This is a genomic window from Pseudomonas gingeri (assembly GCF_013386165.1).
In the GTDB taxonomy this organism is placed as follows: Bacteria; Pseudomonadota; Gammaproteobacteria; order Pseudomonadales; family Pseudomonadaceae; genus Aquipseudomonas; species Aquipseudomonas gingeri_C.
In genome coordinates this window covers 285660-342592 of record NZ_JACAOS010000018.1, presented here as the reverse complement: position 1 = coordinate 342592, position 56933 = coordinate 285660, and the positions used below count along the sequence as shown (strand labels likewise).

Annotated in this window: 53 protein-coding genes (1 of these 53 only partly in view); 24 read left to right on the top strand and 29 right to left on the bottom strand. The window is 61.9% G+C overall.

The features are described 5' to 3' along the window. Positions 1-52: 52 nt before the first annotated feature. Genes HX866_RS23220 through ccmA form a run of 10 tightly spaced genes read right to left on the bottom strand, consistent with a single transcriptional unit; the run spans position 53 to position 7310 of the window. Positions 53-451 (bottom strand): hypothetical protein, encoded by a 399-nt coding sequence (locus tag HX866_RS23220; RefSeq protein WP_177105600.1) that lies wholly within the window; start codon positions 449-451, stop codon positions 53-55. A 10-nt stretch (positions 452-461) separates the two neighbouring features. Next, entirely contained in the window at positions 462-1661 is a 1200-nt protein-coding gene (ccmI, locus tag HX866_RS23215; protein ID WP_177105601.1) for a c-type cytochrome biogenesis protein CcmI, read from the bottom strand. After that, positions 1658-2128 carry a cytochrome c-type biogenesis protein gene (locus HX866_RS23210; RefSeq protein ID WP_177094897.1) on the bottom strand — a complete coding sequence of 157 codons (471 nt, stop codon included), beginning with the start codon at positions 2126-2128 and terminating at the stop codon, positions 1658-1660. The genes ccmI and HX866_RS23210 overlap by 4 nt, the downstream gene beginning before the upstream one ends. Then, positions 2125-2661 (bottom strand): DsbE family thiol:disulfide interchange protein, encoded by a 537-nt coding sequence (locus HX866_RS23205; protein WP_177094895.1) that lies wholly within the window; start codon positions 2659-2661, stop codon positions 2125-2127. The genes HX866_RS23210 and HX866_RS23205 overlap by 4 nt, the downstream gene beginning before the upstream one ends. After that, the gene (locus HX866_RS23200; protein ID WP_177140474.1) at positions 2658-4631 is read right to left on the bottom strand and encodes a heme lyase CcmF/NrfE family subunit; all 1974 of its coding nucleotides are present in this window, start codon (positions 4629-4631) and stop codon (positions 2658-2660) included. The genes HX866_RS23205 and HX866_RS23200 overlap by 4 nt, the downstream gene beginning before the upstream one ends. Positions 4632-4634: 3 nt before the next feature. Continuing rightward, positions 4635-5090: a cytochrome c maturation protein CcmE gene (gene ccmE, locus HX866_RS23195; RefSeq protein ID WP_177094891.1), complete on the bottom strand. Its 456-nt coding sequence runs from the start codon at positions 5088-5090 to the stop codon at positions 4635-4637. Further along, positions 5087-5263, bottom strand: a complete 177-nt coding sequence (ccmD, locus tag HX866_RS23190; RefSeq protein ID WP_177094889.1) for a heme exporter protein CcmD — start codon at positions 5261-5263, stop codon at positions 5087-5089. The genes ccmE and ccmD overlap by 4 nt, the downstream gene beginning before the upstream one ends. Beyond that, on the bottom strand, positions 5260-6018 hold the full coding sequence (locus HX866_RS23185) for a heme ABC transporter permease (protein ID WP_177094887.1): 759 nt from the start codon (positions 6016-6018) through the stop codon (positions 5260-5262). The genes ccmD and HX866_RS23185 overlap by 4 nt, the downstream gene beginning before the upstream one ends. Before the next feature lie 45 nt (positions 6019-6063). Beyond that, the gene (gene ccmB, locus HX866_RS23180) at positions 6064-6732 is read right to left on the bottom strand and encodes a heme exporter protein CcmB (protein WP_177094884.1); all 669 of its coding nucleotides are present in this window, start codon (positions 6730-6732) and stop codon (positions 6064-6066) included. Continuing rightward, positions 6729-7310 carry a cytochrome c biogenesis heme-transporting ATPase CcmA gene (gene ccmA / locus HX866_RS23175; protein WP_256261592.1) on the bottom strand — a complete coding sequence of 194 codons (582 nt, stop codon included), beginning with the start codon at positions 7308-7310 and terminating at the stop codon, positions 6729-6731. The genes ccmB and ccmA overlap by 4 nt, the downstream gene beginning before the upstream one ends. A gap of 248 nt (positions 7311-7558) precedes the next feature. Here ccmA and fliK point away from each other — a divergent pair, with 248 nt between their 5' ends. The 3 genes from fliK (at position 7559) to HX866_RS23160 (ending at position 11623) form a co-directional block, all read left to right on the top strand. Further along, positions 7559-9130 (top strand): flagellar hook-length control protein FliK, encoded by a 1572-nt coding sequence (fliK, locus tag HX866_RS23170; RefSeq protein WP_177094881.1) that lies wholly within the window; start codon positions 7559-7561, stop codon positions 9128-9130. Further along, positions 9127-9456, top strand: coding sequence for an EscU/YscU/HrcU family type III secretion system export apparatus switch protein (locus HX866_RS23165; protein ID WP_177094879.1), 330 nt, complete (start codon positions 9127-9129; stop codon positions 9454-9456). Before fliK ends, HX866_RS23165 begins: the two co-directional genes overlap by 4 nt. Before the next feature lie 157 nt (positions 9457-9613). Continuing rightward, the gene (locus HX866_RS23160) at positions 9614-11623 is read left to right on the top strand and encodes a type VI secretion system Vgr family protein (protein WP_177140473.1); all 2010 of its coding nucleotides are present in this window, start codon (positions 9614-9616) and stop codon (positions 11621-11623) included. 26 nt (positions 11624-11649) lie between these two features. Here the strand turns inward: HX866_RS23160 and HX866_RS23155 are convergent, their stop codons facing one another. Next, positions 11650-12405 (bottom strand): spermidine synthase, encoded by a 756-nt coding sequence (locus HX866_RS23155; protein ID WP_177094876.1) that lies wholly within the window; start codon positions 12403-12405, stop codon positions 11650-11652. 110 nt (positions 12406-12515) lie between these two features. Between HX866_RS23155 and HX866_RS23150 the strand changes: the two genes are divergently transcribed. Next, positions 12516-13862, top strand: a complete 1347-nt coding sequence (locus tag HX866_RS23150; RefSeq protein ID WP_177094875.1) for a class II 3-deoxy-7-phosphoheptulonate synthase — start codon at positions 12516-12518, stop codon at positions 13860-13862. Positions 13863-13905: 43 nt separating this feature from the next. Here the strand turns inward: HX866_RS23150 and HX866_RS23145 are convergent, their stop codons facing one another. Then, positions 13906-15117 carry a winged helix-turn-helix domain-containing protein gene (locus HX866_RS23145; protein ID WP_177140472.1) on the bottom strand — a complete coding sequence of 404 codons (1212 nt, stop codon included), beginning with the start codon at positions 15115-15117 and terminating at the stop codon, positions 13906-13908. Between the two features lie 58 nt (positions 15118-15175). Continuing rightward, positions 15176-15403 (bottom strand): DUF1127 domain-containing protein, encoded by a 228-nt coding sequence (locus HX866_RS23140; RefSeq protein WP_177105745.1) that lies wholly within the window; start codon positions 15401-15403, stop codon positions 15176-15178. A gap of 98 nt (positions 15404-15501) precedes the next feature. Here HX866_RS23140 and HX866_RS23135 point away from each other — a divergent pair, with 98 nt between their 5' ends. Then, the gene (locus HX866_RS23135; RefSeq protein WP_177095323.1) at positions 15502-16356 is read left to right on the top strand and encodes a LysR family transcriptional regulator; all 855 of its coding nucleotides are present in this window, start codon (positions 15502-15504) and stop codon (positions 16354-16356) included. Here HX866_RS23135 and HX866_RS23130 read toward each other — a convergent pair. Continuing rightward, entirely contained in the window at positions 16346-17095 is a 750-nt protein-coding gene (locus HX866_RS23130; RefSeq protein WP_177140545.1) for a sulfite exporter TauE/SafE family protein, read from the bottom strand. The genes HX866_RS23135 and HX866_RS23130 overlap by 11 nt on opposite strands. A 103-nt stretch (positions 17096-17198) precedes the next feature. Here HX866_RS23130 and HX866_RS23125 point away from each other — a divergent pair, with 103 nt between their 5' ends. From HX866_RS23125 to HX866_RS23110, 4 genes are all read left to right on the top strand, one after another. Next, entirely contained in the window at positions 17199-18155 is a 957-nt protein-coding gene (locus HX866_RS23125; protein ID WP_177126362.1) for a LysR family transcriptional regulator, read from the top strand. A gap of 73 nt (positions 18156-18228) precedes the next feature. Further along, positions 18229-18681 (top strand): MarR family winged helix-turn-helix transcriptional regulator, encoded by a 453-nt coding sequence (locus tag HX866_RS23120; protein ID WP_103499664.1) that lies wholly within the window; start codon positions 18229-18231, stop codon positions 18679-18681. A 292-nt stretch (positions 18682-18973) separates the two neighbouring features. After that, positions 18974-19393 (top strand): organic hydroperoxide resistance protein, encoded by a 420-nt coding sequence (locus HX866_RS23115; protein WP_103499663.1) that lies wholly within the window; start codon positions 18974-18976, stop codon positions 19391-19393. A 24-nt stretch (positions 19394-19417) separates the two neighbouring features. Further along, the gene (locus tag HX866_RS23110; protein ID WP_177140471.1) at positions 19418-20428 is read left to right on the top strand and encodes an alpha/beta hydrolase; all 1011 of its coding nucleotides are present in this window, start codon (positions 19418-19420) and stop codon (positions 20426-20428) included. 193 nt (positions 20429-20621) lie between these two features. Here the strand turns inward: HX866_RS23110 and HX866_RS23105 are convergent, their stop codons facing one another. After that, the gene (locus tag HX866_RS23105) at positions 20622-21191 is read right to left on the bottom strand and encodes an elongation factor P (protein WP_177094868.1); all 570 of its coding nucleotides are present in this window, start codon (positions 21189-21191) and stop codon (positions 20622-20624) included. 48 nt (positions 21192-21239) lie between these two features. Then, positions 21240-22373, bottom strand: a complete 1134-nt coding sequence (gene earP / locus HX866_RS23100) for an elongation factor P maturation arginine rhamnosyltransferase EarP (protein ID WP_177140470.1) — start codon at positions 22371-22373, stop codon at positions 21240-21242. Between the two features lie 125 nt (positions 22374-22498). Between earP and HX866_RS23095 the strand changes: the two genes are divergently transcribed. Beyond that, the gene (locus HX866_RS23095; RefSeq protein WP_177094865.1) at positions 22499-22915 is read left to right on the top strand and encodes a hypothetical protein; all 417 of its coding nucleotides are present in this window, start codon (positions 22499-22501) and stop codon (positions 22913-22915) included. 14 nt (positions 22916-22929) lie between these two features. Further along, entirely contained in the window at positions 22930-23412 is a 483-nt protein-coding gene (locus HX866_RS23090) for a GreA/GreB family elongation factor (RefSeq protein ID WP_177140544.1), read from the top strand. 9 nt (positions 23413-23421) lie between these two features. Here HX866_RS23090 and HX866_RS23085 read toward each other — a convergent pair whose 3' ends face one another. Further along, complete coding sequence (locus HX866_RS23085; protein ID WP_177094863.1) at positions 23422-23676, bottom strand: hypothetical protein; 255 nt, start codon at positions 23674-23676, stop codon at positions 23422-23424. 165 nt (positions 23677-23841) lie between these two features. Here HX866_RS23085 and HX866_RS23080 point away from each other — a divergent pair, with 165 nt between their 5' ends. The 4 genes from HX866_RS23080 (at position 23842) to HX866_RS23065 (ending at position 34878) form a co-directional block, all read left to right on the top strand. Then, entirely contained in the window at positions 23842-24162 is a 321-nt protein-coding gene (locus HX866_RS23080; protein ID WP_177094861.1) for a DUF883 family protein, read from the top strand. 166 nt (positions 24163-24328) lie between these two features. Continuing rightward, positions 24329-29545, top strand: coding sequence for a hypothetical protein (locus HX866_RS23075; RefSeq protein WP_177140469.1), 5217 nt, complete (start codon positions 24329-24331; stop codon positions 29543-29545). Between the two features lie 102 nt (positions 29546-29647). After that, entirely contained in the window at positions 29648-33907 is a 4260-nt protein-coding gene (locus HX866_RS23070; protein WP_177140468.1) for a hypothetical protein, read from the top strand. Next, on the top strand, positions 33904-34878 hold the full coding sequence (locus HX866_RS23065; protein ID WP_177094855.1) for a hypothetical protein: 975 nt from the start codon (positions 33904-33906) through the stop codon (positions 34876-34878). Before HX866_RS23070 ends, HX866_RS23065 begins: the two co-directional genes overlap by 4 nt. On the opposite strand, the gene HX866_RS23060 is transcribed toward HX866_RS23065, so the two are convergent. Then, the gene (locus tag HX866_RS23060; protein ID WP_177140467.1) at positions 34872-35900 is read right to left on the bottom strand and encodes an Ldh family oxidoreductase; all 1029 of its coding nucleotides are present in this window, start codon (positions 35898-35900) and stop codon (positions 34872-34874) included. The two genes, HX866_RS23065 and HX866_RS23060, sit on opposite strands and share 7 nt — an antisense overlap. 72 nt (positions 35901-35972) lie before the next feature. After that, complete coding sequence (locus tag HX866_RS23055) at positions 35973-36923, bottom strand: LysR family transcriptional regulator (protein WP_177094851.1); 951 nt, start codon at positions 36921-36923, stop codon at positions 35973-35975. Positions 36924-37061: 138 nt separating this feature from the next. Between HX866_RS23055 and HX866_RS23050 the strand changes: the two genes are divergently transcribed. Continuing rightward, the gene (locus HX866_RS23050; protein WP_177105612.1) at positions 37062-37808 is read left to right on the top strand and encodes a 3-oxoacyl-ACP reductase family protein; all 747 of its coding nucleotides are present in this window, start codon (positions 37062-37064) and stop codon (positions 37806-37808) included. Here HX866_RS23050 and HX866_RS23045 read toward each other — a convergent pair. Beyond that, positions 37798-38691 (bottom strand): LysR family transcriptional regulator, encoded by an 894-nt coding sequence (locus HX866_RS23045; RefSeq protein WP_177094847.1) that lies wholly within the window; start codon positions 38689-38691, stop codon positions 37798-37800. The two genes, HX866_RS23050 and HX866_RS23045, sit on opposite strands and share 11 nt — an antisense overlap. Before the next feature lie 105 nt (positions 38692-38796). Here HX866_RS23045 and HX866_RS23040 point away from each other — a divergent pair, with 105 nt between their 5' ends. After that, positions 38797-39999, top strand: coding sequence for an MFS transporter (locus tag HX866_RS23040; protein ID WP_177140466.1), 1203 nt, complete (start codon positions 38797-38799; stop codon positions 39997-39999). 12 nt (positions 40000-40011) lie between these two features. Here HX866_RS23040 and HX866_RS23035 read toward each other — a convergent pair whose 3' ends face one another. Next, positions 40012-40713: an HAD-IA family hydrolase gene (locus HX866_RS23035; RefSeq protein WP_177140465.1), complete on the bottom strand. Its 702-nt coding sequence runs from the start codon at positions 40711-40713 to the stop codon at positions 40012-40014. Between the two features lie 157 nt (positions 40714-40870). Here HX866_RS23035 and HX866_RS23030 point away from each other — a divergent pair, with 157 nt between their 5' ends. After that, complete coding sequence (locus HX866_RS23030; RefSeq protein WP_177094842.1) at positions 40871-41170, top strand: DUF6388 family protein; 300 nt, start codon at positions 40871-40873, stop codon at positions 41168-41170. Between the two features lie 128 nt (positions 41171-41298). Here the strand turns inward: HX866_RS23030 and HX866_RS23025 are convergent, their stop codons facing one another. After that, positions 41299-41589 carry a DUF1652 domain-containing protein gene (locus HX866_RS23025; protein WP_177105615.1) on the bottom strand — a complete coding sequence of 97 codons (291 nt, stop codon included), beginning with the start codon at positions 41587-41589 and terminating at the stop codon, positions 41299-41301. Between the two features lie 503 nt (positions 41590-42092). On the opposite strand from HX866_RS23025, the gene HX866_RS23020 reads away from it, so the two are divergent. Next, positions 42093-42587 (top strand): DUF1543 domain-containing protein, encoded by a 495-nt coding sequence (locus HX866_RS23020; RefSeq protein WP_177094839.1) that lies wholly within the window; start codon positions 42093-42095, stop codon positions 42585-42587. 17 nt (positions 42588-42604) lie between these two features. Here HX866_RS23020 and HX866_RS23015 read toward each other — a convergent pair whose 3' ends face one another. After that, positions 42605-43522: a LysR substrate-binding domain-containing protein gene (locus tag HX866_RS23015; RefSeq protein WP_177105617.1), complete on the bottom strand. Its 918-nt coding sequence runs from the start codon at positions 43520-43522 to the stop codon at positions 42605-42607. Positions 43523-43637: 115 nt separating this feature from the next. Between HX866_RS23015 and HX866_RS23010 the strand changes: the two genes are divergently transcribed. Continuing rightward, positions 43638-44273, top strand: coding sequence for a LysE family translocator (locus HX866_RS23010; RefSeq protein WP_177094835.1), 636 nt, complete (start codon positions 43638-43640; stop codon positions 44271-44273). Between the two features lie 96 nt (positions 44274-44369). After that, complete coding sequence (locus HX866_RS23005) at positions 44370-45338, top strand: alpha/beta fold hydrolase (protein WP_177140464.1); 969 nt, start codon at positions 44370-44372, stop codon at positions 45336-45338. Here the strand turns inward: HX866_RS23005 and HX866_RS23000 are convergent. Next, positions 45308-46552, bottom strand: coding sequence for an MFS transporter (locus tag HX866_RS23000; RefSeq protein ID WP_218177643.1), 1245 nt, complete (start codon positions 46550-46552; stop codon positions 45308-45310). The two genes, HX866_RS23005 and HX866_RS23000, sit on opposite strands and share 31 nt — an antisense overlap. Before the next feature lie 425 nt (positions 46553-46977). Between HX866_RS23000 and HX866_RS22995 the strand changes: the two genes are divergently transcribed. After that, entirely contained in the window at positions 46978-50943 is a 3966-nt protein-coding gene (locus HX866_RS22995) for a response regulator (RefSeq protein ID WP_218179750.1), read from the top strand. Between the two features lie 2 nt (positions 50944-50945). Continuing rightward, positions 50946-51887: a diguanylate cyclase domain-containing protein gene (locus tag HX866_RS22990; protein ID WP_177140463.1), complete on the top strand. Its 942-nt coding sequence runs from the start codon at positions 50946-50948 to the stop codon at positions 51885-51887. Between the two features lie 45 nt (positions 51888-51932). Here the strand turns inward: HX866_RS22990 and HX866_RS22985 are convergent, their stop codons facing one another. From HX866_RS22985 to HX866_RS22970, 4 genes are read right to left on the bottom strand one after another with little or no spacing between them, the layout of a single operon-like run. Beyond that, on the bottom strand, positions 51933-52613 hold the full coding sequence (locus HX866_RS22985) for a glutathione S-transferase (protein WP_256344981.1): 681 nt from the start codon (positions 52611-52613) through the stop codon (positions 51933-51935). Positions 52614-52631: 18 nt separating this feature from the next. Beyond that, complete coding sequence (locus tag HX866_RS22980) at positions 52632-53744, bottom strand: alkene reductase (RefSeq protein WP_177140462.1); 1113 nt, start codon at positions 53742-53744, stop codon at positions 52632-52634. A 57-nt stretch (positions 53745-53801) separates the two neighbouring features. Then, positions 53802-54548, bottom strand: coding sequence for an SDR family NAD(P)-dependent oxidoreductase (locus tag HX866_RS22975; protein WP_177140461.1), 747 nt, complete (start codon positions 54546-54548; stop codon positions 53802-53804). Between the two features lie 53 nt (positions 54549-54601). Beyond that, positions 54602-55447: an alpha/beta fold hydrolase gene (locus tag HX866_RS22970; protein WP_177140460.1), complete on the bottom strand. Its 846-nt coding sequence runs from the start codon at positions 55445-55447 to the stop codon at positions 54602-54604. Positions 55448-55597: 150 nt separating this feature from the next. On the opposite strand from HX866_RS22970, the gene HX866_RS22965 reads away from it, so the two are divergent. After that, positions 55598-56494: a LysR family transcriptional regulator gene (locus HX866_RS22965; protein ID WP_177094819.1), complete on the top strand. Its 897-nt coding sequence runs from the start codon at positions 55598-55600 to the stop codon at positions 56492-56494. A gap of 85 nt (positions 56495-56579) precedes the next feature. Here the strand turns inward: HX866_RS22965 and HX866_RS22960 are convergent, their stop codons facing one another. Beyond that, on the bottom strand, positions 56580-56933 hold the 3' portion of the coding sequence (locus tag HX866_RS22960; protein ID WP_177094817.1) for a hypothetical protein. It continues 15 nt past the right edge of the window; the window shows 354 of its 369 coding nt (coding positions 16-369); its start codon lies off the right edge, out of view — the gene reads right to left on this strand; it ends in the stop codon at positions 56580-56582.

The window sequence follows — 56933 nt, the reverse complement described above, 5'->3', positions numbered from 1 at the left end:
ATCTGAAGAATCCTCAAAAAAAACGGCGACCTCTGAAGATCGCCGTTTTCACTCACTGACCGAACTGTTTGCTCAACCCCGGCGGTACGCCGTGGATATCGGTGTCTTCCCACGGTCCATTGGGGCTGATGGAGCGGCTCCAGCCGTTGTCCCAGCGATAGTAGGTGCGCTGGCGGTAGAAGGTGTTGGTCTGACTGTCGAGGACATAGACGCCCATCTGCCCGTCCCAATGGCTGTTGCCACCCGGTGGTGGGGCGAAGGTCGGTGAGGAACTCGGACGTGGTTTGCCCGGTACGGTCGGTTTACCCGGCGTGCCCGATGGATAAGGTTGGGTCGTCGGGCCGGACGGCGAACTCGTCGGTTCGCCTGGCGTCGGCGGACGATGCACCGCACAAGCGCTCAACCCCAGGACCAGCGTTAACAGGGTGAGGCGAGCAATGGCGGTGGTCATGGGAAACTCTCTATTTATCCGGGCTGTCGATGGTCAGGTTCTGTTGCACGGCGGTGCTGCTGGCCAACGGCTGGCTGCGCCCGATCCACTCGCCCGCCGTCGGTTGGCCGGCGCGGGATACCCGTGCAACCAGTTGGACTTCAGGAAAGTTCGACAGTTTCAATTGCGGCATCATCGCGTCCGCATCCCCCAATTCGACCGTGGCCGGCAGGTCGGCGACCGTCAGGCGCTTGGCCGCCAGCGGCGCAGGCGGCCCCTGGGTGGCCCGGGCGAAGATAAAGACGCTGTCGCCCGGCTGGACCTTGGCCTTCAGGTCCGCCGCCAGATCAACCCGCACCTTCAACAGCGCACCTTTCACCACAGGCGCCTCGGCGACCTTGCCGCCATTCGCCACCAGCTTCTCACTGGCGCGATCGATACCGCCTTGCAACGCCCCACGGGAATTGTCATCCGGCGGCAATTGCGCCAACAGGCGTGTCCAGTAGTCGATGGCCTCCTGGTAACGCTGTCCCTCAAACGCCGCGATCCCCAACAGCCCGAGGCTGGTGACTTCTTTCGGATCGGTCTTGAGGGCTTCGTCGGTCAACGCCTGGACCTGCGGCGACCACTGCTTGCCATCGGCAAAGTACTGCGCCTGGGCCCACTGCCCGAGCAACTCAGGCTGACGTCCGGCCACTTTGACGGTACGTTCGAAGACCTTCGCCGCATCGGCCGCACGGTTCTGTGCCATATAGGCACGCCCGAGGAAATACAGGCCCTCGGCCGAATCCGGTTGGGCCGCCACCGTCCGTTCCAGACGCCGGGTCATTTCTTCCACGGACTGCGGCGCCTGGGCGAATTCACGGGTCAGTTCGACCTTGTCGCTGGAACCGAAATGCAGGTACAGCGCCAACCCCAGCACCGGCACCAACAACGCCGCCAGCAATGGCAACGGCTTGCCCAACCGCGAGACACGGGGCGGCACCACGCCTTCGGTATCGGCCAGCAACTCACGGGCTGCTTCCGCCCGACCGTTGTTCATCTGCTCGGCACTGAGCACGCCTTCGACCTGCTGCGCTTGCAACTCGGCGACACGCTCCTGGTAGAGGGCGACGTTCAATGCGGTGCGATCTTCTTCGCGCTGCACGCGGCGCTCACGCAAGATCGGGATCAACAGGAAACTCAGGGCGATCAGTAACAGCAGACCTGTAGCGAGCCAGAAATCAATCATTCGGTTTTCTTATCCAACAGGTGGTCGAGGCGCTCGCGCTCCTCGGCAGAAAGCGCGTCCGGGGTGCTAGCGCCCTCGGCACGACGACGGCGGACGATCACCGCGATCACGACCAGGCCACCCAGCAGCAGGCCGGCCGGGCCGAACCAGAGCAAGGCGGTCTTGCCGCTAAGGGCAGGCTTGTAGCGCACGAAGTCGCCATAACGGTCGACCATGAAGTCGATGATCTGCTGATTGTCCTTGCCCTCGCCGAGCATGCGGAAAATCTCCCGGCGCAGGTCGGCGGCAATCGGCGCGTTGGAATCGGCGATGTCCTGGTTCTGGCACTTGGGACAGCGCAGTTCCTTGGTCAGGTCGCGAAAGCGTTCACGCTCGGCATCGTTGGCAAACTCATAGGTGTCGATGGCGGCATGGGCCACACCGACCAGGCTCAAGCCCAGGGCAACCGCGGCTAACCAGCGCTTCATGGTCGGGCCTCGTCCACCAGCGACTGATACACCGTCGCCAGTTGCTCGCGCCAGACCGTCTCGTCGATCACCCCGACATGCTTGTAGCGAATCACGCCCTTGGCATCGATGAAGAAGGTCTCCGGCGCGCCGTACACCCCCAGGTCCAGGCCCAGGGTGCCTTGCTCGTCGCGGATATTCAGCTGATACGGGTTGTGGAAATCCTTCAGCCACTTCAGCGCCTCGGCGTTGTCATCCTTGTAGTTGATGCCATAGATCAGCACGCCCTGCTGGGCCAGCTTGTTCAGCACCGGATGCTCGACCCGGCAGGAAATGCACCAGGTGCCCCAGACGTTCACCAGCGCCGGCTTGCCCTGCAGGTCGGCCACGGTCAGCTTTTTGTCGCCCTGCACATCGGGCAAGGCGAACGCCGGGAAGGGTTTGCCGATCATCGCCGAGGGCAACTCGGACGGATCCAGGTACAGGCCGCGATAGAGGAACACCGCCATCACCAGGAACGCCGCCAGCGGCAATACCATCAACCAACGCTTCATGCTGTTGCCCCACTCATGCCCAACGCTTCACGCACGCGGCTTTTTACCTTGACCCGATAACGCCGATCCAACGCCGCCAAAGCACCGCCCAGCCCGGTCAGCAAGCCGCCGAACCAGATCCAGCGCACGAACGGCTTGACGTGTACCCGCACCGCCCAGGCACCGTTTTCCAACGGCTCGCCGAGGGCGACATAAAGGTCACGGGTGAAACCGGCGTCGATCCCGGCTTCGGTCATCATCGATTGCTGCACGGTGTACAAACGCTTCTCCGGGTGCAGCAGCGCCACTTCCTTGCCGTTTTCAATGACCCGGATCGTGCCCTGGTCCGAGGTAAAGTTCGGCCCTTCGACATGCTTGGCGCCTTCGAAGATAAAGTGGTAACCGCCCAGTTCCATCGACTCGCCCGGCGCCATGCGCAGGTCGCGCTCGGCGCTTTCCTGGCTCGACAGCACCACGCCCAGGGCGCAGACCGCAATGCCCAGGTGCGCCAGTTGCATGCCCCAGTAGCTGCGGGTCAGGCTCGGCAGCCCCTTGATCAGACCGTTGTGACGAGTCTTGTCGAGGATATCGCGCACCCCGGCCAGCAGCACCCAGGCCGCCAGCAGGAAGGTGGCCAACACCGCCCAGTTGAAATCGCCGTAAACCAGCCCGGCCACCACCGCCAGGGCAACGCTGCCCAACAGCACTGGAGTCAGCATGCCCACCAGCCATTTCACCGGGGTGTCTTTCCAGCGCACCAGCACGCCGACCGCCATCACCACCATCAACAGCCCCATCAGTGGAATGAACAAGGCATTGAAGTACGGCGGGCCAACGGACAGCTTGGCGCCGCTGAGGGCATCGAGCACCAGCGGGTACAGCGTGCCCAGCAAAATCATCGAGGCCGCCACCACCAGCACCAGATTGTTGCCCAGCAGCAGGGTTTCCCGGGACCAGAGGTTGAAACCCACATGGCTCTTCACTACCGGCGCACGCAGGGCGAACAAGGTCAGCGAACCGCCGACCACGAACAGCAGGAAGATCAGGATGAATACCCCCCGCGCCGGGTCGGAGGCGAAGGCATGCACCGAGGTCAACACGCCGGAACGCACCAGGAAGGTGCCCAGCAGGCTCAAGGAAAACGCCGCAATCGCCAGGAGCACGGTCCAGCTCTTGAACACCCCGCGTTTTTCCGTGACCGCCAGGGAGTGGATCAGTGCCGTGCCCACCAGCCAGGGCATGAACGAGGCGTTTTCCACCGGGTCCCAGAACCACCAGCCGCCCCAGCCGAGTTCGTAGTAGGCCCACCAGGAGCCGAGGGTGATACCGACACCGAGGAATGCCCAGGCGACGATGGTCCAGGGCCGCGACCAGCGCGCCCAGGCCGCGTCGAGACGGCCGCCGAGCAAGGCGGCGATGGCGAAGGCGAAGGCCACCGAGAAACCGACATAACCCATATAGAGCATCGGCGGGTGGACGATCAGGCCGATGTCCTGCAACAACGGGTTGAGGTCACGACCGTCCGCTGGAATCTGCGGCAGGATCCGCGAGAACGGGTTGGAAGTCAGGATCAGGAACAGCAGGAAACCCGTGCTGATCATGCCCATCACCGCCAGTACCCGAGCCAGCATCACCTGCGGCAGTTGCCGGGAAAATACCGACACGGCAAAGGTCCAGCCGCCGAGGATCAGCGCCCAAAGCAGCAACGAGCCTTCGTGAGCCCCCCACACGGCGCTGAACTTGAAGTACCAGGGCAAGGCGCTGTTGGAGTTGTTGGCGACGTAGCTGACGGAAAAGTCGTCGGTCATGAAGGCGTAGGTCAGCACGCCGAAGGCGAAGACCAGGAAGGAAAACTGCCCCCAGGCCGCCGGCCGCGCCAGACTCATCCACAAGCGATCGCCACGCCAGGCGCCGAACAGCGGAACGGTGGCCTGCACCAGGGCGAAACACAACGCGAGGATCATGGCCAAATGGCCCAATTCAGGAATCATCGATCAACCCTCCTTGGCTTGTGTCGGGGCGGATTGACCGCTGTCCTTCAAGGCTTTGCTGACTTCCGGCGGCATGTATTTCTCATCGTGCTTGGCCAGCACTTCATCGGCCACCACTACGCCATCGGCGTTGAGCTTGCCCAGGGCCACGATGCCCTGCCCTTCACGGAACAGGTCCGGGAGGATGCCGCGATAGGTGATGGTGACGGACTTGTTGAAATCGGTCACCACGAACTTCACGTCCAGGGAGTCGCCGGAACGTTGCAGCGAGCCCTTCTCCACCATGCCGCCGGCGCGAATCCGCGTGCCACGGGGCGCGTCGCCGTTGGCGATCTGGGTCGGGGTGTAGAACAGGTTGATATTTTCCTGCAACGCACTCAAGGCCAGGCCCACGGCAGCGCCGACGCCGACCAGGATGGCAAGGATGATGATCAGGCGCTTTTTGCGCAGCGGGTTCACTTGGCATTCTCCCGGCGCAGACGACGCGCCTCTTGTTGCAGGTAACGTCGGCGGGCGAGGATCGGCGTCGCGACGTTCAAAGCCAGCACGGCCAGGCAGATGCCATAGGCCGACCAGACATACAGGCCGTGATGACCCATGGCGATAAAATCGCCGAAGGTGGCAAAACTCATCGAGCCACCTCCAGTTCATTCAGCACTTCGGCCTTGACCCAACTGGCGCGGGCCTCGCGCTTGAGCACTTCAAGGCGCATGCGCAGCAACACCACGGCACCGAAGAAACAGTAGAAACCCAGTACCGTCAGCAGCAACGGCAACCACATCTCCGCGGGCATGGCGGGTTTCTCGGTCAGGCTGAAGGTCGATCCCTGGTGCAGGGTGCTCCACCACTCCACCGAGTATTTGATGATCGGGATATTGATCACCCCGACAATCGCCAGCACCGCGCAGGCCTTGGCGGCGCTGTCACGATTGGTAATGGCGTTGCCCAGGGCGATCAGGCCGAAATAGAGGAACAGCAGGATCAGCATCGAGGTCAGGCGTGCATCCCAGACCCACCAGGCGCCCCAGGTCGGCTTGCCCCAGATGGCCCCGGTGATCAACGCCACAGCGGTCATCCAGGCACCGATGGGCGCGGCGCATTGCAGCGCGACATCGGCCAGTTTCATCTTCCAGACCAGTCCGACCACACCGCAGACCGCCAGCATCACGTAGCAGGACTGGGCCAGCATGGCCGCCGGCACGTGGATGTAGATGATGCGAAAGCTGTTGCCTTGCTGGTAATCCGGCGGCGCGAAGGCCAGGCCCCAGACCACGCCGACGCCGATCAGCAGCACGGCGGCCACGCTCAGCCAGGGCAGAAGGCGCCCGCTGATGCCATAGAACCATTTGGGCGAGCCCAGTTTATGAAACCAAGTCCAGTTCATCACGGTACATCCAAGGGTCTTTGCTGGTCATCAACTGACCAGACCTCATTATTCGCCGACGCTGATCTTCAGGCCAGCCGCTATTGCAAAAGGTGTCAGGGTCACCGCCAGGGCGGCCAGGCTACCCAGCCAGAGCAGGTAACCCGTGGCCGGCATGCCTTGCAGCGCGGCCTGCAAGGCCCCACTGCCGAGAATCAATACCGGGATGTACAGCGGCAGGATCAGCAGGGCCAACAACAGGCCGCCACGCTTCAATCCCACCGTCAGGGCCGCCCCCACCGCACCGAGCAAACTCAATACCGGCGTACCCAAGAGTAGCGATAACAGCAGCACCGGCAAGCAGCTACCTGGTAATCCGAGCATCAACGCCAGCAAAGGCGCGAGCAGGACCAGGGCCAGACCGGAAAATACCCAGTGTGCCAGTACCTTGGCCAAAACCAGAAGGGCCAGGGGGTGCGACGAAAGGACCCACTGTTCCAGGGATCCGTCCTCGAAATCACTGCGAAACAGCCCGTCCAGCGAGAGCAGGACGGACAACAGCGCCGCGACCCAGACCAGTCCCGGAGACAAGATTTGCAACATATTCGTCTCAGGTCCGACCGCCAACGGGAACAGCGCAATCACAATGGCGAAGAACACCAACGGATTGGCCAGCTCCGCCGGACGGCGAAACAGCAGGCGCGCTTCACGGGCGAACAACAGGCCGAAGACACTCATGGGGCCCACCGCCCGAGGTCGAGATCGCGGTAACCGGCCGGGACGCGGGTCAGCGTATGGTGGGTGGTCAGCACGACCATGCCGCCACGCTCGCAATGGCCGGCCAGGTGTTCTTCGAGTTGAGCAACACCCTGTTTGTCCAGGGCGGTGAAGGGTTCGTCGAGAATCCACAGCGGCGGACCGTCCAGATACAACCGGGCCAGGGCCACACGACGCTGCTGCCCGGCGGACAGGGTATGGCAGGAGACGTCCTCGAAACCGAACAGCCCGACCGCCGCCAGCGCCTGCCAGATGGCCTCGCGCCCGGCCGGCTGGTGCAGGGCACAGAGCCAGCTGAGATTTTCTTCGGCGGTGAGCAGGTCCTTGATCCCGGCCGCATGACCGATCCACAACAAGGTGCGTGCCAGCTCGTTGCGCTGGGCATTCAGCGGCTGTCCATCAAGCCGGACCTCCCCGGCAGTCGGCTGCATCAGGCCGGCCAGCAGGCGCAACAGGCTGGTCTTGCCGCTGCCGTTGGGACCGCTGATCTGCAACAGGTCGCCGGGGCGCAGCTGCAATTCGAGGTGCTCGAAGAGCATCCGCCCGTCACGCTCACAGGCGAGCGCCAAGGCTTCTAGAAGAGGGCTGGTCAAATAATCGAGGCCTTTTTACAGTTCAAGTCGGCACGGGTGCAGCCGTTAAAGTGAAGCAGAATAAGTGTTTTTGCAGCTCGACCTACAGAGCTGTGTCAATTTTTGCGCTATTTTGGACACACTTTTGGGGCAACGTCGCATTATACATGCGATGCCTTACTCCAAAGAGGGCTATTTCGACAGGCTGCGACCCGATGACAGGCGAAATCAACATCCTCCCCCTGCCCCAGTTGATCCCGGCCAACAGCCGTCCGATGCTGCTGGCCAGCGAATTGCTACAACTGACACCGCCGCTGGAAGGCCTGATCGCTCCCGGGCAGAGTGCCGAGGCCGAAGTCCTCTCTCTCAAGCAAACCGACCAGACCTTCCAGATGTTGCTCAAGGTCACCACCGACAGCGGTAGCCAGACCACCGTGCAGGTCAGCAGCAACCTGCCGCTGCCCCAAGGCACCAGTGTCGCAGTGACCCAACCCTCGGCCGGCAACCTGGCGATCACCGTACAACAGGCGCTGAGTGCCAGCGCCGCAGCGCTGACCCGCCTGGACACCACGCAACTGCCGGTCGGCACCCTGCTGCAAGGCAAGGTCATGACCGCCCAGCTCTTGCCCCAGACGCCCGGACAGCCGGCGGTCTATCGCTCGCTGGTGACCCTGCTCAACACCGCCCTGAGCGGCACCACCCTGACCCTCGACAGCCCGCAACCGCTGCGCATCGGTAGCCTGCTGAGCGCCCTGGTACAGGGCACGCAGAGCCTGAGCGTGGTCCCATTGGCCGCGCGCCAGGACCAATTGGCGGTGGCCCAGCAACTGGTCACCCAACAAGCTCGGCAAGGCTCGCTCGACAGCCTGGTCAGCACCCTGCAGAACCTGTCCCGGAACGCCGACCTGCCCGACGATCTGCGGGCGGTCATCAACACCTTGCTGGCGGACCTGCCCGACATCAATCAGTTGAGCAACCCCAAAGGCCTGGCCCAGGCCCTGCAAAACAGCGGACTGTTCCTGGAGGCCAATCTGTTGCAAGGGCAAAACCCGGCCCTGACACCGGACCTCAAGAGCAACCTGCTGCGCCTGATCGCACAGATCATGCCGCAGTTGCCCGGCAGCCCGAGCTTCGACCCGGGCGCCGCCGCGGCGCTGCTCGCCCGCACCCTGCCGGGTTTTGTCCGTAGCGCCCTGGGCACCCTCGGCCAGGTCAGCGAACCGACCCAGCCGATCAGCTTTCCGCTGCCCTCGCGCCTGCTGCAAAGCCTTACCGACGCTGGCGACCTGGAAGGCCTCCTGCGCCTGGCCGCGGCGGCTGTTTCGCGCCTGCAAAGCCATCAGCTTTCCAGTCTGGAACAGACCGGGCGCACCCCCGAGGGCAATCTGCAGACCACCTGGCAACTGGAAATCCCCATGCGCAACCTGCACGACATCGTGCCCTTGCAGATCAAGATCCAGCATGAGGAAAAGGAGCCGCCACCCGAGCAGGAAAAGCGCGAGAAACGCGAGCAGAAAGAACAACTGTGGCGGGTGGAACTGGCCTTCGACCTCGATCCGCTGGGGCCGCTGCAAGTCCAGGCACAGCTGGTGCGCGGCAATCTGTCCAGCCAGTTGTGGGCCGAACGCCCCTACACCGCCAGCCTGATCGCCAGCCAACTGGGCGACCTGCGCGAGCGCCTCCGGGCCTCGGGCCTGAATGTCAGCGAGCTCGATTGCCACCAGGGCAAACCACCCCAGGGCAAGCAAACCCGACTGGACCAACGCTGGGTTGACGAAACCGCATGAAAAATCCCCACACCCCACGCCAGGCCATCGCCCTCAAGTACGATGGCCAGCAAGCCCCGACCCTGACCGCCAAAGGCGACGAGGAACTGGCCGAAGCCATTCTCAAACTGGCCCGCGACTATGAAGTGCCGATCTATGAAAACGCCGAGCTGGTGAAACTGCTGGCGCGGATGGAGTTGGGCGACAGTATTCCGCAGGAGCTGTACCGGACCATCGCCGAGATCATCGCCTTTGCCTGGAACCTCAAGGGAAAATTCCCGGCCGGCCAGGACCCCAATGCACCGCCGATAGAAAAGGACATCACCGAGCGTGGGGAGGATTATTGATCCGCCGTCCTGCAAGCCTCCCGCCCGTCTCCCTACAATGCCCTACAGCCCTTAAAGACAGGGCCTTGTAGCCTTATTCTGATTTTGTTTTCGAGCATTCAACACCACCACCGACGGGTCCACACTCCGTGCATTCCCCTTGCAGGAGGCACAACGGATGTTCACCTCGGCACCTCGCTTCACCCTCACTCTTTCGGGCCTCGAACAGGGACTGGAAGTCCTGGCATTCAAGGGCACGGAGGCCATCAGCCAGCCCTACCGCTTCGAACTGGAACTGGTCAGCCGGCAGCCGGATCTCAACCTCGACGAGCTGTTGCATCGGCAGGGCTTTCTCGCCTTCAACGCCGACGGTGCGGGTGTTCATGGTCAGGTCTACAGCATCGGCCAAGGCGATACAGGCCAACGCTGGACGCACTATCAACTGACGTTGGTGCCTCAGTTGGCCTATCTGAGCCATCGCTTCAACCAGCGTATGTTCCAGAACCAGAGCGTGCCACAGATCATCGCCCGGGTGCTCAAGGACCATGGCATCTTCGGCAATGCTTTCAGCTTCAACCTCGCCACGCCCTTCCCCGCTCGCGAATACTGCGTGCAATACAACGAGTCCGACCTGGATTTCATCCAGCGACTGTGTGAAGAAGATGGCCTGCACTATCACTTCCAGCACAGCCCCCAAGGTCATCACCTGGCGTTCGGCGACGACCAGACCTATTTCCGTAGGCTGCCCGGCAGCGTGCCCTACCGACCGGGCAACGGTCTGGTCGCGCAATGGCCCTGCATCAGCGCCTTCGACCTGCGCCTGGAAACCCGCAGCACCCGGGCGACCCTGCGCGACTACGACTTCAGACAGCCCGGCGCCAGACTGGAAAACAGCGCCTGCGTGCTGCACTCCCTGCCGCAACCGGACCTCGAGGATTATAGCTATCCCGGTCGCTACAACCGCGACGAACACGGTCGGCAGCTCAACCGTCGCCAGCTGGAAGGTCATCGCAGCGACAGCCGACGGGCATCGGGCAAGAGCAATGAACCCCAACTGGTCAGTGGGCACTTCCTGCTTCTGGCCGAACATCCACAGCCGGACTGGAATACGCTCTGGCTGCTGACCCAACTGAGCCACGAAGGCAAACAGCCACAGGTGCTGGAGGAGTCGGCAGAAAACCCGCACCAGGCCGACGGTGATTTCCGCCAGGGCTACCGCAATACCTTTCTGGCCACGCCCTGGGAGACATTCTTCCGTCCACCACTGCAAGCGCGCAAATCCCGTCGCCTCAATACCCAGACCGCCATCGTCAGCGGCCCACCCGGCGAAGACATTCACTGCGACGAATATGGCCGGGTGAAAGTGAAGTTTCACTGGGATCGTTCGGACGAAAGCGGCGAACGGAGCAGTTGCTGGTTACGGGTGGCATCCGGCTGGGCCGGGCCTGGTCATGGTGCGGTGACCTTGCCTCGTGTTGGCATGGAAGTGCTGGTGACCTTTCTCGAAGGCGATCCAGAACAGCCGCTGATTACCGGCTGCCTGCCCAATCAGCGCCACCTGCCGGCCTACCCGTTGCCGGCGCACAAGACCCGCAGCGTGTTCAAGAGCCGCAGCAGCCCAGGCGGTGCTGGCAGCAATGAACTGCGTATTGAAGATCGCAAGGGCGAGGAACAGATCTACCTGCATGCCCAGCGCGATTGGCAACAGGATATCGGACACGATCTGTCGGTCATGGTCGGCCATGAACGGCATGAGTGCGTGACAGCCAACAGCTACTGCGAGTTCAAGGCCCAGGAGCACCACACCGTACACCAGGACCGTCGCGTCGAGGTGAAAGGCGATGACAGCCTGCTGGTGGGTGAGAGCCAGCAAGTGAGAACCGGGCTGGGATATTTCATCGAGGCCGGGCAGGAAATACACCTGCGAGCCGGGGCCAAGGTGGTGATCGAGGCGGGAGAACAACTCACTCTCAAGGTCGGCGCGCACTTTATCAAACTCGACGCCAACGGCATCACCCTGAGCGGACCCGAGGCGAATGAGAACGCGGGTATCGGCTCGGGACCGAGAATCAAGGGACCGTTGCTACCGGGAGCGGTGAAACAGGCGCTGCCGCCGTTGAGCCTTGAGACCGGAGGACCGGAAAAACGCCAGAAAGAACTGGCGCTCGATACGGGCTTTTCCGACTGAACCACCGTCGAACAGTGGCCGGCCATCTAGGTCGCCGGTCGAATCTCGCCGATCAAGGTCTGCAACGAATACCCGAGGCGCGGTGCCAGTTCATCGGCCCGTCCCCGTAGCGCCTGCATGTCCAGTTCCTGATCGAGGTCTGCCGGCACGATCAGGATGACATTGCCCTCCTTCACCGGCAGCTCCCAGTAGTGTCGGTGATAAAGCCCACGCAACAACGCCGCGCCCAGCGGCTTGCCGTCATCGGTAGCCCATTGGTTGATCACCAGCCAGCCACCGGGATTGAGCTTTTTCTGGCAGTTCTCCAGAAAACTCCAGGCCAGATGGCCGACACCCGGGCCGACATCGGTATACAGGTCGACGAAGATCAGGTCCGCCGACTCCGCCGACTCCAGCAACTCCAGCGCGTCGCCGACGCGGATATACAGGCGCGGGTCGTCATCCAGGCCCAGATACTCGATGGCCAGGCGCGGTACGTCCGGGCGCAATTCGATGGCCTCAACATCCTCCAACGGCAGGAAGCGCAGGCACGCCTGGGTCAGGGTGCCGGCCCCCAGCCCGAGGAACAGCGCACTCTCCGGTTCCTCGTGGCACAGCGCGCCGATCAGCATGGCCCGGGTGTAGTCGTACTCCAGCCAACTCGGATCGGCTGTGAACACGCAGCTCTGCTCAATGGCATCGCCAAATTCGAGAAAGCGGTAATCGTCCACTTCAAGGACTCGAATCATGCCGAAGGCATCGTGCACTTCGGCGAGCAGACGCTCCACGCGCTCCTCAGCCATTTCATATCCTTGCAAGCGGGAAAACGGCAATTGTCAGCCAAGCCGACAGAGCAGGTCACGCACTAATTGCTGCTAACATGGGCCTCCCCCCGTCAATCCTCGAGTTCATGATGAGCCAACCCTGGAGCCCCGACAGCTGGCGTGCCTTGCCGATCCAGCAACAACCCCAGTACCCGGACGCCGCGCATCTGCTGCGGGTCGAGCAAAGCCTGGCCAGTTATCCGCCGTTGGTATTTGCCGGGGAAGCCCGCGAACTGCGTCGTCAGTTCGCCGAAGTCACCCAGGGCCGTGCCTTCCTGCTCCAGGGCGGCGATTGCGCCGAAAGCTTCGCCGAGTTCTCGGCGGCGAAGATTCGCGATACCTTCAAGGTCTTGCTGCAAATGGCCATTGTCATGACCTTCGCCGCCGGCTGTCCGGTGGTCAAGGTCGGGCGCATGGCCGGGCAGTTCGCCAAACCGCGTTCGGCCAACGACGAAACCATCGATGGCGTGACCCTGCCGGCCTACCGTGGCGATATCGTCAATGGCATCGGCTTCGATGAAAAAAGCCGTGTGCCGGACCCGGACCGCCTGTTGCAGTCCTACCACCAGGCCACCGCCACCCTGAACCTGCTGCGCGCTTTCGCCCAGGGCGGCTTTGCCGACCTGCACCAGGTGCACAAGTGGAACCTGGACTTCATCGCCAACTCGGCCCTGGCCGAGAAATACAGCCAACTGGCTGACCGTATCGATGAAACCCTGGCGTTCATGCGGGCCTGCGGCATGGACAGCTCGCCGCAGTTGCGCGAAACCAGCTTCTTCACCGCCCACGAGGCCTTGCTGCTGAATTACGAAGAAGCCTTCGTGCGCCGCGACAGCCTGACCAACGACTATTACGATTGCTCGGCCCACATGCTCTGGATCGGCGACCGCACCCGCCAGCTCGATGGCGCCCACGTCGAATTCCTGCGCGGGGTGAACAACCCGATCGGGGTCAAGGTCGGCCCGAGCATGAACACCGACGACCTGATCCGCCTGATCGATATCCTCAACCCGGACAACGATCCCGGCCGCCTCAACCTGATCGTGCGCATGGGCGCGAACAAGGTCGGCGATCACCTGCCGCAACTGATCCGCGCCGTGGAAAGCGAAGGCAAGAAGGTGCTGTGGAGTTCCGATCCGATGCACGGCAACACCATCAAGGCCAGCAGCGGTTACAAGACCCGGGATTTCGCGCAGATCCTCAGCGAGGTGAAGCAGTTCTTCCAGGTGCACCAGGCCGAAGGCAGCTATGCGGGCGGGATTCATATCGAGATGACCGGGCAGAACGTCACCGAGTGCATTGGTGGTGCGCGACCGATTACCGAGGATGGTTTGTCGGATCGTTATCACACCCATTGCGATCCACGGATGAATGCCGATCAGTCACTGGAGTTGGCGTTCTTGATTGCCGAGACATTGAAGCAAGTTCGACGCTAAGCAGCGGCATCCCCCTTGTGGCGAGCGGGCTCGCCACAAGGGTTTACAGCAACCCCCGCAACCGCTGCGCACTGACCCGCTGACAATTGAGCTGAATATCCGGCAAGCCCAGCCACTCGGCCAATTGCCGCAAACTGACGGCCAACGCCGCCATCCCCACCTCATCCAGTCCCTGCTCTTCCTCATGCACGGCATGCACCGCCAAGCGCCCGAGCGCTCGCTCCGCACGTAAATCAATCCGCGCGGCAATGCGTTCGTTATGCAGGAACGGCAACACGTAATAGCCATACACCCGCTTGTGCTGCGGCGTGTAGATCTCCAACCGATAACGGAAATCGAACAACCGCTCGGTGCGGCTGCGCTCCCAGATCAGCGAGTCGAAGGGCGACAGCAACGCACTGGCCTCGACCCGGCGCGGGACCTTGATGTCCGGCAGGCAGTACACCGGCTGGCGCCAGCCCTGCACCTCGGCCACTTGCAACTCACCCGCCTCGAGCAATTCCGCCAGACGCGCACGGCTGTCAGCCGGGTCCAGCCGGAAGTAGTCCCGCAGGTCTTTCTCCGTCGCCAGCCCGAGGGCCGCCGCGGCTTGGCGCAACAAACCGCGCTGGGCCTCGGCCTCGTCGAGCAGCGGCAGCCCGAGCACCGCCGAAGGAATCACCCGCTCCGGTAAATCGTAGAGCCGCTCGAAGCCCCGGCGCCCGGCCACGGTGACCTCACCCGCGGCAAACAGCCACTCCAGCGCGTGCTTTTCAGCGCTCCAATCCCACCAGGGCCCGGCCTTTTCCTCACGCGTCGACAGGCTACCGGCGCCCACGGCACCGCGTTCCTCGACCAACGCCAACACCCGGCGAATGGTCGCCTGTTGCTCGCGACCGAAACGCGCCATCTGCTGATAGATCCCCTCGCCACGGGACGCCCGCTGCATGCGCCAGCGCATCAGCGGGTACAGCGACATCGGCAGCAGCGAGGCTTCGTGCCCCCAGTATTCGAACAGGGTGCGTCTGCGCCCCTGGCTCCAGGCGGCCTGGTCGAGCAAGTCGGAGGAGTAATTGCCCAATCGCGAAAACAGCGGCAAATAGTGCGAACGCACCAGCGCATTGACCGAATCGATCTGCACGACACCCAGGCGCTCGATCAACCGATTGACCTGCACCGGCTTGATCGACGCCGGGGCTTTACGCCCCTGGAATCCCTGGGCCGCGAGCGCCAGGCGCCGGGCTTGCTTCAATGAGAACGACAGGTCTGCGGGCATGCACGCCTCCTTGTGAACCCGCAAACTACCGCAGTCCGCCCCTGCTTGTGTAGCACCATCAACGGCCCTTGCTCATCGGATCGTCCCAGAAGTGCTGGTGGGTTTCCTGCTCGACATCGGCGCGACTGAGCCCCATGTCCTTGAGTGCATCGTCATTCAATGCCGCCAGAATCTGACGCTCCCGTGACACGTCGTGCCAACGGACAATCCGCTGCCACCAGCCCCGTGGCGACAGCCTCGAGTGCGAACCACCTTCGATCAACAGATAACCTTTTTGAGCTTTCATCATCTTGCCCTCCAGTTGGGGATGACTAAAGTCTCTGCCTGGGGCTAAGATCAATCCAACGAATGTTTCTTATGCAATACATCTCGGAGATTGATGAATTGGCCAGTTACCCGAGCATCGACACCGACGTCCTGCGCACCTTTGTCGCGATTGCTGAGCAAGGGGGCTTTACCAAGGCCGGTGAACGGGTCAATCGCACGCAATCGGCCGTCAGCATGCAGATGAAACGCCTGGAAGAAGACGTGCTCAAACGCCAGTTGTTCGAGCGCGACGGGCGCCAGATGCGGCTGACCGCCGAAGGCCAGGTCCTGCTCGGTTATGCCCGGCGGATCCTGAAACTGCACAGCGAGGTGTTCAATACCTTGCGTGAACCGCACATGGTCGGCATGGTCCGCATCGGCGTGCCGGATGATTATGTGATGCGCTTTCTGCCCGTCATCCTGTCACGCTTTGCGCAGTCCTATCCGCTGATCCAGATCGAGGTCAATTGCGAAGGTTCCACGCAATTACTGCAACGCCAGGACCTCGACCTGACCATCGTGACCCGCAAGCCAGGCTATGAAGTCGGCCAGTTGCTGCGCCAGGAACGCCTGGTCTGGGCTGAAGCCCAACACTCCGCCAATCACGAACAAACGCCCCTGCCGATGGCGATGGACGGCCCCGACTGCTTTTGCACCCAATGGGCCTTCAATGCGCTGGACGCCCGTGGCCGGGACTATCGCCTGGCCTACAACTGCCCGAGCCTGTCGACGATCATGGCGGTGGTCAACTCGGGCCTGGCCATGACCGCCCAGTTGGAAAGCCTGATTCCCCAGGACTGGCGGATTCTGGGCGAGGCCGAAGACCTGCCCCTACTGCCCTTGCTCAACATCATGCTGGTGCGCAACCCGAACAAGCCGTCGCCGATCACCGAATGCCTGGCCGAGCACATCGTCGAAGGTTTCAAACTTTGAAGCTGAGCAGCAGCGCGCCGAACACCAGGTAAGCGCAAAACAGGCCGCGCAAGACTCTTTCGGGCAAGGCGTAGGCGACTTTCACCCCCCAACTGATACTCATCAGGCCGCCGATGGCCATGGGGATGCCCATGCGCCAGTCCACCTCGTTATGCACTGCGTAAGTCACCAGGGTCACACTGGTGCTCGGCAAGGCCAATGCCAGCGACAGCCCCTGGGCGACCACCTGCGACGTGCCGAAGACGCTGGTCAGAACCGGCGTCGCCACCACCGCCCCGCCGACCCCGAACAACCCGCCCATGGTCCCGGATGCCGCGCCCAGCACGCCGAGCCAGGGCCAGGGGTAACGCATCTGCGCCGACACCGGGGACTGCGTCATGAACAGGCGCACCAGGTAGAACAGCGCCAGCGCCAGCAGGAAACCGATAAACCCCAGGCGCATGCTGCGCGAATCCAGCCCCACCGCCCACAAGGCACCGAACCAGGCAAAACAGAAACTCATCAGCACCAGTGGCAGCGCGTGGCGCAGCTGGATGCGATTGCGCTGGTTATAACGATGCAAGGCCAGCACCACATTGGGCACCACCATCACCAAGGCCGTGCCCTGGGCCAACTGCTGGTCGAGGCCGAACAGAATGCCCAGCACCGGTATCGCGATCATGCCGCCACCAATGCCGAAGATCCCGCCGACACCGCCCATCACGACGCCCAGCAGCAAGTACTCCATCAATTCGATCACAGCCATCTCCCCACTCAATGGCCTCCATGCTACGCAGTCCGCTCTAGCGCGGAAACGCACAGCAACGCACAATGGCTATGCCAATCTCGCACAAGCAACCTTTATGAATCCCACGACGCTGACCGATCAACTCGGCCTGTTTCTCGATGTCCTGGAAACCGGCAGTTTTTCCGCCGCCTCCCGCCTCCATCCGCTGACCCCGTCCGCCGTGGCACGCCGGATCGACAGCTTGGAAAGCTCGGTCGGCAGCCGCCTGTTCATTCGCAGCACCCATGCGGTCCGGGCCACGCCCGCAGGCCTGGCGTTCGCCGAACGGGCCCGGCGCATCGTTGCCGAACTGCGCCTGGCGCGGGCCGAGGCCGTTTCCCTGAGCAACGCCCCCGAGGGCTTGATCCGGGTCGACGCGCCGGCGGCTTTCGGTCGACGGCACCTGGCGCCGGCCATCGCCGACTTTCTCACCGGTTATCCGGGACTGGATGTGCAACTGCACCTGATCGACAGCTTCGTCGACATGCAAGGCTCCAACCTGGGCAAGGTCGACCTGGTGCTGCGCGCCGGACAAATGGCCGATACCCGGCTGGTGGCCACGCCCCTGGCGAGCATCGTGCGGATCGCCTGTGCCAGCCCCGCCTACCTGAAAAGTCGCGGCACGCCGACTCATCCCAGCGAGTTGAGCGAACATGACGGCCTCGACTGGGACGCCCTGGCCCCGTTCATGGCCTGGCGCTTCGTCCAGGACGGGCAGATGCAGCAGTATCGTCCGGCGCGGGTACGCATGACCTCGAACAATGCCGAGGCGCTGCTGTCCGGAGCCCTGGCCGGCCTGGGTATCGCCCATCTGCCGACGTGGCTGATCAGCGAATACCTGCTGCGCGGTGAACTACTGCCGCTGTTTTGCGAAAACGGCCTGCCGGCCCCGGAAAGCTCCGGTGTCTATGCGCTGCGCCTGGAACAACCGGCCAACTCCCGCAGCCGCTTGTTGCTGGAGTTCCTCAAGGGTCGTTTCAGCCCCGTACCACCGTGGGACCTGGCCCTGCAAAGCGGCCTGGGACGACACTAGGCCGGGAAAATTCTCTGGCGCATTAAAGATTCGACCGCTAGATTCATCGAACGTAACGCACAAGGCTTTAGTGATGACCAGCAACCGCGACAACTGTGACGACCTGCTTCTGGACAACCAGGTGTGCTTTGCCCTGCACTCCACCTCGTTGTTGATGACCAAGGTCTACAAACCCCTGCTCCAGGCGCTCAACCTGACCTATCCGCAATACCTGGCGATGATGGTGCTCTGGGAAAAGGACGGCCTGACCGTGGGCGAGATCAGCACGCGCCTGCTGACCGATCCGGGTTCCCTGACGCCCCTGCTCAAGCGCCTGGAAAGCGAAGGGCTGCTGAGCCGGACCCGGAGCAAAGAGGACGAGCGCGTGGTCATCGTCGAGTTGACCGAACAGGGCCGGGCCTTGCGCGAGCAGGCGCGGGGTATCCCGCAATGCATTCTCGCCGCCAGCGGCGACTCCCTGGAACGCCTGCGCGCCCTTCAGGCCGAGTTGGTGGCCTTGCGCGGGCATCTGCAAGACAGTCTTTGACAGCGCCTGCCTTCAGCGCTTCGCGCTGATCGCCAGCAAGCTGGCTCCTACAACCGCAAGTCTGCTCCTACAGAAAAGCCGGATCGCTCCTAGCCACAGGGGCGATCCGGCTCGCGGTAACACCTTCGCGATTGCCGTTAACCTCCCTCCCTGACCCCCGCCAAAAACCTGGATTCGGTTTTTTTGAAAATTTATCTTGCGCACAATATATTTGCGCAGTACATTTACCTCGCATTTAGTTAACGCGCAAACATTTAGCGCAAACAACCAACCTGAAACGACGAGGCTCATCATGCAAACTCTCTACACCGCAATCGCAACCTCCACCGGTGGCCGTGACGGCCGTGCTGTTTCCAGCGACCAGATCCTCGACGTCAAGCTCGCCACCCCGAAAGAACTCGGGGGTGCCGGCGGTGCCGCAACCAACCCGGAACAACTGTTCGCCGCCGGTTACTCGGCTTGCTTCATCGGCGCCCTGAAATTCGTCGCCAGCCAGAGCAAGCGCCAGATCCCGGCCGACGCCGCGATCACCGCCCATGTCGGCATCGGCCAGATCCCTGGTGGTTTCGGCCTGGATATCGACCTGCACATCAGCCTGCCGGGCCTGGAACAAGCCGAAGCACAAAGCCTGGTCGACGCCGCCCACCAGGTCTGCCCGTACTCCAACGCCACCCGTGGCAACGTCGACGTCCGCCTGCACGTCACTGTCTAACCCCTCACCTTCAAGGATCCGAACATGAACACTTTCAGCAAAGTCCTGACCGGTACCCTGCTCGCGCTGTCCGTCCAGAGTGCCTTCGCCGGTGATGTCGAACACAACACCCAGGCGTTTCTCGATGCCTTGAACGGCGGCGGCGGCAAGCCGATGGAACAACTGACGCCGACCGAAGCACGCGCCGTGCTGTCCGGGGCGCAGTCAGGGGTCAAGCTGAACCTGCCCCAGGCCGATGTCAGCCAGAAGACCATCCAGGTCGACGGCAAGCCGCTGGCGCTGACCATCGTCCGCCCGGCCGGGGTCAAGGGCACGCTGCCAGTGTTCATGTTCTTCCACGGTGGCGGTTGGGTCCTGGGGGATTTCCCGACCCACGAGCGACTGGTCCGCGACCTGGTGGTCGGGTCGGGTGCGGCAGCGGTGTTCGTCAACTACACACCGTCGCCGGAAGCGCACTACCCGGTGGCGATCAACCAGGCCTACGCCGCGACGAAGTGGGTGGCCGAACACGGCCAGGAGATCAATGTCGACGGCAAGCGCCTGGCCGTGGCCGGCAACAGCGTCGGCGGCAACATGGCCGCGGTGGTCAGCCTGATGGCCAAGGACAAGGGCACGCCAGCGATCAAGTTCCAACTGCTGCTGTGGCCGGTGACCGATGCCAATTTCGAGACGGCGTCCTACAACCAGTACGCCGAGGGGCATTTCCTTACCCGGAACATGATGAAATGGTTCTGGGACAATTACACCACCGATGCCAAGCAACGCAGCGAGATCTACGCCTCGCCGCTACGGGCCAGCACGGCTCAGCTCAAGGGCTTGCCGCCTGCGCTGATCCAGACCGCCGGTTCCGACGTGCTGCGCGACGAAGGCGAGGCCTACGGTCGCAAGCTGGATGAAGCCGGCGTGCCGGTGACCAGCGTGCGCTACAACGGCATGATCCACGACTACGGTTTGCTCAATGTGGTCAGCCAGGTGCCGGAAGTCCGTTCGGCCATGTTGCAGGCTTCGCAGGAACTGAAAGAACACCTGAAATAAGGCCTCCACCTGTAGGAGCCGGCTTGCTGGCGATAGCGATTTGTCAGTCAATAACGATGGCGACTATTGGACCGCATCGCCAGCAAGCCGGCTCCTACAGGATCGTGGTAGCCACATAGAAACAGAAACAAGCAGACACAAAAAAGCCCGGCGCATGTCCGGGCTTTTTTGTTTGTGCGGCGAAAAGCAGTGCTTATTTAGCACGGCCTTTGTAGGAACCGCCTTCACGGGTATCGATCTCGATCATGTCGCCGATTTCGATGAAGTCAGCAACCGACAGTTCGGTACCGTTCTTCAGTTTGGCAGGCTTCATCACCTTGCCGGAAGTGTCACCGCGAGCGGAACCTTCGGTGTAGTCGATCTGACGCACGATGGTGGTCGGCAGTTCTACGGAAACCAGACGGTCTTCGAAGAAGACGGCTTCGCAGACGTCGGTCATGCCTTCTTCCACGAATGGCAGAACAGCCTCGATGTCTTCGGCGTTCAGCTCGTACATGGTGTAGTCAGAAGTGTCCATGAACGTGTAGGAGTCGCCGCTGATGAAGGACAGGGTCGCTTCTTTGCGGTCGAGGATCACGTCGTCCAGTTTGTCATCGGCGCTGTAGACGATCTCGGTCTTGTAACCGGTCAGCAGGTTCTTCAGCTTGGTCTTCATGATCGCGCTGTTACGACCGGACTTGGTGAATTCAGCTTTCTGAACCAGCCAAGGATCGTTTTCGAGACGGATCACGGTCCCGGGTTTCAGTTCTTTACCAGTTTTCATTGCGAATATCCGAATTTGGATGGGATGTACATAAATCTAGGCCGCGTATCATATCCAATTTAGGTAAAGCTTCACCAGCGCCGTGGCAAGATCGGTCCGCGAACCCTGTTCCAGACACCAATGTTCAGCGTGTTCGGCCAGCTCCCGCTCGTTTTCCAGCACCGCATTCCAGCTCGACGCCATATCCCCCGCCCCGTTCCAGGCTCGCCACCAATCCTCGAACGCCGCCTTGGCCGGCACCGACAGCCCCTGGGTGTACACCCCGAGAAAGGCCTCCAGCTTGTCCAGGTGAACGTCATCCTCCTGGCGATAGATGTGCCAGAGCAACGGCCGCCCCGCCCATTGCGCCCGCACGAACGAGTCTTCGCCGCGCACCGCGTTGAAGTCACAGCTCCACAGCAGGCGGTCGTAATCCTCCTGGGGGACGAACGGCAACACCTGCACCGTCAAGCCGCCACGGACCTCGCGAGCGCCTGCCACCAGGCCTTCAACCCCCAGCCAGCACTGGACATCGGCGAGGATACGCCCCACGGGCACCAGCAATTGCGTCGGCCGGACGTCGGCCGCCAGGGCATCCATCCAACTGGCCAACCCCTGGTTTTCATAGGCGAACAGCGAGATAAGCCGTGCACCGTCCGTCGGTTCGACCCCCAGGCCACACAGGAAATCGCCACGCGCCCGCGGATCCTGGACAAAAGCCCGACGCTGCTCCAGCAGCCCGGCCTCACGCAGCAGGCCACCGGTCCCGACCTGGAAACCCGGGAAAAAGAAGAATTTCTGCACCTGCTTGAACTTGACCGACGGCAGCCCGTGGCAGCCGACGATCCAGTCCTCGGCGCTCAGGTAGTCGAGATTGAGCCACAACGGCGTCTTCTCCCGCTGCGCCATGGCTTCCATATATTCATGGGGCAAGCTGCAGGCGAAGGCGCCGATCACCACATCCGCCGCCGACACCGGCGACCAGGGCGTCGACCAACGGCAGACTTCGACCCCTCGCTGCGATTGCCGTTCGAGCCCGACATCAATCGCCGGGCACAGATGCTCGAAGGCCCGCAGGTCATCGACCCACAGTCGCACGGCACAGTCGTGTTCAGCGGCCAGTTGCCGGGCCAGGCGCCAGGTCACCCCGATATCGCCAAAGTTATCCACAACCGTGCAGAAAATATCCCAGGTGGCCTTCATTCCGGGCTCCGTTTGGCAAAAGCGCCGATTGTCCGCATAAATCTGCGCGCGCAGAAGAGCCGATGTCGATTAATCTTCATGGGACAATTGCCCTTTGTGCCAAATCGCCCTGCCAGGAGGTCACCATGCCTTACCGCCGACAAGCGCGTCGCCCCATTTATGTCACCCTCAACCCTCTGCAATTGACCGCCAGTATCGCCCTGGGCATCTGGTTGGGGGTCATGGCCCTGGCCCTGACCGCCTGGGTGGTGGCACGGATCTTTGTCCCGCAGCCCTTGGCCCCGCTGGCCGAGGCCGCCCGTCAGTTGAGCAACCCGGCCCCTGCCGTGATCGCCCCCGCGCCGCAAAGCGGTGGCGATTCGACGCAGATGTTCGAGCAGTACAAACAGAACCTCTCCAAAAACGAAGAACAGCAGCGCCTGGAACAGGCCCGCAGCAGCTACCGCAACCTGTCCAACCCCAAGTGCCAGTTCTGGCTGCAACAGGACCAGACGGCGCCCACTGACAAGAGCCGGGCCAACGTGCTGCAGTTCTGCAATTGAGCGACATCATCGTGATGGACAAATACGCCGTGCATCAACGGCTTCTCGAACGGCTGGACATCGATCTCGACGTCTTGCAGCGCGCGGCCCAGACCGCCTACGAAACCGCGACCGACGAGGAAAACGTCGCCGAGAACAAATACGATACACTGGGCCTGGAGGCTTCGTACCTGGCCACCGGACAAGCCCGGCGCATGGAAGAAATCCGCCAGGCCATCAAGCGCTGTCGGGAGCTGATCCTGCGTCCCCATGACGAGCAGAGCGGTATCCAGTTGGGCGCGCTGCTGGCCCTCGAAGCCGAGAACGGCAGTGAACAATGGCTGTTCCTGGCTCCCGATGCCGCCGGGCTCAAGGTCGAGAGCGCGGGCCAGCTGATCACCGTCATCAGCCCGCGCTCGCCCCTGGGCAGTGCCCTGCTGGGCAAGCAGGAAGGCGACGACGTGGCGATCAAGGTCGGTGCTGTCGCCCAGCGCTATAGCATCATCCGGGTCGAGTGAAGGCTGGGGTTACTTGGCCGCCGCCATCAGGCGATTGACCTCACTGCGCACCATGCTGGTGTATTCCGGCGGCGACAGGGTGTCGAGTTCCGAGCGCACCCACTCTGCCCACTTGCCCTTGCGCTTGGCGCGCTCGCCGAACAGGCGCGCGGCCTCACCCTTGGACTTGCCCAGGTTGCTCTGCCAGAGGTCGAACAGCCGGGACTTCTCATCCTCGAGGGCAGCACGCTCAGCCAGGGACTTGTTAGCCAGATTGAAGCTCATTGGAAAATCCTGCGGTGTAAATAGGCGTGTATCTTACACCGCCGATGGAAATATCCTGCCGAGGATTTTGGCTCGAACCCGGGCCACAACAGAAAAATTTGCAACTTTCACCGCCTTGGCCGACTCACATGATTCATCTCATCACTCACTTGAAAGGAAGATTCCATGGCCCGCAAATCCGCCGCACAAGCCGCCAATGACCAGATCAAGGACCAGGCCTTCAGCGAGTTGCAAGCGTTGATCCAGGAGTCGGAAAAACTGCTCAAGGACAGCGCCTCGCTGGTGGGCGAGGACGGCGAGAGCCTGCGCACCCAGGTCAGCCAGAAGCTCAAGCAAGCACTGGACTCGGTGACCCACGTACGCGAAAGCACCAAGCCGGTGGTCGAGGCGACCGAAACCTATATCGGCGGTCACCCATGGCAGACCGTGGCGATTTCCGCCGGTTTCGGCCTGGTGGTCGGCCTGCTGCTGGGCCGTCGTAACTGATCAACCCCGGCGCGAACGGTCCCTTGTCGCGCCGACAAGGGACACGCCTGCCGAAGCACTATCTACCACCCCTGCCCCCCGCCACTCGATAGCGTTTTTGCCATTCTCCGCAAAGCCTGGCCTGCCAGCGCCCTGCGGTTCGTCAGTACGAACGAAGGCAAAAACCATGACCACCGACTCATTTCCCTACGAGTTCTCCGAAGTCCTGGAACTGCGCGACAGCCCCAATGCCCGGGAACAAGCGCAGGACATTTCCATGGCCGATCGCAACTGGCTGAGAAACGTCTTTCTTCCTACTCAGGATGCCCGCCAAGCACTCGATGACCCGATGACCGTGGAACGACTCTTGATCGGTGCCCCCGGCATCGTGCCCGTGGATCTGGCGGGGGCGTTCCTGATGAGTCCGGCCACAGAAGACTGCTCGTATCTCTACAGCCCGGCTTTCGGCCTGGAACATTTCGACACCCGAAACGGGGCCAACCATGCCGTGCTGAGCCGCTTGAGCAACACAACGCAACGCGACGAACTGCTGTGCTTCGTGGCACTCGCGATCAAGAGCCGAATCCGCTTCGACAACCATATCTGGCTCAAGACCGAGCCCATCGACGGGGCCGTGTTCCTCGACCGGCGCCGATCCATCGATCAGCAGCAACACCAGAACTTACAGGCCTTGAACGAGGAACTGTTGAAACTGCCGACCCTCGCGGCCCTGCTCGGCAAGATGCTCGGCGACGAACTGGGTCGACGGTTTGCCGGGGTCAACCTGGCGAGCGTCAACGTCAGCCGCTACGTGAGCGAGACGCGAAACAACAGTGATTCGCCGCAAAGCCGGCGAGTCGACGTGCAATCCCTGGCCGACATGCTGCTGGCGCACTACCTCACGCAAACCTGGCCCGCCGGCCAGACCCGCACGTTCAGCGCACCCGGATACAGCGCCGCGCCCAGCGACACCGAGTCTTGGGAACGCGCCATCGCGAACATCTCCGGCACCCTGAAAATGCGCCTTCACAGCGAGTTGCAAAGCTACTGGAACGGCCTGCTGGACAGCGGCCACTCCCGTCGTTGGTTCTTCAGCGAAGTCATGGGAAGCTGCTGGCGAGCCGAGCTGTTCAAACAACTGCAATGGGACAGCATCAGCCCCAGGACCCACCACTGGCTGGCCGGCCTCTACCCACACAGGCCGGCGCGACTGCTCCGGACCCGCGTCAGGAGCCTGGGCTACGCCACCACCAAGCCCTCCCAGGCTGAACTCGCCAATGCGTTCGTGGCCAGCGATGAGTCCGTCAATCCTGCTTCATTGTTTGTCTATGCCTACGACCGGCTCACGCCGCTCAACGACCAGGAAGCCCTGGACGCAGACCTGCTGCGGGAGTTGCGCAACGACGGCAGCACTGATGCACTGGCGCAACCCCTTTCGCTGGGCGAACTCGGCGACCTGCAACAACTCCCCGCACTGGTCACGCCGCAAGCCGTCCTGCCTCAACCATTGTTCGAAAACCGCCTCGAAGCCGTTATCAGCAAGCAACTGGAAAACATCGACTACGTACTGGCCCGCTACCGCAGGAGCAACGGACAACTGGCGCTCGGCGCGGCCCTGGATGTCGCCCTGGATGTACGCGCGATGATCAGCAGGAAACTGCAATCGCTCGATACCCGCGAACGCTGGAGCACCCGCCTGGACCTGTCGGCGGACGCCCATACCCAGCCGACAACCCTGCGCCCGGCGCCCGCGTCCCCGACCACAACGCCGGCCAGCGCCAGTGAGCAGAGGCACGCGCTCAGCACCTTGAAAGCCCGTCTCGCCAGCGAGCTGGCCAAACGTCCTGATCTCCTGACCTTCGCACAAAGCGCGCTGCACGATGAGTTGCTCAATGCAAAGCGGACAGACCTGGACGCGGCGAACATCTACCTCAACCAGTACAAGAACGCCTCCGACGAACCGCAGACGCTCCAGCCGACCACCTCGATCAGCCTGGCCGAACATCTGCTGGAACGCTCGGTCGGCCTGGTCCTGCCACTGGCGCAAAGTACCAACAACGGCCTGTTCAGCCGCGGTCAGGCCGGTAGCTGGTCAAGGATTGCCACTCTGGACATGGCCACCGCCAATGCGCTCGTCGACGCCGCGCGGGTGGATTTCCTGCCACGCTTTCTGCGCCAGCATCGCTCGATCTACTCCCAACTCACTCCACTGATAAACAAGGCCATGAATCAGGGATTGCGCCATGAAGCACAACAACGCGTGCTGACAGGCACCCTGGACGACCGCGCCCGGGAACTGCTCGAAACGGTCCTCGACAGCCCGGACAGTGAAGGGCGCAAAGGCTTGCGGGGATTTATCCCGGATGTCTTCAGTCTCGCCCTGAAAGCCACCGAGCAGGCGCCGCCGCACACGCTGTCCAACTGTTTCCTGATCACCGAGCGTGGCGGGCTGGATCCGCTCAACTGCGGACGCGCGCTGCTCTGGACACCCGCCGGCGGACTCGAAGCGTTCGATTCATTGCCCAGGGCCGAAGACGAACTCAAGCGGCGCCTGCGCACCCCGGTCCAATGCCTGAGCCTGCTGGAGAACCTGATAACCGAAGCTCCCCACGCATCATTCGCGGCGAACAATCACCGCGACGGCATGAGCATCGGCTTCGAACGCATCCGCAACAACTTCCTGACCGAGCGGATCGACTCCTTGGTCGACAAGGCCCTGGGCGATATCGCCGAAGCGGCCCGCGCACAACTGCCGGCCGCCAGCCTGCAAGGCCAGGTGCAATCCTGCCTGCTACGGCACGCCTCACTGCCGCACCTGGAAAAAGCCCTCCAGGCAACACGCCACAGCCGCCTTCATAGCGCGTTGCCCGGCTGGCTGGCGAATGCCCGCGCCGACGAGCAACTGGCCCTGGCAGAGTTGCTGGACCGACACCGGCAGCACGTCGATACGCCCATCGATTACCACCACGATATCCCCGACATCCGCGCGTTCGCCCGGGCCAAGATTGCCGGCCTGCTCAATCGCGATTTTCCAGCCTTGGGCCTGAACCCCGATGACGTACACCTCTCGGTCTCCGGCCCGCCAGCGCAGAGCACACACACACAGACACTGACGGATTACGCCCTGCGCCATTTCGACGAGATCGACGGAGCGGCAACGACACTGACGGGCGCCGAGCAGCTTGCGGAGGGTTTGACGGTCGCGCACCTCAATACCCTGATCAAGGAAGCGAACCTCGGCACGCATTACGCGGCGCTGCTGGACTCCCACCTATCCCATAGCGAAAAGCGGGTACCCGAGCGTCAGCACCTGTTCAGCCGGCACCTGGTCTGGCAAAGCCTCGAACATGCGCTGCGCCAGTACCTGCAACAATCACTGTCCGCCCAGGCCCACGGCCTTATCCGGCATCTGTTCAGCATGCCCGACGGAGTGGCCCGCCTCCCGCTCGCCGGCAGTGACATCATCGTGCGTCCACTGGAACTGCTGCGCCAGGCCAGGAAGAGCGCCGACCAGGCCCTGGGCCTGTATCTGATCGGACGCTCCGATAGCCTCGGCGCCCAGGTGCTCTTCAGCCCTTATGGTGCGCGGCCGGCCTTTCGCGAGTTCGACAACGAATCGCTGTTCATGAGCGAACTGGGCCGTAGCGGATCGCTACGACAGCTCGTGCTCGGCAGGCTTTCGAGCAGCGTGCGCCAGTTCTACAGCGAGCAGGTGTTCAGCACCCGAACGGTCAGCCTCTTGTGGAACACCATCAAGGGCAATTTCCTCACCCGGCTGTACAACGACATGACCGCCCTGCTGAAAGACCAATTGGGGCTGCAAGGCACCCAAGGCCAGCAATCGGCATGGAACACGGTGGTTCACCTGCTCGGCAACCAACTGCACCAGGACACCCGCTTCATGCTCGGCCGCCTGCGCATGCCCTGGCTGATCTGGCAAACCCTGCCGCAATTCAAGGACGCCGCGGACAATGCCTGGCACGGCCGCTGGGCCGTGGCGATGGAAGAGTTCACCAGCGCCCTGGCGCAACTGGCCCTGGCACGCAAGGTCCCGACGGCCGGCACTCACGTCGGGTTAGCGCCCCCCGTACCGGCACCCGCGCCAACACCCACGCCGCCGACGCCGATCGAATCGCCGTTTCCAGCCGCACCTGGCTGGGCAGACATGCACCTGACCCGGGAACAGCAAGAGCGCCTGCTCGGCTACGAAGTCCGGGATATTGCCTTGAACGACCTGGAGCATGACGCCGCCCTGGGCATCCATACCGACCCGGGCACCCAGCGCCAGTACGCCGCCGTGCGCGGGCGGGTGTTCCAGGTGCGGTTCGAGGACCGGCGCTGGCGCATCGTGACGGATCAGGAACCCGGCCCCTGGCTCAGAAAGGGCGCGCAAGACCAGTGGGACATGGACCTCAAGGGCCGCTTGCTGGGTGGCGGCGATGGCAATCGCCTGCTGGACCATATCAACACCCGCCAGACCCTGAACCGTGAAATCAAGGTACTGGCCACGGGCATGAAAGCAATCAAACATCTTTACCCGGACAAGGCCCGGCGAATCAAGCAGGCCCACGCCCTGACCCTCACCTACCTGAGAAACGCCAGGAAACGCCTGCAATCGCTGACAGCCGGCACCCGACTCGACAGCCAGCGACAGCTTTACCTCCAGGAGTTCTTCGGCCTCAGAACCATCAGTCGAGGCCTGAACCAGAGAATCAGCAAAATGCTCGACAAGCTGGTCAGGGAATTGCTGTCTCCCGCACGCTCCCCCGACCTCTCGGAGCTCTATGTCCTCGGCGCCAGCCGCAGGCCGGAATGGATGTGTGCAGCCTTCGTGGTGGAGTGCGATCGTACCCGTAGCATCTATCTGAATGAGCTGTTCTTCGAACCCCGCCTCGAGGCCTATAGCCCCCTCAGGCCAAGGACCTTCAACGGCCTGTTGCACAACATGGCCAGTATCTTGCTCCACGAACTCAGCCATCTTGTCTTCAATACTGTGGACATTGCCTACCTTGACGCCTTCCGGCCCTTCTACGACCTGCTCGACACCCGCACCCGCGACGGATGTGAACAACAGGAGGCATTAAAAGAGCTACAGGAAACGGCACTCTCCTTGCGCACCCCCACCGAACAACTGTTCCGGCTTGAGGACGAGGTCACCGGCACCTGGCACGATATCGAGGATGAACCGTACAAGCGGGTCCTGGCCCTAACCCGCTGCTCCGATCTGCAAGGCGCCCGCCAGAAATTCCGCGACGACGAGGCCAGGCGCATCGACATCATCCTGGCCAACGCCGACTCCGTGGCGCTGATGATCAACTACCTGGGGCGCCCCACGGAGTTCTATCCGATTTTCACCGGCAACCCCCGCCAGACGCCAGGAGCCACACCGGCCAGCACTATCTAACGCCGCCCGTCGGAGCGCCCCCTGTAGCGTCGGTGTCCTTCAAGCGCGATGCCTCGCCTCGGCGAGCATCGCCCGCCGTCAACATGAACGAAGGCACAGCACATGTCCGACCATCCTCCTGTCTATTACCTGTCCCAGGCCATGGAACTGCGTGACACATCCAGCGCACTGGAAACCTCGCTGCATCTCCAGCCCGGTGAGCGCAACTGGCTGAGAAACCTCTTCCTGGCCAGCCAGGACGCCCGGCAGGCAATCGATATCCCCATGTCCGTCGATAAACTCTTCATTGTCGCGCAAGGGTCTGCGGCAGCCGACCTGGCCGGCACCTTCCTGGTCAGCGGCCCTCCCGGCCAGGCGGCGTTCCTCTGTACCCCGTCTTTCGGCCTGGAGCGTTTCGAGACACGGGACCTGGCGCTGAACAAGCTACTCGAACGCCTGGCCCTTGCCCCGCAACGCGACGAATTGCTGCGTTTCGTCGCACTCAGGATCAAGAGCGCCATCCGCTATCAGCCACCACCCACCCTGGTCTCGGAGCCTATCCGGGGAATCGTCTTGAATGATCGGCGCCAGTCCATCGAAAACTACCTCGACTACACCCTCAAGCACCTGCATGACGAACTGCTGCACTTGCCCACGCTCAACGCCCTGCTCACGCAACGGCTCGAAAGCACGCTGGGCAAGCGCTTCATTCACGTCAACCTGGCGTCCCTGCGGGTCATCAACTATGAAGACCCGGTCCACCACGCAACCGCGCCGCCACTGCCGCTGCGGCAGGTCTCGACCCGGTTACCGAGCGAGGCCTTGCTGGAGTACTACAATCGCGGCGGCTGGGCACACAATCAAACCCGCGAGTTCGTCGCACCCGGCTACGCCTCCTCGGTCGCGGATACCGCCGCCTGGGAAAGTGGCCTGGCGAGCATTGCCAATCAGCTGTCCAGCCATCTGGGAGCCGCCCTGCAAGCGTTCTGGAAGGAGCCCCTCGACAACGGACAAGCACGTCAGGAACTGTTCATCGATGCCATGGGCACGCGCTTTCGAGCCGAACTGCTCCAGCAGGAACAGGACTGGAATGCCCTCAATCCCGAGGACTTCCATTCCCTCTGCGGGCTCTACCCAGCGGATGCCTCGAGGCTGAACGAACTGACGCTCTACGCCTTGAGCCTCCAGGCAGGCGAACGCTCGTCGCGGCTGGCCAATGCATTTGTCGTGCGCAGCGACCGTCGACGGCGCCCCGCTTTCTTCCTCTATGGCGCCGGGCGCTTGCAGATCTTCGAAGACCAAACCGCGCTGCAGGCTTCGCTCAAGGCCCGGCTCGAGGACCCGAGCCATGGTGATGAGTGGCGTCATGGTTTGTCATTGCGTGAACGCGCCCGGCTGAAGAGCGCGGGCATCAGCAACATCGTGCTGGTCGCAGGCGCCCCGTCGGTGTTCAAGGCGCAGCTCGACCTCATCATCGCCAAGCAACGCGACAACGTGGAGTACGTGCTCGAACGCTATCGCGCCAGCAACGGCGCGCTGGCGCTGGCACCAGCATTCGAACAGGCAATCGATGTCCGCGCCATGATCGATCCGCGTCTGGTCGCGGTCGCGCCCCTGGGTCGATGGAGCCACCGGCTGGATCTCTCCACCAGCGAGAAGCCCGTCGAGGTAGGCCTGCGCCGAACACTGGCGCCGACACTGGAGACCGTCAGTTACCAGCTCAAGACATTGAACGAACTCAAGGCCACCCTCACCACCGGGCTGAAGCAGCGCCCTTCCCTCAAGGCCTTCATCCAGAGCGAACTGTCCCAGGCACTGAACCTCGACCCTCTGGGCAACCTGCCCGTCGCCGATCTCTACCTCAACCACTCCCCGTCAGCGCTTCCTGAACTCGGCGATACGCCGCTGCTGACGAGCCGTTCACAGCGCGTGGCGGACTATTTCCTCGAACGCCTGACACAGCAGGCCGACCCGCTGGCAGACGCGCCGCAGATCGGCCTGTTCAGCAAGGACCGGGACAGCCACTGGGCGCGGGTCGCCAACCTCGACGTTGCACGGCTCAACACGGTCGTCAATCAGCTCCTGCCGGGCTTTCTCGACCGCTACCTGCGCCAGCAACGCTCCGTGTACGGATCCCTGGCCGAGCCCTTGAGCGAGGCGGTGGTCAATGGACTGCGCTGCGAAACACAGTTCAAGGTACTGCGGGGAGACTTGAGCGAGAGCGACCTGGAACTGCTCGACAACATTCTCGACAGCCATCGACGGGACACGCGTCCCGGCTTGCATGGCTTTATTCCCGATGCCTTCGCACTGACGCTCAGGACCCACGCCTCGGCAACACCGATCAAACTGCACAACTGTTTCCTGCTGACCGAACGGGGCGGCCTGGACACCGAACACTCCGGCGCCGTGCTGCTGTGGACCCCGGTCCACGGCGCGCAAGCCTTTCCTTCATTTCACGCCGCCGAGGTCGAACTCCAGCGACGCCTGCATGACCCCGTGGATCGCCTGGCCCTGCTGGAACACATCGCCAGAAGCGAACGACCGACAAACCTGCCCCTGCCGAAGAACCCTCACGCCAATCACCGGGTCTATCCGGCCCTGGCTTTTGAGCTTATCCAGGACAGTTTCTGGAGCAACCGCCAGCACTCATTGATCGACAAGGCGCTGGGAGACCTGGCGCATGCCACCGCCTCCTCCTACTCGGACGACAACTTCCACCAGCACCTGGAGTCCTGTCTCGACACCCACGCGAGCATTCCCACCCTGGAAAAAGCCATCCAGGGCGGCGAGAACGCGGCCCTGCACCTGGCGCTGCCGGCCTGGCTGGCGAACACCAGCGACAGTCGGCAGTTCGCCCTGGCGAGCCTGCTCGACCGCTATCGCCAGGATGCCGCAACGACGGGGGACTATCACCAGGACATTCCCGCTATCCGCGACAACGCCAGGACCAAGGTCATGAGCCTGCTGTCACGGGACTTTCCGGCAGCCGGACTCGACCCCGACAAGATCAATGTCTCGCTGACGCTGGGCAATGCGGCCGAGATCATCCGTGAATCGCTGAGCGACTTTGCCCTGAGGCACTTCGACCATATCGACCAAAGCTCGATCGTCGCGAGCACTCCAGCGGGCTGGCTGCCCAAGGAGCTGACCGGCAACCGCCTCAAGAGCCTGGTGAAAGAAGCCGCCATTGGCAGCCATTATGGGAATCTGCTCGACTCCTATCTGTCGGCCAGCGAAAGTGGCAGCGCAAAACACCAGCTCGCGTTTCGAAAACACTTTTCCTGGCAGAGCCTGCTGCACGCCTTCACCCAGGTGATCCGCAACACCCTGTCCAGCACCGCCCACGGCTATATCAAGCACCTGCTGGCGATGCCCGACGGTCTCGCCAGAAAACCCTTGAACGGACAGAGTATCGACGTTCGCCCACTGGAATTGATCAGCGGCGTCCAGGCGCAAGCCGATCCCGTGGCCGGCTTCTATCTGATTGGCCGCAGATCCGGCGAACACGGCCCGCAAATCCTGCTCACCCCACAGGGCCCGCCGCCGATTTTCCGGGAATACACCGATGAAGCCGCGTTGCTGAACGACCTCAGGGACTCGAACAGCCTGCAACAGCGAGTTCTCGAAAGACTGGCCCATGAGCGGCGCGCTCATTACGCACAACAGGTATTCAGCACACCGCGGGCGCCCCTGGGAATCAGCGACAATCCGCTGCGCGGCAATTTCTTCCAGCGGCTCTATCAGGACACCACTGCGCTGCTCAAGGACATGCTTGGTCGACAGAGCGTACAAGACCAGCACCCGGCCTGGAGCAACGCCCTGTCCTGGCTCAAGACCGGGCTTTACCAGGGCGCGACGTTTCTGCTTGGGCGGCTGCACTTGCCACGGCTCATCTGGCAGACCCTCCTGCGGCTCAAGGAAGCGGGGCAAAAGGCCTGGCAGGGTCGCTGGGGCGAGGCGATCGAAGAGTTCGTCATCGGCCTGGCGCAACTGGCGGTGGCACGCCGCGGCTGGAGCCCATCGAACCTGGCCGACCCGGTGCCAACAGAAACCGCAGACCTGATCGAGTCACCCTTTGCCGACCCGGCCTGGGGCGTCGTTCGCCTGACGCCCAGACAAAAGGCCGCGATCCTCGACCATGAAGCCCATGACGTGGCCTTGGCGGACATGACCCCGGTCCTGGCCACCGGCCTGTACCAGGACATAGCGACTGGCAAGACCTTCGCGGCGGTCGGCGGAAAAGTCTTTCAGGTACAAGAAGACAATCGGCGCTGGCGCATCGTCAAGGACCACACGCGGGGGCCCTGGCTGCAACAGAACACCTACAAACAGTGGTCATTCAACCTGCAAGGGCACTGCCTGGAAGGACTCTCGCCATGAAGCTGCTTGATTATTGCCTGCCCCGAAGAGCCATCCGCGAACAAATGCGCGTACAGGCGATCGGGATTGACAGTATCCGCCGACTCTACCCCGCCCGCGCGCGCCTGATCCGCCTTGGCCACGAACAGGCAGTGGCCTATTTGAGCGCTGCCATCTGGAATATGGACCGACTTTTTTCCGACGCCATCCTGGATAAAAAGCGCCGTCTCTTTGTGGAAAAGTTCTTCGGCATCTCTGTGGTGAATGAAAGCGTGATCCGGAAAATCAAGTTCCGCGCCCACATGCTGCTCGGGGAACTGCTCAAGCCATCGCTCAATCCCGAGACTTCATCACGCTATGTGGTGGGCTCGGCCCTGCACCCGGAACACAGCATTCAGGCGTTCACCTTGCCCAACGAGAGCGCCAGGAAAATCTATTTGACCGAGCGCTTTTTCGATCCCGGCTTTCAGGCCTACCTGCCCATGCGCCCGAGAACCTTCGACATGCAAGCACACAACATGGCGGCAGTCCTGCTGCATGAGCTCAGCCATCTGGTCCTCGACACCATTGACTTCTGTTACCTGGATTCGAGCCGGCCGTTCCTGGATCTGCTCGATACCAGCACGCTGGTGGGCAGGCTGCGCCACGACGCCCTGGAGCGGGTCCAGGAGCACGCCTTCTCCAGTACCACGCCCGACAGCGAATTGTTCAAGGAGCCCGACGAAGAGGACGACGACCGACACTGGCATGACCTGGAGGGAAAATCCCTGCAACGCCTGTTGCTGCTCACCAGTGCCCGGGATCTGACTGAAGCCCGCCGTTTTTTTCTCTCGGATGAGCACAAAAGAGTCGATGTCATGCTCGACAACGCCGACTCCCTGACCTTGTTGCTCACTCACCTGGGAAGACCGCCCGAGTACCATCCCCTGCTGGAGATAGGGGCCAACCGTGGGCCTGGGATGTCATCCATCCCAGGCGCCAAGGCTCATTGACCGGCCAGCTCGCGCAGCTGTTGCAGATCGCGCTCGGCCAGTACGATCCCGTCGCGCTGGGACTCGGCCCGCTGCTGGTGCCGTCGGTCACCCGGCAGGCGTTGCAGGCCGACACCCTGCATCTGCCCGACCAGCGTCCGCGCACGCTCGGCGAAGTCCTGCCCCGCCGATTTGGCCGGGTCGATGACAATGATCAGTTGCCCGGTCCAGGGGGTCTTGGCGCCCGGATGTTTCGACCAGTCGAATTCGAAGGAGAAATTCCCACCGGTCAGGGCCGCCGCCAGCAACTCGACCATCATCGACAACGCCGAGCCCTTGTGACCGCCGAATGGCAGAAGCGCACCGCCGTCGAGGATCGCCTTGGGATCACAGGTCGGCTGACCTTCGCGGTCCACCCCGATGCCCGGCGGCAGACTACGGCCCTCACGGGCGGCAATCTGCACATCGCCATGGGCCATGGCGCTGGTGGCCAGGTCGAACACGATCGGATCCCCCCCGGCCTGCGGCGCGGCGAAGGCAATCGGGTTGGTCCCGAACAGCGGGCGCTCGGCGCCGTGGGGCACCACGCAGGTCATGCTGTTGACCACGCTCAGGGCCACCAGTCCCTCATAGGCAAAGGGCTCGACATCCGGCCAGAGCGCGGCGAAGTGATGGGAGTTGCGGATCGCCAGCACGGCGATCCCGGCACTGCGGGCTTTTTCCAGTAACAACTCACGCGCAGCGGCGAGGGCCGGCTGGGCGAAACCGTTGGCGGCATCGACCCGGACAAAACCGGAAGCGACATCTTCGACCAACGCAACCGCCTGGCCATCCACCCAGCCGCTGGCAAGTGTGGAGACATACCCGGGAATCCGGAAGATACCGTGGCTGTGGGCGCCATCGCGCTCGGCGCTGGCGCAGTTCTCGGCCAGGACCCGGGCGACTTGCGCCGAGGTGCCATGACGCTGGAAGACCTGGGCGAGCAATGCCACCAGATCGCTGTAGGAAATAGTTTGAGTAGCCGTCTCGCTGGGTACAGACATCCGAAGCTCCGATTCCGATTTATTTATTATTGGATCGATGAGAGAAAAGCAGTGCTTGGGCAGGCGTCCAGACTATCCGGCGGCGAGGGACTCCTTGTCAAACAGGGCATCGAAGCGTTGGCCCAACTGCTGCTCGGCGAACTGCTCCATGATGAAGTCGACAAAGGCCCGGGTCTTGCGCGGGAGCAATTTGTGCTCGGCGTAATAGATCGAGATATGACCGTCGTCGACGTACCAGTCGGGCAGCACCCGCTGGAGGGTTCCGGCCTGCAACCAGGGCACCGCGAACGGCATGCTCACCAACGCCACCCCCAGGCCCTGGGCCGCCACCGCGCAGGCGGCTTCCGAGTCGCTCATGGTCATGCGCGCGTTCAGGTCCAGGGGTTGATGCTCGCCGTCGCGACTGGTCAACTGCCAGGAGCGCACGCGCCCGGTCTGGGGCGAGCGGATCAGGATGCCATCGCAACGGCGCAGGTCCGCGGGCGTGCTCACCCTGGCTTGGCGCGCCAGGTAATCGGCCGAGGCCACCAGCACCCGATGGGCCACCGTCAGCTTGCGCGCCACCACGCCCTGGGGCAGTACGAAACCACCACCGATGGCCGCATCAAAACCTTGGCCGATCAGGTCCACCTGGCGGTTATCGAAATGCCAGTCCGGGCGGATGTCCGGAAAACGCCGCAGGAACTCACCGAGCAGTGGCACCACATAAAGGCGCCCGAACACGGTGCCGACACTGACCTTGAGGGTGCCGGCCGGGCGGCCTTCGACGCTGGCCAGGTTGGCGACAGCATTCTGGATGGTGTGCAGGCTGGCGCTGACTTCGCCAAGGAACACCTGCCCGGCTTCGGTCAGCCGCAGGCTGCGGGTGCTGCGCTGGAACAGCCGTACCCCGAGCCGCGCCTCCAGCTTGGCGACGCTCTTGCCGACCGCCGCCGGGGTCAGGCTCAGACGCCGCGCCGCCTCGGCAAAGCTGCCGACTTCGGCGCTGCGGACAAAACACTCGATGCTGCTGAAAGTTTCCATACTCGCCACTATAAACTTTTGGTTTACACAGACTGTATCAATTACCGTCTACACAGTCATCAATCCGAGGTCGATACTCGGCTCCAACAACAAGGCCCGCTCCCCTCCCTTACCCGGCCTTGAACTTTGGAGAACGACATGACCGAACATAATCTCACTGGCAAAGTAGCTTTGATCCAAGGCGGCTCGCGCGGCATCGGCGCCGCCATCGTCACCCGCCTGGCGGCCCAGGGCGCAACAGTGGCCTTCACCTACGTCAGCTCCGACGCCAAGGCCAAGGAGTTGCAGGACAGCGTTATTGCCGACGGCGGCAAAGCCCTGGCGATCAAGGCCGACAGCGCCGACGCCGACGCCATTCGCCATGCCGTCAGCAGCACCGTCGAAGCCTTTGGCCGAATCGACATCCTGGTCAATAACGCCGGTGTGCTGGCCATGGGGCCCCTCGACGAATTCAAACTGGAAGACTTCGACCGGACCCTGGCAGTGAATGTGCGCAGCGTCTTTATCGCCACCCAGGAAGCCGCCCGGCACATGGGCGAAGGCGGTCGGGTGATCAACATCGGCAGCACCAACGCCGAACGCATGCCCTTCGCCGGGGGCGCCGCGTACGCCATGAGCAAATCCGCGCTGGTGGGCCTGACCAAAGGCCTGGCACGGGACCTCGGGCCACGGGGCATCACCGTCAATAATGTGCAGCCCGGTCCAGTGGACACCGACATGAACCCGGCCAGCAGCGATTTTGCCGACAGCCTGATCGGTCTCATGGCCAGCGGCCGATATGGTCGAGTCGAAGAGATCGCCAGTTTCGTCGCGTATCTCGCCGGGCCGGAAGCCGGTTACATCACCGGGGCCAGCCTGACCATCGACGGTGGGTTCAGCGCGTAAGACGCAGCGGTTGTGCCAACGCCTGCTCCAGCAACAGCAGAAATGCTGCGGCCGCAGGCGTCGGCGTATGCGACCACACCGCATACAGATGGCGCGAAGGCGCGTCGGACACCGGCAGCGTCATCACCCCTTCAAAGGCCTCGGCGATCTTCTTCGGCACCAGGCCCAGCGCCAGTCCCCGGCGCACGAACTCCCCCACCAGCATCACATTGCCCGCCTCGAACTGCACCCGATGGCGCAAGCCCGCCGCGGCAAAGGCTTCATCGGTCTGACGGCGCCCTGCCGTACCGGCCTGGAAGTCCACCAGCGGCTGGTTTTCCAACTCCGCCAGCGGCAGGCGCTCGAAACGGGTCAGCGGATGCCCCAACGGCAACACCGCCACCAACTCTTCCTCCGCCAGCAGACGCTGCGCCAGGCCCTCAATCTTTTGCCCTGGCCACAGACCGATAAACGCCAGGTCCAGCCGCCGTTCGCGCACATCGAGCATCAGCGACTCGCTCTTGCTCATGTTCAAGTGAATATCCACTTGTGGATAAAGTCCGTGGAAACGCGCGAGCAAGCCCACCAGATCAACTTCGGTCAGGGAGGAGATCTTGCCGATGGACAAACTGCCGCGCACTTCCCCGGAAGCCGCCGCCACTTCGGCGACAATCCGCCGGGTCGCCTCCAGCGCCGGGCGGGCGCTGCGCACGAACGCCTCGCCGGCCGCGGTCAAACGCACCTTGCGCGAACTGCGTTCGAACAGCGTGGCGCCGAGATCCTCTTCCAGACGGGCGATCTGATGACTGAGGGCCGACTGCACCACATGGCAACGCTCGGCTGCGCGGGTAAAGCTGCCCTCGTCCGCCACCGCCAGGGCGTACTCGATCTGCTTGAGGTTCATCGCCTGTATCTCGTTTCAAGATGGATAGAATGAAAACAATGCATTGGCGTCATGCTAAGACATTCCAGATAATTCGCGCACCGAATTCCTATACCGAGACAGTCGATGTCCGACGCCAACGCCACACACAAACCCTTGAGTTCTGCCCTGATCCTGCTGATGTCGATCGCCACCGGCCTGGCGGTTGCCAGTAACTATTACGCCCAGCCGCTGCTGCACACCATCGCCCAGCATCTGGGCCTGAGCACCGGTACCGCCGGCACCATCGTCATCACCGCGCAACTGAGCTACGGCGCCGGGCTGTTGCTGCTGGTGCCGTTGGGGGACCTGTTCGAACAACGCCGGCTGATTTTCATCATGACCCTGCTCAGTGCCCTCGGCCTGTTGATCAGCGCGTTCTCGCCGAGCCTGCCCTGGCTGCTGTTCGGCACCGCGCTGGCCGGCCTGTTCTCGGTGGTGGCCCAGGTGCTGGTGCCGATGGCCGCCAGCCTGACCGCGCCGGAACAGCGCGGACGGGTGGTCGGCACGCTGATGAGCGGCTTGCTGCTGGGCATTCTCCTTGCGCGCACGGCGGCGGGCCTGCTCTCCGATATCGGCGACTGGCGCAGCATCTACTTGCTGGCCGCCGTGCTGATGCTTATCTGCGCGTTCGCTTTGCTCCGGGCCCTGCCGGAACACCGCCAGCATGCCGGGCTGAGCTACCCGGCGCTGATCGGTTCAGTGTTCCGCCTGTTCGTCGAAGAGCCGGTGCTGCGCCTGCGGGCCGTCCTCGGTCTGCTGACCTTCTGCCTGTTCGCGTTGTTCTGGACACCACTGGCGTTTCTGCTGGCGAGCCCGCCCTATGGCTATTCGGATGGGGTGATCGGTCTGTTCGGCCTGGCCGGTGCCGTCGGCGCCATGGCGGCAAACCTCGGCGGACGCATGGCCGATCGCGGCAAGGGTGAGTTCGCCACTACCGTGGGTCTGTTGGCGTTGCTGTTGTCGTGGCTGCCGCTGGGCTTTGCCGGGCATTCGCTGGCGGCGTTGCTGATCGGCGTGCTGGTGCTGGATTTTGCCGTGCAGTTGATTCACGTCAGCAACCAGAACGCCGTGTTCAAGGTCCGGCCGCAGGCGCGCAACCGCCTGAATGCCGGCTACATCACCTGCTATTTCATCGGCGGCGCGCTGGGTTCGCTGCTCGGCGCGCAGCTGTACGGCCCCTACGGCTGGAACGGCATCGTCAGCGCGGGCGGTTTGATTTCCGCCCTAGCGCTGGGCATCTGGGTGGTGATGCAGCGCCGCAGCGGACTGTCGGTGTCGGCCGCCTGAAAAGCCACGCCGTCAAACAGCCTCCCAATCAATCGCCGGCAACCCGACCGGCGCCAACGGGAAGTGCTTGAGCGACGACACGATCCGATCCGCATGCTGGTATTTCTCCGCCGCCATCGCCGGATCGGGTACCGCCACCGCATACATCCCCGCCGCCTTGGCCGCCGTCACGCCGAACGGCGAGTCCTCGAACACCAGGCAGTCCTCGGCCGCCACCCCCAGGCGCTTGGCCGCCAGCAGGAAAATATCCGGAGCCGGCTTGGCTTCACCCACCTCCGGATCGTCGGCGGTGACAACGGTATCGAACAGCGCAAACCATTCCCGGTGCAGGGTGGTCTTCAACTCGAACGAGCCCCGCGAAGAGCTGGTGCCCACCGCAATCGGAATCCCGTGGGCCGACAGATGCCGCACCAGCGCCTCGGCACCGGACATCGAACCGGCCTTGGGAAAACGCTCGCGCATCAGTGGCTCGCGCACCGCCAGGAACTCCTGGGGACTAATCGGCAACTCCATGGCCTCGACCACGTAACGGGCCAGGTCACCGGCGCCACGGCCGATAATATGCTGCTTGTGATCCCAGCCGAAGGTCCGGCCATAACGACCGACAATAAGCTGCGTCACTTCGGAGTAGATGCCCTCGGTGTCGAGCAGCAAACCGTCCATGTCGAAAATAACGGCCTTTACCGGGCCCAGGGTAGAGAGTGCTGCGCTCATCGCATCCGCCGTATAGAAGGTTGAAGGCCTGCTAGCGTCGCAGAGCCGGGCGATTCTTTCCATCCGAGAGTGAAGTCGCTAGCATGGCCGCTGTATTTTCCAGGCCCGTGGGCCCGCCGACGGCTTGCCGTCCGGCCATTCCAACAGAGACGCCAGCATGATCGCCAAAGAATCCCGCAACCAGGTCGCCCTCGACAAGTTCCTCGACGCCCATCCGCACCTGCGCGAAGAAACCCGCGACCTGAGCCCGAAAGAGCAGCAACAGCAATTTCAGTGGGCTTTCGAGGACGAAGCCGAAAACCTCGGGATCGAACCCTGGGAGCTGACCCTGCAACTGGTCGCCGAAACCCCCGAGGAACTCAAGGCCATGCGCCTGGAAGTCCACCGTGAAGTCGCCGAGGCCCTGGGCATGGATTGGGACGAGTACTGCTCGTTCAATGAAATAACCGAAGACTGAACCGCGTCAGCCGGGGACCCTCATCGAGCCCGTGGAAAGCCCACAGCCGCCCCTGGCACCGGGCACTATCAATCCCGGGAAAAGGCCGGCTGAAAGCCCGTTTCCAGTCCGTCAGTATTGACGGATGCCTAGACCCGTTTGGCGGGCATCTGGCCTGCCACTTGTCCCCTGCCGACGCCAATAAACAGCGCCTGCTGATTGGCCTGCAACTCGCTGCGTAACTCACCCACGAGATTGGAAATCGCCCTGGCGCTGGTCAAGCGGACCGTGGAAATCCCGGTCACCAGCAAGTCCACCCGCCCCGAATCCGAGTCGAAGACCTTCACGGTCAGTGAGCTGTCATGGCTCACCGTACATTGGCAACGAAGGGGTAAAAAACCGAGTTCAATGATGTTGCGCAGTTCAAGAATGGAAATCACTTCAATATGTCCCTATAGAGTGATGGAAAGGTAACCGCGCAAGGCAATCCGTGCGTTCTTGTCGACACCAGGAGCCTTGCGCTTCTGGCACAGGCCCTCGACAGAGGCCCTGGCGGACATCGTAACTATTTGACGCCAGTTAGTCGCCACCACCGATCGCCTTTCCTTACGTACGAAATAGATTACACCGACGCCACCATCAGACTATTTCCTACGACATCTGCAGAGTTCCTCAATTGCCCTTGTGGTGGCTCATTTCCAGCCTCCTGGCCATGTCCAGGTGCATCCGGGTTTGGCATAGCAGGTATCCTGCTGGCCTGCCCCCGCGCAGCCGGTCAATTGACAGGCAAAAAAAAGCCCGCGGGAGGGCGGGCAAGGGAAGCTTTTGAACGAGCGCAGATAATATAGACGCTGCTTGGCAAGCGTATCGTGAAACAATTTTCATGTTTGACGGGCAACAAAGACCCGGTCCGGGACCGGCGACCGACAGAAAGGGAACAGGCATGCTTTGGGTGGTCCTGCTCGGCGGAAAACATCCGCGGGCAAAAATAGAAGTACATGACGTCGCCTTTGTCCTGGCCGACAGCCTGGAAGCCAGCTACCCACAACTGCGCCAAGAGTGGTTCGGCAGCCCTGCCGGCCTGCATATCGATGCCTGGATGCGGGTCGACGGCGTGGACGGCTGGAAGGTCGAACTGAGCAACCTGGCGCCAGCGCCCGGCTCACCGCGCCTGTACTTTATCAACCTGGGCGGTTACGAAGCCCGGGCCTTTGGCGAAGCGCACCATTACCTGCTGGTGGTGGCCCGCGACAAGGCCGAGGCCAAACGCCTGGGCATGCGCCAGGTGCTGGCAAACTGGGGCCAGGCGCATACCGATGCCCTGCTGGATATCGACGACTGCCTGCCCATCGATCAGGTCGGCGGGCGTTACATCGAGCTGGTGCAGGGGCCGAATCGCGGTATCGTGCAAGGCAATGACTATATCGTCCTGACCTGAGCCGCCACTGACCCCGGTCAACGAAACTCGATGCCCGGCAGGTCCATTTCAGGCACATCGCTCACCAGGAAATCGCGAAAGGCCAGGATGCGCTCCCGACGCAGGCTGCTTTTCAGCCAGACCAGATAGTAGCCCTCTCCCGAACCGACGGCGGTCTTGAACGGCAGCCCAAGCAAGCCGCCACGGACATCCTCGAGAATCAGGTACAGGTCACCGATGGAAACACCGTGGCCACGCATCGCGGCCGAGATCCCCTGGTCCAGGGTACTGAACAATTTGCCGCGCTCCACCCGCGCCTGCCCTTCCCACCCCAGCTCTGCCAACCAGCGCCGCCAATCTCGCCGGTCGGTGGACGAGTGGATCAGCTCATGGCTTTCCAGGGTGTCGAGGCTCCACGGCTGCGCCCCCAGTAACTGGCTCGAACAGATCGGAATCAGCCACTCATCGAACAACTTGCAGCACTCGACCTGGGCGCCAAAACGCCCGTCGCCCAGCAGAATCGCACAGTCATAGGGTTCGGCGTGGAGGTCGACAGTATCGACATCCATCCACACGCTGGACAACTGCACCGACAGCTCGGGATTCACCTGCTTGAGCGTTTCCAGCGACTGCAACAACCAGCGCATGGTCAGGCTGGAAGGCGCTTTGAGCCGCAGTTGCTCGGCGTTTGCGCGAAAAGGCGAACAGGCCTCCTCGATAACCTTGAAACCGGTTTTCAAGCCCTGGGCCAAACGCTGCCCGGCTTCGGTCAATTGCAGTTTCGGGCCGTTGCGCTCGAACAGGTGACAGCCGAACAGCGCCTCCAGGTTGCGAATATGCCGACTGATGGCGCTCTGGGTCAGCGACAGCTCCTCGGCGGCGCGGGTAAACGAGCTGGAGCGGGCCGCCACCTCGAAGGCACGCAGGGCATAGAGCGGAGGGATACGTTCGGCCATCGTCGCGGCTCACTATGATTAATAATCATAGTGAGGCACAGATTTATCCATTTTTCAAACACGCACCCAAACCTCAGGCTTGGCGGATTCGATTCTCCCCTGCGGGTGCTCCTCCATGAACCTTTCGTTGCTACTGCTTTACCTGCTCAGTATTTCCCTGCTGATCGTCACACCGGGCCCGGTGGTCGCACTGCTGGTCAACACCAGCCTGGGGGCCGGCAGCGGCCGGGCGCTGCTGACGATGCTCGGGACCAACGGTGCCTCGCTGGTACTGGCACTGCTGGCGGCGCTGATCCTGAGCGGCGGTCTCTCGCTCAACCTGCAACTGGTCAATCTCGTCAGCCTGGGCGGCTGTCTGTTTATCGGTTACCTGGGGATAAAAAGCCTCCAGGAAGCCCTCTCGACGCCGATCGACGACAAGGTGCAAGCGCTGAACAGCGAACGACACAACGGCTTCGTCAACGGCTTCCTGGTGGGTATTTCCAATCCCAAGGAGATCATATTTTTCGTCTCGTTCTTCCCCCAGTTCATCCAGGTCACACCGTCATTCAGCCATAGCGTGGCGTTGCTCGCCGTGCTCTGGGCCGTGATCGACCTGTCGGTGATGACCTTCTACATCCTGCTGGCCCGCCAGGAATTCGCCATCCGGCACAAGGCCAGGATCACCTTCGCTTCCGGGATCCTGCTGCTGATGATGGCGATATTCGGGGTGCTGTATGCCGCCAGGGCGATACTCGCGAGCCTGAATTGAACCGCGTGTTTTAGTCATGATTCGGTCAATGAATGATGATTAGCGGCACGCCGCCGTTCTGCTAGGGTCTTTTACCTGAGTCAGGGAGTGCGGCGGATGAACGAATCGGAACAACATCTATTGTCGGTCAATGGGATCGAACTGAGCGTGCACGTGACAGGCCCGCTCGACGGCAGGCCGGTGTGGCTGCTCCACGGTTTCCCGGAATGCTGGCATTCCTGGCGTCAACAGGTGCCGGCGCTGGTGCAGGCGGGTTATCGGGTGTTTGTCCCGGAGATGCGCGGCTATGGGCGCAGCAGTGCGCCCGCCGATGTGAACGCGTACGACCTGCTGACCCTCTGCGCCGATATCCAGGCGGGCATGGATGCGTTCGGTCACACCCAGGCCTGCATCGTCGGCCACGACTGGGGCGCGCCGGTGGCCTGGCACCTGGCGTTACTGGAGCCGCAGCGGGTCAAGGCGCTGGTCACCTTGTCGGTGCCCTTCGGCGGAAGACCCAAGCGTCCGGCGACCGAGTTGATGCGCGAGCACTATGCCGATCGTTTCAACTACATCCTCTATTTCCAGCAGCCCGGAGTAGCCGAGCAGGAGCTGGACGCGGATATCGACCGGACCTTGCGGGCGTTTATGGGCGATACCGAGGTGTTTCTGCAAACCAAGCCGGTCGATGCACGCTTGTTTGACGGCGTGGACGTGGCCATGCAATTACCCGACTGGTGCGCGTCCGAGGATTACCAAGCCTACCGGCAGACCTTTGCCGGCAAGGGCTTTCGCGGCGCGCTGAACTGGTATCGCAACTTCGAACGCAACTGGCAGCGCACGGAGTTTCTGGTCGGTGCGCAGGTCCAGCAACCGACGTTGTTCCTGATTGGCGATAGAGACCCGGTAGGTGCCCTGGAAGCCCACACGATCAAACGCATGCCGGGGCTGGTGCCGCAACTCGAACAACGCTTGATCGAGGATTGCGGGCACTGGATACAGAGCGAGAAAGCCGAGGCCGTGAATGCGGCGATGCTCGAGTTTCTCGGGCGGGTTTATGCCGTGGGGACCGGGACCGCGACCTGAGGCAACTGACGGCTGGCAATCAGAATGAACAACACTGACAACAGCGCACAGAGCGCGCCCAGCAGAATCGAAACCGCGTAGCCCTGATAAAGATCGAACAACAGTCCGGCGATGCTCCCGCCGAGCAGCGCCGCGACCCCGACTGAAATGTACAGGGCGCCCAGGATAGCCCCCAGGTTCGCTGTGCCGAACCAGTTGGCCGCTACCGCTGGATACAGGGAGATGCAGCCACCATTGGCCACACCGAAACACAGGGCGAACAGCGCCAGCGTGATAAAGGTATGGGCACCGAGCCACAGCAGATTGAGCAGCACCAGGGCGAAGGTCAAAACCATCAATAAGCGACGCGCACCGATCCGGTCACCGATGCTGCCCAGGAACAACCGGCCGCCGACATTGCCGACGCCGATCAGCCCGATCAGCAAGTTGGCTTGGGTGGCGGAAATACCAAATTGGCGCGCGTAGGGATTGATGTGTACCAGCGCAAGAAACAGCCCGACCGAACCAAAGAAAATCGCCCCGAAGTACCACCAGAATCGCCTCGTACCCGCGGCTTCGGCCAGGCGCATGCCGCTGGCTGCCGCAGGATGTTCACTGCCCGAAACCAAGGAGTCGAGCCCCTCCGCAAACAGGCCCGGCGCCTGCGGAGGGTTCCTGACCAGCGACGTCACCAGCAAGCCCACCACCAGAATGGCCACGGCGAAGATCTGCAGGGTCGACTCCCAGGAAAAATGCTCCATCAGCAGACCTGCCGCCGACGGTCCGACAAAGGTCCCGACCCCGGTACCCGCCAGCGCGATGCCCGACGCCTGGCTGCGATTTTTGACGAACCAGCGCTGCACCGCTGTCACCATCGGTACATACACCAGGCCCACACCCAACCCGACCAGCACACAGAAACACACCAGGAACAATGACAAGGAGCCTGCCGCCAGGCTGCTGAGGAAAAATCCCAACGCCAGTAAAACAATGCCAACGCTGACCACGACCCGGGCCGAAATACGATCAGCCAGGGAGCCGGAGAAAACCCCGACGGTGTAATAGATGAAGGCCGTCAATGAAAACACCGACGCCACGGAAAAGCGCCCGACCTCATAGTAGGACTGGATCTGCGAGAAAAACGCGCCGAAGGAGTAGGCCGCGCCAAAGATAAGGGCAAGCAACACATGCGCCGCGAACACGACGTACCATCCTGGGAATATGTTGGTTTTCATCACAGCCAGCTCTCGGACCCTGTTTGCCGTTGGGGGGCAGCACCCGCTTCAGCTTCATCCAGGGTTGCTGCATAATCTTGTATATACATGAGTATGCAACTTTATGGCCAACCCTCAAACAAACACCTATTAGCCAAACAAGTCATTGAATTAAATAAAAAAATAAAAGCCATCGAGTTTTTTGGCTGAATGACTCAGGCGTTTTTTTGCAACACCGCGATACGTTCCGTAACAGCCCATTGGGGGGACATGTCCCGCCGCAGGCCATTGAAGAAGTATTGGCCCCCACCAGAATCAAGTACCTGCCGGAACTCAGGCAGCAGCGTCCGAATAACTGCAATGCCTCTCAAAGGACAAGTTGCTGCCCTACCCGCTTTAATACAGACTGCCTTATCAATAGTGATCCACTTCCCAGGAAGGCAAACGTGGCCTATCGGATTTCGCTTACATCCCGAATGACGCTGCTCATCTTCATCATGTGCGTCGTGCTCGTTGGCTCCGATATCTGGCGCAGTTTTACCGCTCGCACGGTGCAACTGGGCGAAATGACGACAGCCACCGATAACCTGGCGCGGGCAATGGCGCAACACGCCGACGACACGATCAAGGAAGCCGATCTTGTGCTGAGCGGGGTTGTCGAACGTGTCGAACACGATGGCACCAGCCCGGCCGCGCTGGAACGATTGCGCCAGGCGTTCAGTTTGCGACTCGGCGAGCTCGCGCAACTCGATGGTCTTTATTTGTTCGACCGCGACGGCACATTGATCACCCGGGCATTACCCGGGGCTGTGCCCAGCTATAACAACTCTGATCGTGAATACTTCATCTTTCATCGCGACCATCCTGACCGAGGCTTGCATGTATCAGTACCGTTACGTAGTCGGTCGACGGGGAAGTGGGTTATTCCTGTGTCACGACGCATTAACAATGCAGACGGCAGCTTTGCCGGTGTCGCCTCCGCGACTATCGATATTGATTTCTTCCTGAAATTTTATAATGGCCTCGGCATCGGCAAAGAAGGGGCTGTTGTCCTGGCTTATAACTCGGGGGTCATGGCGGGGCGGCGGCCATATGAAGAACGCTTCGTCGGCGCAGACATTTTAAATACCCGACTTTTCCATGAGCACACCCTGCAGGGCGCGTCCGGTACATTCTCCACCGTATCGGCTCAGGACGGTGTGCTTCGTCTCAACAGCTTCCGAAGCCTGCATGACTATCCACTGTTCGTTGCGGCAGCGCTCTCGCGAGATGAAAACCTGGCCGAGTGGTGGTCGGATACGCTGTGGCATGCCGCAGGTATTGGCTTGCTGGTGTGCGTACTGGTGATTTTCGGTCTGCGCCTGACACGCCAGGTCGCCCTGCAAAGCAAGACGGAAAAGGAACTGGCGCAGAGCCTGGAAACCACGCGGGCTATCCTGGAGACAGCGCCCAACCCGATTATCACGATCGATGGCAAAGGCAAAGTGCGCTCGCTCAACCGTGCCGGCCAGCGGGCATTCGGCTACGACACACAAGAGATACTCGGGCGCAATGTCAGGACGCTGGTGCCAGAGTCCCACCTTGAGGCGTACAACGATTACAACACACAGTTCGCCCGGGACGACGCCACTGAGACCGGCAGTAGCGCCGAGTTGGCGGGGTTGCGCAAGGACGGCTCGACCTTCGCGATCCACGTTTCCACCAGTTCGATGAAGGGCACGGGCGAACGCTGCTTCGTCAGCGTCATGACCGATATCACCGAACAGAAGAAACATCGCAGCGACCTTGCCGCGACCCGTGACCATCTCTTGTTGGCCGCCGACATCGCTGAACTCGGCATCTGGTCGTGGAACCTTTGCGACGGCACGTTGCATTGGAATGAGCGCATGTTCGAGATCTATGGCTACTCGCAGGGGCTGCTCGACCATGACCTGAACTTCGAGCACTGGCGTTCGCGCTTGCATGCCGATGACCTGGACAGGGTCATAACGGCACTCGACGCTGCGATCGCCGGTGGCGAAAAGCAGCTGCCATCGTTCCGGGTCGTACATCCCGATGGGCAGATACGCCAGATAGAAACACGCGTGCGTGTCGAACATGATGCCAACGGCACACCGGTCCTGATGACCGGGATCAATCATGACGTGACCGCCCAGCATGAAATGGAAGTGAGCCTGCGCCACGCCAAGGAACAGGCTGACGCAGCGAGTGCGGCCAAATCATCCTTCCTGGCGAACATGAGCCATGAGATCCGAACGCCCATGAACGCGGTGCTGGGAATGCTGCACCTGGTGCAGTTCACACCGCTGAACCTGCGTCAGCGTGACTACGTGAGCAAGGCCCAGACAGCCGCCCAATCGTTGCTGGGGCTGCTCAATGACATTCTCGACTATTCAAAGATCGAGGCGGGCAAACTCCAACTGGATCCGCATCCATTCGACTTCGAACCGCTGATGCAGGACCTGGGTGTGGTATTGGCCGGCAACCAGGGCCAGAAGGACATCGAAGTGTTGTTCGATATCGATCCTGACCTGCCCAGCGGCCTGATTGGCGACAGCCTGCGCTTGCAGCAGGTCTTGATCAATCTCGCCGGCAACGCCCTCAAGTTCACCTTGAAAGGACAGGTCATCGTCAGCCTTGAGCTTCTGGAACGCCAGAATTCGGCGGTGCAGGTTCGAATCTCCGTCACCGACAGCGGCATCGGCATGAACGCCGAGCAGATCGAGCATATCTTTGAAGGCTTCAACCAGGCCGAAGCCTCGACCTCGCGTCGCTTCGGCGGCTCGGGTCTTGGCCTGGTCATCTGCAAGCGCCTGGTCAAATTGATGGGCGGTGACCTGCAAGTGCAAAGCCGTCCGGATGTGGGTAGCCGGTTCTGGTTCGATGTCTGGCTGAAGGTGGACAAAAATGCCGCGTCAGGGGCCGGTGCCCTGCTCGCCCACCAGCCGATGCGGGTGCTGGTGGTCGATGACAACCCGGTTGCCGCCGAGCTGCTGATGCGCACGGTGGCCGCCCTGGAATGGCACGCCGACCACGTCTCCTCGGGTGTCGATGCCGTAAGCCGGATAAGCGCAGCCCTGCATGAGGGAGAGCACTATGACGTGGTCCTGATGGATTGGCGCATGCCGGATCTGAACGGCATGAGCGCGGCCAAGTTGATTCGCGAGCTGAAAGGACGGATACCGCCCCCCGTGGTGGTCATGATCACCGCCTACGGGCGCGAAATACTCGCCGAGAGCCATGACCGGGGCGATGCGCCTTTCGCCGGGTTCATCACCAAGCCCGTGACGCCCCGGCAACTGACCGAGGTTATTTTACGGGCGTTGCGAGGCCTCGATACGCCGACTGAATCGCCAGCGTTTGAGCACAAGCCTTCAAAACGCCTGGCGGGGCTCAACTTCCTGGTGGTGGAAGACAATGCCTTGAACCGTCAGGTCATCGAGGAACTGCTGAAATCGGAAGGCGCGTCGGTTCAATTGGCCGAAGGCGGTTTTGAGGGGGTCAGTTGCGTGACCGCAGGGAACAAAACCTTCGATGCCGTGCTGATGGATGTGCAGATGCCTGACATCGATGGCTACGAAGCAACCCGGAGAATTCGAGCCAACCCGCGCTTTACCACGCTGCCCATCATTGCAATTACCGCCAATGCGTCTTCTGCCGATCGGCAAGCCTGTTTGCAGGCGGGGATGAACGGCCATGTCGGCAAGCCGATCGATATCGAGCATCTCGTTTCGGTGTTGCGGGCACAACTCGATGGCAAAGAGCCCCCTGCCCTGGCACCGGCCCCGATCGCAGATCATCCGGTCATGGAACCCGGCGAACTCATTGAAACGCGTGCTTCAATCCTCGAGCGGCTGGACGGAAACCTGAACTTGATCCGCAATGTCCTGAAAATCTTTGGGACCGACACGGAAAAACAACTCGCGAACCTCGACGCGCAAATAGCACAGAACAACCGGGCGGGCGCTGCCAGTGTCTTGCATGCCATCAAAGGCAGTGCCGGCACCATCGGTGCCCTCGCGCTTTCAAGAAGAGCCGGCCAGCTTGAGCAGACGCTGAGCGCCGATGCGGCATCGACAAACATCGATCCCCTGGTCAATGGGTGCAGCGCTGAACTGCGGCAATTGATGCAGGCCTGCCTGGAACAATTGACGCTGGCGTTCGCCGAGCCAGCGGGTCCGATTGAATCCGCGGCGCAGACCTTGCCTTTGACTGAATGGCGACTGCATTTGAACGAAATATTAGCCCTGTTGAATGCTTCGAACCTGCAAGCCATTGCGGCAGCGGAAGCACTCTTGCCCCAAACGCCAGCGGAACGACTGGTCCGCTTCAATCCGTTTATCAAACAGGTCAGAGCATTGGATTTCACCGCTGCGGCACTGAGTGCATATGAAATGCTGGAGCAAGCTTAATCATGGAGCGAATACTCGAAGATTGGCTGCTTCACACAAACCGACGCCCCAAAATTCTGATTGCGGACGATCAGCCCACGAATATCCGGGTGCTGTACGACCTGTTTTCCGAACAGTGCGACATTTTCATGGCCATCAACGGCGAGCAGACGCTCAAGATATGCCGGGCCGAATTGCCGGACCTGATCCTGCTCGACGTCGTGATGGAAGATATCGATGGTCACGAGGTGTGCCGCCGACTCAAGGCCGATCCCCTGACGAGCACGATACCGATCATCTTCATTACCGCGCAGAACCAGGCGGCGGATGAGGTCATTGCCCTGGGGCTCGGGGCGGTCGACTTTATTGTAAAACCCATCAACTCGGTGATCGTCCGCGCCCGGGTCCGAACGCACCTGACCTTGAAGTTGCAGGGTGATCTGTTGCGGGCGAACGCGCTGCTGGATGGCCTGACGGGTGTGGGCAATCGGCGCAAGTTCGACGACGACTTGCTCACCAACTGGCGTCAGAGCCTGCGAGACAAGGTGCCCATGTCCCTTATCCTGCTGGATATCGATTACTTCAAGCGTTACAACGACCGCTATGGCCATCAGAGTGGGGACAGTTGCCTGAAGCGGGTTGCGAAAACGATTTCCGAGTCCCTCAGACGCCCCCATGACAAGGTGGCGAGGTATGGCGGTGAGGAGTTCGCCTGCATTTTGCCAAAAACGAAACTTGAAGACGCCCTCAGGATAGCCGAGACCATGCTGGGGCGTATCCGAGCACTGGAGATCGAACACCTCGACTCGGAAGTTGATCGCGTGGTGACGACGTCCCTGGGGGTCGCGACGCTGCTGCCCACCTTGGGTAATGGTCCGGAGACACTGCTGGCGGCTGCGGATGTACAGCTTTATGAGGCAAAGCGTGCCGGACGGGCGCGGGTTTGTGCGGCCAGGGAGGAGTGAGGCGCTGACGACACCCGGCCGCCCCTCACTCCTCACCCGGCAGACTCAAGCCGACATGCTTGGCCGGGCAGAGACTTTGTCGTACCAGGTTTGTAGCGCGGTTTGGTCCTCGGCTATAGCCATCTTCAAGGCGCCTTTGGCAAAATCCAGCGTCGCCATCGCAGTGATATCGGCGGCACTGAAGTGCGCACCCGCCACAAACGGCACGGTGTTTAAACGCTGGTTCAAATCAACGTAGAAGTTGATCACACGCAACTTGCTGCGCTCGGCGAGCTCAGGGATTTGCGCGTAGCCATGTGGACCGGCCAGCGCCCGCCCGATAAGGCCAGGCACGGCGTTGCGCACTGCTTCCATGACGGCGGCGAAGCCCTCGAGTTCGACGCGACGCTCCCACATGGCGACCAGGGCTTTCTCCGTGGGTGTGCTGCCCAGCAGCGGCGTCTCAGGATGGATCTCTTCCAGATACCGCCAGATCGCAGGGACTTCGGCGATCGAGACGCCGCTATCAAGCACAAGGGTTGGCACCATGCTGCGTGGGTTGATGGCTTTGTAGGCCTCGGAAAACTGCTCTTTGCTGCCAAGATCAACCGGCACCAGCGGAACATTCAGGCCTTTTTCGGCGATGAAAATCCGCACCCGGCGCGAGTTGGGCGAGCCGCCAGCGTGATAAAGAGTCGAAGTCATGATGTATTCCTCAGTTTCAAATGCGGTTGATGGGCGCGACATGGCGCAGCAGATCGATGCTCAGTTGGGTTGCAGTTCTTTGGCGCACGAAAAGTCGATGTAGGCTTTTTCATCGCCGCCCCAGAACGCGTCACGCACATACGGCGTCAGGCCAATGCCATGGCGAAAGCGTTCAGGCAGATCCGGATTGGAGGTGAACCAGCGACCGAATGCGATGGCATCGGCGTCACCTTTGCGCACCGTGTCATTTGCTCCTTCGCGGTCGAACCCACCGGCGGCGATGATCGGCCCACGGAACACTTTACGAAGCGTGGCGGCGGCAACCGGTTGCTGCGACACGCTCAAGTTTTCATCGGTGCCGTTGACCCGCGGTTCGATGATGTGCAGATACGCCAACTCGAAGTCGTTCAGGCGCTCAGCCAGATAACCGAATGTCGCCCCCGGGTTGCTGTCGGAAATGCTGCCCCACTCACCGCTCGGCGATATGCGGATACCGACGCGACCCGCTCCCCAGACCGAAATCATCGCTTCGAGTACTTCGAGGGTGAACCGCACGCGGTTTTCCAGCGAACCACCATAGGCATCGGTACGTCTATTGGTCCCGTCCTGAAGGAAGGTGTCCGCCAGGTAGCCATTGGCATTGTGCAGTTCAACACCATCAAACCCGGCGTCCAGGGCACGCTTGGCGGCAAGTCTGAAGGACTCCACCAATAGCGGAATTTCTTCGATTTCCAGCGCCCGATGCGGTGAATTGGCAACCCAGCCATCGTGCGTCAGTACTTGCGTTTCAAACGGCACCACGGAGGGTGCGATGGGGGATTGCCCTTCACTGAGATCGATATGCGACTGGCGACCATCGTGGGCGATTTGCATGACGATCCTGCCGCCCTTTGCATGCACCGCTTCAGTCACTTTTCGCCAGGCGTCCACATGGACGCTGGTGTAGATGCCAGGAGCGCCCAGGTAGCCGCGACTGTCCAGGGATGGGTGAGCACTCTCGGTGATCAACAAGCCCCCAGCCGAAGCACGCTGACGGTAGTACTCGACCATCATCGCGCTTGGGCTGTCATCAGCCTCGGCGCGCAGGCGTGTGGTGGGTGCGTGTATGACCCGGTGGCTCAGGCGGATAGCACCGAGGTCCAGCGGTTTGAACAATTCAGAAACAATAGTCATGAGTATCTCCAACGCCCGGCGACAAGGCACCGGGCGATTCAAGGGCAGGCGTCGGGCTCAGAGTTTCGAGCCGCCATCGACGCGCAGGGTGTCGCCGCTGATCCAGCGCGCGTCGTCCGAAGCCAGAAAGGCCACGGCACCCGCGATATCATCCGGTTGCGCGACGCGTTTCAGGGCCTGCATCGACAAGGTAAAGTCGCGACCGGCATCTGTTCTGGCGAAGCTCGACATGTCGGTCTCGACCACGCCCGGCGCCACCGCGTTGACCCGAATGCCACGAGGCCCGAGCGCTGCCGCGAAATGCGTGACCAGGGTGTCGACCGCGCCTTTGGTCGATGCGTAAGCCGACAGCTCACCCACCGCTGCACGTGCGGCCAGGGACGACAGCAGGACAATGCTGCTGCCCTCGCACATCACCGGCAACAGTTGCTGGACCACAAAGAACGGCGCTCGCACGTTCACTGCAAACAGCCGGTCGAAGTCCTCAACGGTGGTGTCTTCAATGCTCGCGGCATTGGCGACACCTGCGTTGGCGACCAGGATGTCCAGCCGCGCACCCACGATCTCGATGACGCTCCGCGCCAGTTTGTGCGGGCCATCGGCTGCGGAAAGATCCGCACCAACGGCTTGCGCCCGCCCGCCTCCTGCACGAATTTCTTCAACTACCGCCAGGGCTTCAGCGAGGCCGCTGCTGTAATGCACCAGCACCTGGGCGCCACCCTTGGCCAAAGCCAGGGCAGTGGCGCGACCGATACCACGGGATGCGCCGGTGACCAGCGCGGTTTTTCCAGTCAATGTGCTCATGATCTGTTCCTCGAATGGATAACTGAAATGTCAGGGATGGATAAGGCGGTGAATCACTGCTCGGAAAGAAAAGTGCAGACGTGACCGACGAAATGCTCGGGGTACTGGTACTGCGACCCGTGGTTGGCGTCCGGGTACAAAATCAGTTGGGCGTTGGGGATGTGCTGCTGCAAGTGCCAGGAGTTGATCGAGTAAATGATCACGTCGTTGTCACCGTTGATGACCAGGGTCGGTTGCTGCACAGCAGCCAGGTATTCAAACGGTTGCTCTTGTGGTGTTCCCCACTTGGCCAACGCGGCCAATTGAGCAGGAGCAACGTTTTCGTTGGCCTCTGGATCACGCCCTTCGCTGCGCAGACGGAAGCGTTCAAGGAAGGCACGGCCGGCGGATTGGCTGGCGTCAGACGCGGTGAAGAACACGCCCAGCCAGAGCTCATCCGGGTTTGCATAGGTGGCGCTGAAAACCTCGACGGCTTCCGGCGTCAGCGATGCCATGCCCTCGCCGCTGCGTGGGCCGGTGCCCACCAGCACCAGGCGGCGCACCAGCGTGGGTTCGGCAATCGCAAGGGTTTGCGCCACCAGTCCACCGAGGGAGAAACCCAGCACGTCTACCTTTGGCAGGCCCAGTGCCTTGATGAAATGCGCTGCGTTGGCAGCCATTTCCTCGATCGAAGTCGGTACCTCACCGGAGGTGCTGGAGATCCCGGCGTTGTTGAACAGAATCACTTCACGCTGTTGAGCCAGGCCATCGGTGACCAGCGGGTCCCAGTGGTCCATGGTGCCGGTGAAATGCATGTTCAGCACCACCGGTACGGTTTGCGCCTTGCCGAAACGGCGGTAGGCGAAGCGGATTCCGTTCGCGTCGATGTATTGAGTCGGAGCAGTCTGATGGGTATGCATTTAAGGCCTCGTTCGCTTGAGTCCGCAACCCTGTTTGGTTGCCGTTGAAGCTAATCTAGGCCGAGCTTGCGGGCATGAAAAAGACTTTGTAAGCTTCGCCCCATGCCTAAAAAGCATGGAAGGCTTTTTTCACCCCATCGGGAATCGAACATGGAACTGCGCCACCTGCGTTACTTCATTGCCGTCGCCGAGGAAGGCAGCCTGACCGTGGCGGCGCAGAAACGGCTGTTTACCTCGCAGCCGTCGCTGAGCCGGCAGATCAAGGATCTGGAGGACGAGGTGGGAGCGTCGCTGATGTCGCGCAGTGCGCGGGGTATCGAACTGACTGAAGCCGGCAAGGCGTTTCTTGAACACGCGCGGTTGGCGCTGAACCAGGTGCAGGCCGGGATCGAGGCAGCGCGCCGGGTGGCGCATCCGAGCAAGCCGACCTTTGCGGTTGGCTTTCTTACCGGCCAGGAAGTGGACTGGCTACCGGATACCACCCGCCTGCTACGCGACCAGCTGCCCAACATGGAAATGACCGTGTCCAGCCAGTATTCGCCAGACCTGGCCGACGCCCTGATGCGCGGCAAGCTCGACATCGCCTTCCTGCGCCAGGAGCACAACACCCCCGAGTTGGAATACATCAAAATCACCAGCGAGCCTTTTGTGGTGATCATGCCCAGCGATCACCGACTGGCGGCGGGCGCGGATGTCGATGTGCAGGAACTGGCCAACGAAGTGTTTATCGGTGCTTCAGACATTGCCTATCCCATGCGGCTGGCAATCGAAAACTACCTGAGCGCCAACGGCCTCGACCTACAACCCAGCCATCGCATCCATAACCTGACCATGGCCATGTCACTGATTGCCTCCACCCGTGGCGTGGCCTTGCTGCCGGCGTATGCAGAAAACTTCCTGCCGTGGTCAGTGACCAGCCGCCCGTTGCGCGGCCAGCCACCGATGCTGGATTTGATGATTGGCTATCACAAAGACAACACGTCGCCCTTGCTCAAGCTGTTTTTGTCGCGGCTTGATGAGTTGATCAAACGCACTGAAGTCGGTTGAGGCTGCGAGTGATCTGTGAGGCCTGGGCTCAAAATCCAGACCGTTTCACAATTAATCCGCACCCTCTCATTCCGGGACCGAACAACTAGCTCTGCATCGGCAAGCTGGTCTGGCCGGCCTGCTGTTGCAGTACACGCAGCGGCGAACCGATCTCGCAACTCCAGCCGTTGAGCGATTCGGGAATCTTTTTCAGAAAGCGCTTTTTGATCGATAACAAGACAACCGTTTTGTTAGCGCTGTCGTGCCATGCACGTACCGTGCTGGAAGTCAGCGTCAGGCTTTCGGTCGGGCGTCGGGCGATCGGGGGCGCAGTCGGTGTACCGACCGGGCGCGGCCGCGAGGTCAGCAATTGACCGACCTGGTTGGGCGCACAGGCGGCCATCAGTACCAACTCGTCTTCCGGTTGAGCCAGGCGTATCGCGTCTTCGCTACTGGGTAT

Bases quoted from the DNA above. Each gene is read 5' to 3' on its own strand.
- HX866_RS23220 (WP_177105600.1), bottom strand. From the start codon at position 451: ATGACCACCGCCATTGCTCGCCTCACCCTGTTAACGCTGGTCCTGGGG.
- ccmI (WP_177105601.1), bottom strand. From the start codon at position 1,661: ATGATTGATTTCTGGCTCGCTACAGGTCTGCTGTTACTGATCGCCCTG.
- HX866_RS23210 (WP_177094897.1), bottom strand. From the start codon at position 2,128: ATGAAGCGCTGGTTAGCCGCGGTTGCCCTGGGCTTGAGCCTGGTCGGT.
- HX866_RS23205 (WP_177094895.1), bottom strand. From the start codon at position 2,661: ATGAAGCGTTGGTTGATGGTATTGCCGCTGGCGGCGTTCCTGGTGATG.
- HX866_RS23200 (WP_177140474.1), bottom strand. From the start codon at position 4,631: ATGATTCCTGAATTGGGCCATTTGGCCATGATCCTCGCGTTGTGTTTC.
- ccmD (WP_177094889.1), bottom strand. From the start codon at position 5,263: ATGAGTTTTGCCACCTTCGGCGATTTTATCGCCATGGGTCATCACGGC.
- ccmB (WP_177094884.1), bottom strand. From the start codon at position 6,732: ATGAGTGTCTTCGGCCTGTTGTTCGCCCGTGAAGCGCGCCTGCTGTTT.
- ccmA (WP_256261592.1), bottom strand. From the start codon at position 7,310: ATGCTCTTCGAGCACCTCGAATTGCAGCTGCGCCCCGGCGACCTGTTG.
- fliK (WP_177094881.1), top strand. From the start codon at position 7,559: ATGACAGGCGAAATCAACATCCTCCCCCTGCCCCAGTTGATCCCGGCC.
- HX866_RS23165 (WP_177094879.1), top strand. From the start codon at position 9,127: ATGAAAAATCCCCACACCCCACGCCAGGCCATCGCCCTCAAGTACGAT.
- HX866_RS23160 (WP_177140473.1), top strand. From the start codon at position 9,614: ATGTTCACCTCGGCACCTCGCTTCACCCTCACTCTTTCGGGCCTCGAA.
- HX866_RS23155 (WP_177094876.1), bottom strand. From the start codon at position 12,405: ATGGCTGAGGAGCGCGTGGAGCGTCTGCTCGCCGAAGTGCACGATGCC.
- HX866_RS23150 (WP_177094875.1), top strand. From the start codon at position 12,516: ATGAGCCAACCCTGGAGCCCCGACAGCTGGCGTGCCTTGCCGATCCAG.
- HX866_RS23145 (WP_177140472.1), bottom strand. From the start codon at position 15,117: ATGCCCGCAGACCTGTCGTTCTCATTGAAGCAAGCCCGGCGCCTGGCG.
- HX866_RS23140 (WP_177105745.1), bottom strand. From the start codon at position 15,403: ATGAAAGCTCAAAAAGGTTATCTGTTGATCGAAGGTGGTTCGCACTCG.
- HX866_RS23125 (WP_177126362.1), top strand. From the start codon at position 17,199: ATGAATCCCACGACGCTGACCGATCAACTCGGCCTGTTTCTCGATGTC.
- HX866_RS23120 (WP_103499664.1), top strand. From the start codon at position 18,229: ATGACCAGCAACCGCGACAACTGTGACGACCTGCTTCTGGACAACCAG.
- HX866_RS23115 (WP_103499663.1), top strand. From the start codon at position 18,974: ATGCAAACTCTCTACACCGCAATCGCAACCTCCACCGGTGGCCGTGAC.
- HX866_RS23110 (WP_177140471.1), top strand. From the start codon at position 19,418: ATGAACACTTTCAGCAAAGTCCTGACCGGTACCCTGCTCGCGCTGTCC.
- HX866_RS23105 (WP_177094868.1), bottom strand. From the start codon at position 21,191: ATGAAAACTGGTAAAGAACTGAAACCCGGGACCGTGATCCGTCTCGAA.
- earP (WP_177140470.1), bottom strand. From the start codon at position 22,373: ATGAAGGCCACCTGGGATATTTTCTGCACGGTTGTGGATAACTTTGGC.
- HX866_RS23095 (WP_177094865.1), top strand. From the start codon at position 22,499: ATGCCTTACCGCCGACAAGCGCGTCGCCCCATTTATGTCACCCTCAAC.
- HX866_RS23090 (WP_177140544.1), top strand. From the start codon at position 22,930: ATGGACAAATACGCCGTGCATCAACGGCTTCTCGAACGGCTGGACATC.
- HX866_RS23085 (WP_177094863.1), bottom strand. From the start codon at position 23,676: ATGAGCTTCAATCTGGCTAACAAGTCCCTGGCTGAGCGTGCTGCCCTC.
- HX866_RS23080 (WP_177094861.1), top strand. From the start codon at position 23,842: ATGGCCCGCAAATCCGCCGCACAAGCCGCCAATGACCAGATCAAGGAC.
- HX866_RS23075 (WP_177140469.1), top strand. From the start codon at position 24,329: ATGACCACCGACTCATTTCCCTACGAGTTCTCCGAAGTCCTGGAACTG.
- HX866_RS23070 (WP_177140468.1), top strand. From the start codon at position 29,648: ATGTCCGACCATCCTCCTGTCTATTACCTGTCCCAGGCCATGGAACTG.
- HX866_RS23065 (WP_177094855.1), top strand. From the start codon at position 33,904: ATGAAGCTGCTTGATTATTGCCTGCCCCGAAGAGCCATCCGCGAACAA.
- HX866_RS23060 (WP_177140467.1), bottom strand. From the start codon at position 35,900: ATGTCTGTACCCAGCGAGACGGCTACTCAAACTATTTCCTACAGCGAT.
- HX866_RS23055 (WP_177094851.1), bottom strand. From the start codon at position 36,923: ATGGAAACTTTCAGCAGCATCGAGTGTTTTGTCCGCAGCGCCGAAGTC.
- HX866_RS23050 (WP_177105612.1), top strand. From the start codon at position 37,062: ATGACCGAACATAATCTCACTGGCAAAGTAGCTTTGATCCAAGGCGGC.
- HX866_RS23045 (WP_177094847.1), bottom strand. From the start codon at position 38,691: ATGAACCTCAAGCAGATCGAGTACGCCCTGGCGGTGGCGGACGAGGGC.
- HX866_RS23040 (WP_177140466.1), top strand. From the start codon at position 38,797: ATGTCCGACGCCAACGCCACACACAAACCCTTGAGTTCTGCCCTGATC.
- HX866_RS23035 (WP_177140465.1), bottom strand. From the start codon at position 40,713: ATGAGCGCAGCACTCTCTACCCTGGGCCCGGTAAAGGCCGTTATTTTC.
- HX866_RS23030 (WP_177094842.1), top strand. From the start codon at position 40,871: ATGATCGCCAAAGAATCCCGCAACCAGGTCGCCCTCGACAAGTTCCTC.
- HX866_RS23020 (WP_177094839.1), top strand. From the start codon at position 42,093: ATGCTTTGGGTGGTCCTGCTCGGCGGAAAACATCCGCGGGCAAAAATA.
- HX866_RS23015 (WP_177105617.1), bottom strand. From the start codon at position 43,522: ATGGCCGAACGTATCCCTCCGCTCTATGCCCTGCGTGCCTTCGAGGTG.
- HX866_RS23010 (WP_177094835.1), top strand. From the start codon at position 43,638: ATGAACCTTTCGTTGCTACTGCTTTACCTGCTCAGTATTTCCCTGCTG.
- HX866_RS23005 (WP_177140464.1), top strand. From the start codon at position 44,370: ATGAACGAATCGGAACAACATCTATTGTCGGTCAATGGGATCGAACTG.
- HX866_RS23000 (WP_218177643.1), bottom strand. From the start codon at position 46,552: ATGAAAACCAACATATTCCCAGGATGGTACGTCGTGTTCGCGGCGCAT.
- HX866_RS22990 (WP_177140463.1), top strand. From the start codon at position 50,946: ATGGAGCGAATACTCGAAGATTGGCTGCTTCACACAAACCGACGCCCC.
- HX866_RS22985 (WP_256344981.1), bottom strand. From the start codon at position 52,613: ATGTCGCGCCCATCAACCGCATTTGAAACTGAGGAATACATCATGACT.
- HX866_RS22980 (WP_177140462.1), bottom strand. From the start codon at position 53,744: ATGACTATTGTTTCTGAATTGTTCAAACCGCTGGACCTCGGTGCTATC.
- HX866_RS22975 (WP_177140461.1), bottom strand. From the start codon at position 54,548: ATGAGCACATTGACTGGAAAAACCGCGCTGGTCACCGGCGCATCCCGT.
- HX866_RS22970 (WP_177140460.1), bottom strand. From the start codon at position 55,447: ATGCATACCCATCAGACTGCTCCGACTCAATACATCGACGCGAACGGA.
- HX866_RS22965 (WP_177094819.1), top strand. From the start codon at position 55,598: ATGGAACTGCGCCACCTGCGTTACTTCATTGCCGTCGCCGAGGAAGGC.